General features: G+C 46.1%; 42 protein-coding genes (1 of these 42 cut by a window edge). 23 read left to right on the top strand and 19 right to left on the bottom strand.

Features of this window, described 5'->3' with window-relative positions; translation table 11 throughout:
* From LFX25_RS12755 to LFX25_RS12740, 4 genes are all read left to right on the top strand, one after another.
* A protein-coding gene (locus LFX25_RS12755) for a midas domain-containing protein (RefSeq protein WP_238730577.1) crosses the window boundary here: on the top strand, positions 1 to 1,350 show its 3' portion. 1,779 nt of this gene lie to the left of the window's left edge; the window shows 1,350 of its 3,129 coding nt (coding positions 1,780-3,129); the start codon falls outside the window, past its left edge; the stop codon is at positions 1,348 to 1,350.
* A 3-nt stretch (positions 1,351 to 1,353) separates the two neighbouring features.
* A complete protein-coding gene (locus LFX25_RS12750) occupies positions 1,354 to 3,606 on the top strand; it encodes a GAF domain-containing protein (protein ID WP_238730576.1) in 2,253 nt (750 codons plus the stop codon).
* Positions 3,607 to 3,612: 6 nt separating this feature from the next.
* Positions 3,613 to 5,034, top strand: a complete 1,422-nt coding sequence (locus tag LFX25_RS12745; protein ID WP_238730575.1) for an MBOAT family O-acyltransferase — start codon at positions 3,613 to 3,615, stop codon at positions 5,032 to 5,034.
* A 230-nt stretch (positions 5,035 to 5,264) separates the two neighbouring features.
* A complete protein-coding gene (locus LFX25_RS12740) occupies positions 5,265 to 6,389 on the top strand; it encodes a hypothetical protein (protein ID WP_238730574.1) in 1,125 nt (374 codons plus the stop codon).
* Between the two features lie 192 nt (positions 6,390 to 6,581).
* On the opposite strand, the gene LFX25_RS12735 is transcribed toward LFX25_RS12740, so the two are convergent.
* The 4 genes from LFX25_RS12735 to LFX25_RS12725 form a co-directional block, all read right to left on the bottom strand.
* Positions 6,582 to 7,289 (bottom strand): DNA alkylation repair protein, encoded by a 708-nt coding sequence (locus tag LFX25_RS12735; protein WP_238730573.1) that lies wholly within the window; start codon positions 7,287 to 7,289, stop codon positions 6,582 to 6,584.
* Positions 7,290 to 7,735: 446 nt separating this feature from the next.
* Complete coding sequence (locus LFX25_RS12730; protein WP_238730572.1) at positions 7,736 to 8,608, bottom strand: DUF4349 domain-containing protein; 873 nt, start codon at positions 8,606 to 8,608, stop codon at positions 7,736 to 7,738.
* A 111-nt stretch (positions 8,609 to 8,719) separates the two neighbouring features.
* Complete coding sequence (locus LFX25_RS20960) at positions 8,720 to 8,944, bottom strand: DUF1361 domain-containing protein (protein WP_406600530.1); 225 nt, start codon at positions 8,942 to 8,944, stop codon at positions 8,720 to 8,722.
* A gap of 69 nt (positions 8,945 to 9,013) precedes the next feature.
* Positions 9,014 to 10,576: a Ppx/GppA phosphatase family protein gene (locus LFX25_RS12725; protein ID WP_238730571.1), complete on the bottom strand. Its 1,563-nt coding sequence runs from the start codon at positions 10,574 to 10,576 to the stop codon at positions 9,014 to 9,016.
* Between the two features lie 192 nt (positions 10,577 to 10,768).
* Between LFX25_RS12725 and LFX25_RS12720 the strand changes: the two genes are divergently transcribed.
* From LFX25_RS12720 to LFX25_RS12695, 6 genes are all read left to right on the top strand, one after another.
* Positions 10,769 to 11,791, top strand: a complete 1,023-nt coding sequence (locus tag LFX25_RS12720) for a rod shape-determining protein (protein WP_010574148.1) — start codon at positions 10,769 to 10,771, stop codon at positions 11,789 to 11,791.
* An 80-nt stretch (positions 11,792 to 11,871) separates the two neighbouring features.
* Complete coding sequence (mreC, locus tag LFX25_RS12715) at positions 11,872 to 12,978, top strand: rod shape-determining protein MreC (RefSeq protein ID WP_238730570.1); 1,107 nt, start codon at positions 11,872 to 11,874, stop codon at positions 12,976 to 12,978.
* The gene (gene mreD, locus LFX25_RS12710) at positions 12,975 to 13,487 is read left to right on the top strand and encodes a rod shape-determining protein MreD (protein WP_238730569.1); all 513 of its coding nucleotides are present in this window, start codon (positions 12,975 to 12,977) and stop codon (positions 13,485 to 13,487) included. The genes mreC and mreD overlap by 4 nt, the downstream gene beginning before the upstream one ends.
* A gap of 1 nt (position 13,488) precedes the next feature.
* On the top strand, positions 13,489 to 15,441 hold the full coding sequence (gene mrdA, locus LFX25_RS12705; protein ID WP_238730568.1) for a penicillin-binding protein 2: 1,953 nt from the start codon (positions 13,489 to 13,491) through the stop codon (positions 15,439 to 15,441).
* Positions 15,428 to 16,933 (top strand): rod shape-determining protein RodA, encoded by a 1,506-nt coding sequence (gene rodA / locus LFX25_RS12700; RefSeq protein ID WP_238730567.1) that lies wholly within the window; start codon positions 15,428 to 15,430, stop codon positions 16,931 to 16,933. Before mrdA ends, rodA begins: the two co-directional genes overlap by 14 nt.
* 78 nt (positions 16,934 to 17,011) lie before the next feature.
* On the top strand, positions 17,012 to 17,818 hold the full coding sequence (locus LFX25_RS12695; RefSeq protein ID WP_238730566.1) for a hypothetical protein: 807 nt from the start codon (positions 17,012 to 17,014) through the stop codon (positions 17,816 to 17,818).
* A gap of 96 nt (positions 17,819 to 17,914) precedes the next feature.
* Here the strand turns inward: LFX25_RS12695 and LFX25_RS12690 are convergent, their stop codons facing one another.
* Positions 17,915 to 18,673 (bottom strand): hypothetical protein, encoded by a 759-nt coding sequence (locus LFX25_RS12690; RefSeq protein WP_238730565.1) that lies wholly within the window; start codon positions 18,671 to 18,673, stop codon positions 17,915 to 17,917.
* A gap of 167 nt (positions 18,674 to 18,840) precedes the next feature.
* Positions 18,841 to 19,068, bottom strand: a complete 228-nt coding sequence (locus LFX25_RS12685; RefSeq protein ID WP_010574154.1) for a DUF1858 domain-containing protein — start codon at positions 19,066 to 19,068, stop codon at positions 18,841 to 18,843.
* 165 nt (positions 19,069 to 19,233) lie between these two features.
* Between LFX25_RS12685 and LFX25_RS12680 the strand changes: the two genes are divergently transcribed.
* The 3 genes from LFX25_RS12680 to LFX25_RS12670 all read left to right on the top strand — a co-directional run bounded on the left by LFX25_RS12680 (position 19,234) and on the right by LFX25_RS12670 (position 20,946).
* Positions 19,234 to 19,638 (top strand): 6-carboxytetrahydropterin synthase, encoded by a 405-nt coding sequence (locus LFX25_RS12680; RefSeq protein ID WP_238730564.1) that lies wholly within the window; start codon positions 19,234 to 19,236, stop codon positions 19,636 to 19,638.
* A gap of 220 nt (positions 19,639 to 19,858) precedes the next feature.
* Entirely contained in the window at positions 19,859 to 20,329 is a 471-nt protein-coding gene (locus tag LFX25_RS12675; protein ID WP_238730563.1) for a hypothetical protein, read from the top strand.
* Positions 20,330 to 20,352: 23 nt separating this feature from the next.
* A complete protein-coding gene (locus LFX25_RS12670) occupies positions 20,353 to 20,946 on the top strand; it encodes a hypothetical protein (protein WP_238730562.1) in 594 nt (197 codons plus the stop codon).
* A gap of 89 nt (positions 20,947 to 21,035) precedes the next feature.
* Here the strand turns inward: LFX25_RS12670 and LFX25_RS12665 are convergent, their stop codons facing one another.
* Positions 21,036 to 21,440 (bottom strand): hypothetical protein, encoded by a 405-nt coding sequence (locus tag LFX25_RS12665; RefSeq protein WP_238730561.1) that lies wholly within the window; start codon positions 21,438 to 21,440, stop codon positions 21,036 to 21,038.
* A 126-nt stretch (positions 21,441 to 21,566) separates the two neighbouring features.
* Here LFX25_RS12665 and LFX25_RS12660 point away from each other — a divergent pair, with 126 nt between their 5' ends.
* Both LFX25_RS12660 and LFX25_RS12655 read left to right on the top strand, forming a co-directional pair.
* Entirely contained in the window at positions 21,567 to 23,549 is a 1,983-nt protein-coding gene (locus tag LFX25_RS12660; protein WP_238730560.1) for an acetoacetate--CoA ligase, read from the top strand.
* Positions 23,550 to 23,665: 116 nt separating this feature from the next.
* Positions 23,666 to 24,610 carry a substrate-binding periplasmic protein gene (locus tag LFX25_RS12655; RefSeq protein ID WP_406600529.1) on the top strand — a complete coding sequence of 315 codons (945 nt, stop codon included), beginning with the start codon at positions 23,666 to 23,668 and terminating at the stop codon, positions 24,608 to 24,610.
* Between the two features lie 161 nt (positions 24,611 to 24,771).
* Here the strand turns inward: LFX25_RS12655 and LFX25_RS12650 are convergent, their stop codons facing one another.
* Positions 24,772 to 25,425, bottom strand: coding sequence for a lytic transglycosylase domain-containing protein (locus LFX25_RS12650; protein WP_238730558.1), 654 nt, complete (start codon positions 25,423 to 25,425; stop codon positions 24,772 to 24,774).
* Between the two features lie 176 nt (positions 25,426 to 25,601).
* A complete protein-coding gene (locus LFX25_RS12645; RefSeq protein ID WP_238730557.1) occupies positions 25,602 to 26,459 on the bottom strand; it encodes a LysR family transcriptional regulator in 858 nt (285 codons plus the stop codon).
* A 136-nt stretch (positions 26,460 to 26,595) separates the two neighbouring features.
* On the opposite strand from LFX25_RS12645, the gene LFX25_RS12640 reads away from it, so the two are divergent.
* Entirely contained in the window at positions 26,596 to 27,267 is a 672-nt protein-coding gene (locus LFX25_RS12640; protein WP_238730556.1) for a cysteine hydrolase family protein, read from the top strand.
* Between the two features lie 117 nt (positions 27,268 to 27,384).
* Here the strand turns inward: LFX25_RS12640 and LFX25_RS12635 are convergent, their stop codons facing one another.
* Together LFX25_RS12635 and LFX25_RS12630 are read right to left on the bottom strand one after the other, a co-directional pair.
* A complete protein-coding gene (locus tag LFX25_RS12635; RefSeq protein ID WP_238730555.1) occupies positions 27,385 to 28,512 on the bottom strand; it encodes an MBL fold metallo-hydrolase in 1,128 nt (375 codons plus the stop codon).
* Positions 28,513 to 28,533: 21 nt separating this feature from the next.
* Entirely contained in the window at positions 28,534 to 29,364 is an 831-nt protein-coding gene (locus LFX25_RS12630; protein WP_238730554.1) for an SDR family oxidoreductase, read from the bottom strand.
* A gap of 81 nt (positions 29,365 to 29,445) precedes the next feature.
* Between LFX25_RS12630 and LFX25_RS12625 the strand changes: the two genes are divergently transcribed.
* Entirely contained in the window at positions 29,446 to 30,216 is a 771-nt protein-coding gene (locus LFX25_RS12625) for a TetR/AcrR family transcriptional regulator (RefSeq protein ID WP_238730553.1), read from the top strand.
* 75 nt (positions 30,217 to 30,291) lie between these two features.
* Here LFX25_RS12625 and LFX25_RS12620 read toward each other — a convergent pair whose 3' ends face one another.
* Positions 30,292 to 30,483 carry a hypothetical protein gene (locus tag LFX25_RS12620; protein WP_238730552.1) on the bottom strand — a complete coding sequence of 64 codons (192 nt, stop codon included), beginning with the start codon at positions 30,481 to 30,483 and terminating at the stop codon, positions 30,292 to 30,294.
* On the opposite strand from LFX25_RS12620, the gene LFX25_RS12615 reads away from it, so the two are divergent.
* Both LFX25_RS12615 and LFX25_RS12610 read left to right on the top strand, forming a co-directional pair.
* Positions 30,482 to 31,333 carry a metal-dependent hydrolase gene (locus LFX25_RS12615; RefSeq protein WP_238730551.1) on the top strand — a complete coding sequence of 284 codons (852 nt, stop codon included), beginning with the start codon at positions 30,482 to 30,484 and terminating at the stop codon, positions 31,331 to 31,333. The genes LFX25_RS12620 and LFX25_RS12615 overlap by 2 nt on opposite strands.
* 362 nt (positions 31,334 to 31,695) lie before the next feature.
* Positions 31,696 to 32,967 (top strand): response regulator, encoded by a 1,272-nt coding sequence (locus LFX25_RS12610; protein ID WP_238730550.1) that lies wholly within the window; start codon positions 31,696 to 31,698, stop codon positions 32,965 to 32,967.
* 78 nt (positions 32,968 to 33,045) lie between these two features.
* Here the strand turns inward: LFX25_RS12610 and LFX25_RS12605 are convergent, their stop codons facing one another.
* Both LFX25_RS12605 and bcp read right to left on the bottom strand, forming a co-directional pair.
* The gene (locus tag LFX25_RS12605) at positions 33,046 to 34,533 is read right to left on the bottom strand and encodes a leucyl aminopeptidase family protein (RefSeq protein WP_238730549.1); all 1,488 of its coding nucleotides are present in this window, start codon (positions 34,531 to 34,533) and stop codon (positions 33,046 to 33,048) included.
* Positions 34,530 to 35,009 carry a thioredoxin-dependent thiol peroxidase gene (gene bcp, locus LFX25_RS12600; RefSeq protein ID WP_135569600.1) on the bottom strand — a complete coding sequence of 160 codons (480 nt, stop codon included), beginning with the start codon at positions 35,007 to 35,009 and terminating at the stop codon, positions 34,530 to 34,532. The genes LFX25_RS12605 and bcp overlap by 4 nt, the downstream gene beginning before the upstream one ends.
* Before the next feature lie 273 nt (positions 35,010 to 35,282).
* Here bcp and LFX25_RS12595 point away from each other — a divergent pair, with 273 nt between their 5' ends.
* On the top strand, positions 35,283 to 35,711 hold the full coding sequence (locus LFX25_RS12595) for a hypothetical protein (protein WP_238730548.1): 429 nt from the start codon (positions 35,283 to 35,285) through the stop codon (positions 35,709 to 35,711).
* Between the two features lie 50 nt (positions 35,712 to 35,761).
* On the opposite strand, the gene LFX25_RS12590 is transcribed toward LFX25_RS12595, so the two are convergent.
* Complete coding sequence (locus LFX25_RS12590) at positions 35,762 to 36,055, bottom strand: hypothetical protein (RefSeq protein ID WP_238730547.1); 294 nt, start codon at positions 36,053 to 36,055, stop codon at positions 35,762 to 35,764.
* Between the two features lie 67 nt (positions 36,056 to 36,122).
* Here LFX25_RS12590 and LFX25_RS12585 point away from each other — a divergent pair, with 67 nt between their 5' ends.
* Complete coding sequence (locus LFX25_RS12585) at positions 36,123 to 36,866, top strand: response regulator transcription factor (RefSeq protein WP_319937289.1); 744 nt, start codon at positions 36,123 to 36,125, stop codon at positions 36,864 to 36,866.
* A gap of 125 nt (positions 36,867 to 36,991) precedes the next feature.
* Complete coding sequence (locus tag LFX25_RS12580) at positions 36,992 to 37,627, top strand: hypothetical protein (protein ID WP_238730546.1); 636 nt, start codon at positions 36,992 to 36,994, stop codon at positions 37,625 to 37,627.
* A gap of 75 nt (positions 37,628 to 37,702) precedes the next feature.
* On the opposite strand, the gene LFX25_RS12575 is transcribed toward LFX25_RS12580, so the two are convergent.
* Positions 37,703 to 40,087 (bottom strand): sensor histidine kinase, encoded by a 2,385-nt coding sequence (locus LFX25_RS12575; RefSeq protein ID WP_238730545.1) that lies wholly within the window; start codon positions 40,085 to 40,087, stop codon positions 37,703 to 37,705.
* A gap of 398 nt (positions 40,088 to 40,485) precedes the next feature.
* Here LFX25_RS12575 and LFX25_RS12570 point away from each other — a divergent pair, with 398 nt between their 5' ends.
* Positions 40,486 to 41,673 carry a glycosyl hydrolase family 18 protein gene (locus LFX25_RS12570; protein ID WP_238731594.1) on the top strand — a complete coding sequence of 396 codons (1,188 nt, stop codon included), beginning with the start codon at positions 40,486 to 40,488 and terminating at the stop codon, positions 41,671 to 41,673.
* Between the two features lie 95 nt (positions 41,674 to 41,768).
* On the opposite strand, the gene LFX25_RS12565 is transcribed toward LFX25_RS12570, so the two are convergent.
* The 3 genes from LFX25_RS12565 to LFX25_RS12555 are packed head-to-tail and all read right to left on the bottom strand — an operon-like array spanning position 41,769 to position 44,837.
* Complete coding sequence (locus LFX25_RS12565; protein WP_238730544.1) at positions 41,769 to 42,938, bottom strand: acyl-CoA dehydrogenase family protein; 1,170 nt, start codon at positions 42,936 to 42,938, stop codon at positions 41,769 to 41,771.
* Between the two features lie 54 nt (positions 42,939 to 42,992).
* Positions 42,993 to 43,370 carry a hypothetical protein gene (locus tag LFX25_RS12560; protein WP_238730543.1) on the bottom strand — a complete coding sequence of 126 codons (378 nt, stop codon included), beginning with the start codon at positions 43,368 to 43,370 and terminating at the stop codon, positions 42,993 to 42,995.
* 15 nt (positions 43,371 to 43,385) lie between these two features.
* Positions 43,386 to 44,837, bottom strand: coding sequence for an APC family permease (locus tag LFX25_RS12555; RefSeq protein ID WP_406600498.1), 1,452 nt, complete (start codon positions 44,835 to 44,837; stop codon positions 43,386 to 43,388).
* Positions 44,838 to 45,000: the final 163 nt, after the last annotated feature.

Here is a 45,000-nt window from a genome sequence, read left to right as displayed (position 1 = left end):
GAAGAAGAACTCGGAAACCTTCTTTCTTCCGACGTGGAAGAAGGGGCCGGAGTTCCGTCCACTTTGGAAGAATCCGGTTTCGATTTTGAAACACCCGATTCCTCCGGAGAAGAAGACGATCTCATTTCATTGCCCGTTTCCGAATTGGACGGAATCGGTCAGGCGTCAATGGAAACGAGCGCGTCGTTGGACGACGATGCACTTTCTTTCGACGACTTTGAACTTCCTACAAACGATCTCGATTCATTGGAAACGGAAACCCCTGCGGATTCCTTTATCGAGGACGCGGAAGATAACGAACCGATTGCCCTCTCCGACGAGGAACTGGGCAATTTACTTGCGGACAACGTGGAAGAAGAGGGTGTGGGAACTCCTTCATCCACGATGGATTCTTTCGGTGATCTGGATATTTCCGACGAGGTTCCGACCGAAACTTCTTCCTTTGATTTTGAGCCGGAATCGGGTTCTCTTCTCGACGGAGGCGAAGCCGAAGCGGAAGAACCGATCGCACTTTCCACCGACGAACTCGATCACATTCTCACCGACAATGCCGAAGCTACTACAACGGAAGAATTCCCCGGAGCGGATAGCGAAATCGACTGGGACGCTCCTCTTGCCGAAACTACCGACTCGGATCTGGAAGCGGAAGAGCCGATTGCTCTTTCCACCGACGAACTCGATCACATTCTCACCGACAATGCCGAAGCTACTGCAACGGAAGAATTCCCCGGAGCGGATAGCGAAATCGATTGGGATGCTCCTTTGTCGGAACAAGAAGAAGTTCCGTTGGAAGACGAGGAACCGATCGCACTTTCCACCGATGAACTCGATCATATTCTTACTTCCGAAGAACCGACGGAAGAGGACGAGGGGCCGATCGCGTTGTCCGAAGACGAACTTGGAAATCTCCTTTCGGACGTTCAAACTCCGGAAGAGGAAGGCGAGGACTTAAACGAAATTCTCGGAGAACTTCCTGTCGCTTCCGATTTGGATGCGTTCGAGTCTATGGACGAAGACGTATCCGCATTACAGCCGTTAAGCGGTGAATCAGGAATCGTACCCACAGCAGAAACCGTTCAAGACGAAGAGATGGTCATCGTTCTCGACGAATACGCGGACGAGGAAGAACTTTCCCCTCTCGAAGAGCTGCGTAAAACTCCGGAAGAACCCGCCGCACCGGCCGCTCCTTCCGCCGGAGGAGAAGCCGTTCCTTCCAAAGACGAGATGAAACGGATCATGACGTATCTGGACGAACTTCTCGGAAATCTTCCGGATGATTTGATCCGCGAGTTCTCCCAGTCCGATTATTTCGAACTTTATAAAAAACTGATGAAGCAGATTGGTGTATGATCGATGGGTTTGCTCGAGAGGGTCAGTAAGTTAGTCAAATCCGATTCCTCCGGCGCGTCCTCGTCTAAAAGCCAAGAATCAGGCGAAAAAAAATCCCTTTTAAAAAAATCGGAATCCTTTCGCACCAAAAAAAGTTTTCTTCAAAGAGCTTTGGGAATGCGGAGTGAGACGTTAGACGAAACGTCTGACATCTCCGAGCCGCAAGCTTCCACCGCGACCTTGCCTCCTCCGTCCGAGGATTTCTCCCGTCCGCCGATCGAAACCGCTGGTTCGGATTTTGAATCCGACTTTGGGGCCCCGTCCGAATCCGATCTTTCCGAACCGGACGGAGATGATTTTCAAGCGGACTTTCCCGATTCTTCCTTTGATAACGATTTGCCTTCGGCCGTTTCGGAGGAGAATGAAACCGATTTCTTGGAACTTCCGCCGGAACTTTCCGAACCGGAAGGAACTCATACCGAAGAGCTGACGGAAGATCCGTTTAACGCGCCGCAGGCGGAGACGTCCGACTCGGACGATTTCAGTTTGGACGAACTTTTCGGAGAGGAAACTGCCCCGGAAACGACTTCGCTTAACAAAAAAGAGGACGAACTTCCGTCTTTCGAAAACGAAGAGGACGAATCCAATTTTGATCTCGAGGAAAAAGATCCTTTCGGAGATTGGGTTAAGGAAGCCGAGCAGGAAGCGAATCGGACTCCCGCTAAAAAGGACACAAAGGCAGCTTCGGGAGAGGAGGGCGAATTTTTATTCGACGACGATTCCAACTTCTCCACTTCTCCGATCGATCTGCAGATCGCTTCCAGAAAAAAATTGGATAACTATATTTCCGTCTTCGAAATCAGTAAAGAGATCGGCGCTTCCACCGACTTTGCGAACTTCTTCGAGAATCTTCTCTTTTCGGTCATGGGACAAATCGGAAGCGAGTCGATCGGAATTTTCTCCTCGAAAAACGGGAATCAGGAATTCTTCCGTTTGGAAGATTATCAAGGCGAGAACTTCAATCAGGAATGGACGATCTCTTCCGAAGAGGAAATCTATCATGCGGTAAAAAACGCCGGTTCCGTTTTGTACGCGAAGGAACTTTTAAAACCCGCGCTTCCCGCAAAAGAAAGAGAAATCATCCAGCAATCCGAAGCGGAACTTTTGGTTCCGATCCGTTATCTCGACGATTTTTTCGGGATTATGATTCTGAGCAAAACGATCAGCGGAGAGGATTATACGATCGAGGATCTCGAGTTCCTGAAGATCATCGGAGAAATCGCAGGTTCCGTTTATAGAAGAATCTACGATACGGAACAACTCCATCAGGAAAACCAAAGCCTGAAGGAAGTAATTCGCACCAACGAACTGATCATTTCGCTTGCGCGCGATTACGCTTCCGTTCGAAGCATGGACGAGGCGTATGATAAACTGATCGCAACCTTTAAGGAAGAATTGAAGGTAAGACGCGCGACCTTTATGATTTTGGACGGACATACGAAGAACGAGTTTCGAGTGTTCGCTTCCAACCTGTTGACACCCGAACACGTCGGCAATTTTACGCTTCCTCTGGAAAGTTCCATCGTAGGAATCGTTTCCAATATTCCCGGCGTCTTTCGGATCGAAAACTTCCGAAAACATCCCGAGTTGATGCAGAAGTTATCCAACGACGAACTCGGTCTCATGTCCGATTTTATCGTGATTCCATTTATCAACTTACACTGGTTAGTCGGAATGCTGATCGTTCATGAAACGGACGTTCCTTGGACCGATACGGATCGGGAGACCGCAGTGGGAATTTCGGAAGTGCTCGCTCCGGTTTTTTCCAATCTTCTCCTCATCGAGGAAAGAGATTCCGTATTCAAAGATCCGTTTAGTCCGGTAGAGGAACGAATCCAGGAAATGATTCTCAAGGCGGCAAGACTGGCCAGCTCCTTTAGTTTGACCGTATTCAAAGTTCAGAATGTATCGCGCATGGTAAAACTCAAAGGCTCCGGTTTTTTCGCTTCTTACAGCGAAGAATTGCGCAAGGCAATCCAGGAGAATCTTTCCGAAGCCGATTATAACTATAGAATCGGTCAGGGAAAATTCGCGGTGATTCTAGACGGCAAGGACCGCGAAGAAACGCAGATTCTGATCCGAAAGATCAAAAACAGACTCAACGATACGGACCGCAAGTCTAAAGATTTTCAAACTTCCGTGATTCAACACACTCTTTGTTATCCCGCCGACACGAAAGAAAAGGAGCGAATTCTCGAACTCCTCGAAGAATCCTGATAGAGAATGCTCTTCAATTCTCTAAATTTTCTCGTATTTTTTATAGTATTCTACGTTCTTTATCTGCGCTTGGGAACGCTCGGACAAAACCGTCTTTTGTTTTTCGGAGGATTGTTCTTTTACGGTTTCTGGAAACCGGAAATGGTCTTTCTTCTTTTGTTCTGCATCGCGTTTAACTTTGCGGGCGGAATCCGTTTGGGCAAAGCGGATGGAGTAGACAAACGAAGATGGTTCGTGTTTTTGATCGTTCTCAATTTGGGGATTCTGATCTTCTTTAAGTATATTCTATTTTTATTAAATATCTGGAACGATACTTTGGGTGTTCTGTCTCCGAATGCCGCGGTGAAGATTCCGGAAATTCTTCTGCCGGTCGGAATTTCGTTTTATACGTTCCACAATATCAGTTATCTTTCGGATATAAACTCCGGAAAAATTCTGCCTTGCGCGAATTTTATCCGTTTCGGAGTGTATGATCTCTTTTTTCCTTTGCTTCTTGCAGGTCCGATCGAACGGCCGGACTCTCTCTTGCCTCAGATCGAAAAGGAACGAACGGTTACGAGCGAAGGATTTTTGTCCGGAGCGATTCTTTTCTTATGGGGAATCTTTAAGAAGGTTTTTATCGGAGATCATCTTCTTCTTTTTACGGGAAGAGCGATGGAACCGGGAATGAATCTGGAGCCGGGTATGATTTTCTGGATCGCGTTCTGTTTTGCCTTTCAGGTTTATGCGGACTTTAGCGGTTATACGGACGCGGCGAGAGGGCTTGCCAAGGCTCTAGGTTTTCATCTTTCCCTCAATTTTAATTTTCCGTTTATCTCTTCGAGTCCGTCCGAGTTTTGGAAACGCTGGCATATTTCCTTGTCCACATGGCTCCGCGATTATCTTTACATTCCGCTCGGGGGAAACCGCGTTTCCCTTTCGAGACAGAACGTCAATCTGATGATCGTGTGGGTTTTGGGCGGTCTTTGGCACGGGGCGACATACGGATATTTCGTCTGGGGTTGTTATTGCGGATTGCAGGTGGTCGGATATAATCTCTTTCAGAAATACGTTCTTAAATTCGTTTCCTCGAATATTCGAATTTTGGAATTGGTTTTGAAGGTCGGAGGGGCTTTGCTCACCTTCTGGATGTTCGCTTTGGGTCTGCTTTTGTTTCAGGTTCGATCTCCGGGAGAATTTTGGGTTTTTGTTTTGAATGCTTCGGCGGGATTTTATTGGAATGGGATTTTTGCGGGGAAGCTGCTTTTTCTTTTGCTTCCGTTGATTGTCGTGGAGCCTTGGATGATCTTTTCTGGCGGAACGGATTCCTTTTTGGATCGGATCGTGAATAAACCGAGTCGATGGATTCCTTTGTCCTTCGGGATAACCGTGTTGTTTTTTCTCTTCGGAGTATTTGAGAAAAAGGAATTCTTTTACTTTCAATTTTAGAAAGAAGTATGTGCGGAGCCAATTCGTATGTTTGGCAAGGATAAATTAAAAGTTGTTCCGACAAACCGTCGAAATTAAAAATGCTTGTGATCCATGCGAAATATTCGCGTGACTCTTTTTCGAACTCGGATACGTTTCAAATTTTATGGAAAATGTCCTTCGAGAAATGTTTATAGGATCGTTTGCGTGTATGAAAACCTACTGAAGGCTTGTTTGCAAAGCAGAATGCAATGAATTATAAAAACTTAATCTTTTATTCCACCGCAGTTTTGATTTCCCTCGTCGTAATTCAGTTTTTCACATTTCCGTTTTTAGTTCGGTTCCAGGAAAAAAATTCCTTTCTATACGATCGCCTTTCGAGAATCGATTCTTCCTTGTTAACGGAATCGAGTTTCGAGAGATCGAAGGATTTGGCTCCCGTCGTATTTTTGGGAGACAGTCAGATTCTTTCCGGCATTCATCCGCAGGAATTGGAAAAGAAAATCGGCCGTCCGATCTGGTTTTTACCTCGGCCTTCGGAACAACCCGAAGGGATGCTTTTGCGTTACAAGGACTACGAAACCGAGATCGGAATCAAACCGCATCTTGTGATCGTTAACGGTTCCGTATTTTCTCTTTCGGATATGGATGTTGCGAGCGCTCATCGAAGTCTTGTGTTGAATTACGATTCTTTTCATTCTGAAATTTTTACAACGCGACAATGGAGCGATTTTTATCTCAAAACTCTTTCCAACGGAATTTTTTACCTTTTAGGAAGAGTTTTTCCGTTTCTGCGTCTGAACGCGGGAGTTTCCACCTCGTTGAAAATCGCGGGAGAAGGGGACGAGTTTAGCTACTCGGAAAAGAATTTGGATCGGCTTCTACACGGGAACCCGTTCGAAAAATGGAAGCGAAATAAGGAGCAAAATCGATTTCTGGAAATTGAATATTCAAAAAATAAAGGATACTTGAATTGGGGGAGCCGAACCTCTTTTGACGGTATTTGTGTTCCGAACGAGCATCCGATCGATTTACCGCCGAATCCCGAATTTGCCCTTCGGAAAACGAGAAAGTCCGCTTTGGAAGCTTGGGAGAGTTTGTTCGCGTATCTAAAATCGAAGGACGTTCCCGTGTTAGCCCTCTCCTTACCGTTTCGCCCCGATTTTGACGAAAGAATTTCGTCTCTCCCGCAAGGAACGATCTGGGAATCGATTCTTATAGAAAAGGAAATTCCGATTTTAAAAGTAGGTAGTCGTGTTTTTCAAAGGAGCGATTTCGGAGACTACACACATTTGAACATCTGCGGTATGCAAAAGTTGATTCCGATTTTATCCGAAAGAATTTTTAAAAGTATTTCCAAGTCCGATTTCGAGTAGGTCGGTATAGAAATCGGTAAAGCCCGCGCTACGGATGTGGAGCGTGCGTCAGCAGTCTCCTCGAAGAGGAGACCGAAGGCGATAGCCTGAGCGCGTAACAAGCCGGGTCTGCGATTGTTATGGGGATACAAGCTTTTTTTGGGAATGGGAGCAGAAGCGCCCGATTCATTTCGCTTAACAAAACGGATCTTCTTAACAACGCGCCATCTTTTTCTTGTTTCCGATCTTTCCCATCTTCTTCATTTTCAGAATATATCCGGGAGCGTCCGGGACGTTACACGCCGTATTACCCATCAGCACTTCGACTTTGCCGATTCTTTTTGCCGTTTCAAGAGCTTCTTCGGAAAGCGCCTTATAAAAGCCGCCCACTGCGATGACGAATCCGTTCATACAATAGCGGACCCGATTCTGAGCCTTATGGATTTTGGTTTCCGCTCGTTTGAGAAGTTTTGAAATTTCTTTCGGATCGATTTGATCGTCGGGAACGATGGATAATAAACTCGAAAGAGTGCTCCAACCGGAAGAGGCGACGCTTTCTTTGTCGGACTCGATCCATTCCTTGGCGAGTTCCCATCCGTACTTGCTTTCGGCGGCGATCCATGCGACCGTGCATTCGCTGATCATCGGCGAACCTGCGTTCTTTACCCAACTTTGAAGATCCTTTTTTTGAATCCGTTTTTCATCCGCGATCAGACCGGCGAGATACATCGCATCGACATTTCCCGTTTTGTATAACTGCAAGGAAAGTTCGTTGTCCTTTTTGACTTTCTTTTGGATCTTTTTGAGATCTCCCACTTTTACGCCGAAGACTTCTCCCTTAGCTCCGTGATTGATAAAGATTTTTTTGACGGCTTCCGATCCCATACTTTTTAATTCTTGCATCACTTGATCGACGGTCATTTTCAAAGATCCTCAGTTGGATGGTCAGTTTACGATTTCCGTTTTCGTTTTGAAAGTCGTTTTTGGGTTTGATTGTTTGTCGGGCCAAACGTTGGGTTTGGTTTTGGGCGGGATTTGTGGGAACTACCACATTTTATAAATCAACGAGACAGAATTTTTGTGTGTAGGAACTCATACACCGTGCGACTCACGGATCATCCCTTGAAATTGTAGGAACTGCTACGCTTCAAGATTTGCAACGGGTCACTCCGTTGAACGTAGGAGATCCTACGGTTTGCTACTTCGAGAAAATCCGCTTCCGGGACATCCTGAAATTCAGAAGTTCCTCGTAGAACTTCCTCCGTTGTGCGATCTCGGAGGAAGTTGCCGTCTTTGATCGAATGAACAGGCCGTTTTCGATGGGATCAGATGATAAAGTCCGGGATCGCAGCGGAACGAGGTTGTTCTTAGGGAATTCTTTTCGTAACCAAGTTTTTGATTTTTTCCAATAGCGGAAACGAATAGTGGATCAATAAAACCGCAAACAACAAAGAGAACGTCAATAGAAGATAGTATTTAATCGTCCATTCGAGCGCGACCTTGATTCGATGGAAAATTCCGATCTCGTCCGAGGATTTGTTTTCGTATAACGTGAGTAAGACGGTGCAAAATTCGTTTTCGGAATCGAATTCTCCCAAGCTGATTCCGAGTTTTTGGATTTCGTCTTCGATTTCCAGGATTCGATTTTCGAGGGTCACGAATTCGTCGATTCTTCCTCCTTTGCTCTTAAGAGAGTTTAAGGAGTTCCGCGTTTTTAACAGGGATTCTTTTTTTGCCTGCAAATCCTTATATTCGTTCGTCTTGTCTTTTTTGTCGATCGTCAACAACAGTATTTTTCCGATCTGTTTGAATTGTTCGACCAGTTCGTCGAACTTCTCCGGAGGAACGCCAACGGCGAGTTTGACGACTCGGTTTTTTCTTTGTTTCAGGCCGGAGCTGTTTTCGTTCTGAATGATCGATCCGCTTTTGTTGATCAACTCCCGAACTTTCTTTTCGTCTTCCTCGAGATCGGAGGATTGAGATTCGATCGTCGCGACCTTTTCGTATTTCTGATCTACGCTTTTCGGAGGAGATCCCGCGTTTTCGTAGCGGATTTTTTTGGATGCGATGTTTTGTTTGTAGAACGAGCCTTCGCCGTTCGGAGCCGATTGTGCATTGTACTGGAATTCCGCTCCGACGCTCCTCGAGCCGTATGCATATCCGTACACGAGACGAAACAGAAATAAGAAAATAAAAACGCCCGCGGAAACCCAAGCTCCTAATTTGAATTTCGGATTCATACAACCTTCTCCTTTTTAATCAAAGAATATTCCGAATATTGAATGGATTTGACCCTTTTCCCGTTGTCCGAGTTTCGTTCTCGCTTTTTTTCGGCGATACTTCGTTTAACGTTATGCTTCGTTTTTTTTCAAATGCGACGAAAAACGAGTTAGGGCGTAGACAAGCAGATAACCGAAAAATATCGACGCGGACATTAAAATCAGAATTCCCAATAGTTTGTCGTTTCCTCGGATGCGGATTAGGATTTCGATCATATCTTCGTAAAGCGAGAGCGGATTCGTTACGATGTCCCAGGAATTCCATCTGTAAAATCTTCTCCTCTTATTTTTCTGAATAAAATCTCGTTCGTTTCAGAAAGGATTCTTTTTCGATTCCTGATTATAAAAACCCGGGCCGCGACAACGTTACGGAGCCGACGCAAATTCCACCGAGTAGCCGAAAGTTTCTTCGAACGCGGACTTTTGTTCTTCCGCGGCCCAAATCTCCAAAGTAGGATCGTATCCCTTACTCGTCTTGAGCAGAAAACGGATCTTATTCTTCTCGATCTTGCAAGTTACGGTCGGAACGAGACCGCCCCGATTTCGGTTTAACGCGGAGCTGATTCTCAAGATTGCGGAAAGCTGACTCACCAAGGTTTGATTCTTTTCCGCGAGCTTGTTGAACTCCCTGTGTTTCGGTTTCGGAGTATTCTTTCTGTGATACCGCGCCGTCAAAGCGATGATTTCGATTTCCGAAAAAGTAAAGCCGAGGAGCATCTCCGAGTTTCGGATCATATAATAACTGTGTTTGTGATAGGCGGAATGAGAGATCGATTGTCCGATCTCGTGCAAAAGCGAGGCCGCTTCCAAAAGTTCCCGTTGTTCCTGTCCGAGCTTATGCAGCGGTTTGAGTTGATCGAAAATCTGCAGACTCAGATCGGCGACATGCTCGGAATATTCTTCGTCCCGGGAAAAGGCGCGCATAAAGTTGTGAACCGCGGTTTGACGAATGTCATCCAAATGTTTGGAATGTTCCGTGTTCTCGAAGTGTTCCCATTTTCGGATCGCGTCGTAGATAATTCCTTCCCGAAGCGCAAAATCCGAAACGGTCAAAGCGGGAACGTTCGCGAGATCGAAGACTTCTTCCAAAATGAGAGTTCCGCCCACGATGATGTCCGCGCGTTTGCTGTCGAGTCCCGGGATCTTGGCGCGCTTTTTGGATGTGTCCGCTTCCAAAATCAGGTTGCGGATCTTTTTGAATTCGGAAGTTGCAAAGGAGAAGTTGTTCAGCGGGACTTCCTCGGTTTCTCCCCGGGACGCGAGAATCATTCCCGCGATCGCTTGGATCGTTCCCGACGAGCCCACGACCAAATCGGGTTTCAAATCGCGCAGGATTTTGCGGAAGGGAAGAAGCATCTCTTCAATATACAATCTGCACTTCCGGATGTCGGAGTTGGAAAGCGTTTCTTCCTTAAAGAATTTTTCGGTAAGTCGGATGGCTCCTAACTTGAAACTTTTGGAGAAGAGTATGTTTCCTCTGTGGCCCACGAGAATTTCGGTGCTTCCTCCGCCGATGTCGATCATCATAATCTTGCGGTCGAATACGGGGATGCCCTGAAGAATTCCGAAGTAGATCAGACGGGCTTCTTCATAGCCGCTCACTACATCGATGGATATACCGGCTTCTTGGTATGCGGCTTCTAAGAATTCTTCCTGATTGGAAGCCTCTCGTAACGCGCTCGTAGCGACCGCTCTGATTTCGGCTCCCGCGTTTTCGGCGAGAACCTTGAATCGTTTCAGACAATCGATTCCTCTTCGAAACGAATCCGGGTCGATCGGACCTCCTTCTTGCAGTCGATTGCCCAAGCGAACGGATTCTTTTTCTCTTGCGATGGCTTCGAAGGTTCCGTTTGCGCGAACCCGAACGATGATCATGTGGAATGAATTGGTGCCTAGGTCGATGGCCGCGAGAGGTTTTTCCTGAACCATGGTTGAACAGATTGCTTTTTCGCTAAAATCGAATCCAGCTTAATTTGTTTTCTGATTTTTTTGTTTTGAGGTTGCCGGGAACCTCACCGCTGAAATTATTGAAACCGGTCCAATGCGGAAAGTTCTGCAGGAATTTCCGTTTTCAACAGATAATAAAGATAAAAAACCTCCGCGGTTGAAAGGTAACACGAAATGATATTTGATAATCTCTATGCCCTGTTTTCCAACGATATGGGAATTGACCTGGGGACGGCAAATACTCTGGTGCATGTAAAAGGACAGGGGATTGTTCTTTCCGAACCTTCCGTAGTTGCGGTTCACGCAGCGACCGGTAAGGTTCTCGCAGTAGGGCAGGAAGCAAAGCGTATGTTGGGTAGAACGCCCGGCGAAATCGTGGCAATCCGTCCGATGAAGGACGGGGTAATCGCAGACTTTGAAACCGTCGAAAAAATGATCCGTTATTTTATCGCGAAAGTGCACAACCGCACCACTTTCGTAAAACCGAGAATCGTGATCGGAGTTCCGTCCGGAATTACCGAGGTAGAGCGACGCGCTGTTCGTGAATCTGCGGAACAAGCGGGAGCGAGAGAAATCTTCCTCATCGAAGAAGCGCTTGCGGCTGCCATCGGAGCGAACATCCCGATCAACGAACCTGCCGGAAACATGATCGTGGATATCGGCGGTGGAACCACCGAAATCGCGGTGATCTCTCTCGGGGGAATGGTAATCGCAGAATCCATTCGTACCGGTGGAGACGAGTTCGACGAGGCAATCATTAAATATCTCAGAAACCAATACAACTTGGTTGTCGGGGAAAGAACTGCGGAAGATATCAAACTCACCATAGGAAACGCGTATCCGGAAAAGAAAGCGGAGACGATGGAAGTGCGCGGTCGTGACGCGATCTCCGGTTTACCAAGAACGCTCGAGTTGGAATCCAACGAGATCCGCAAAGCCCTCAAAGAACCGACAGACGAAATCTTAGACGGAATCAAACGAGTTCTGGAAAGAACTCCGCCCGAACTTGCATCCGACATCGTGGAAAGAGGAATCGTTCTTACAGGAGGCGGTTGTCTCCTCCGAGGACTCGAAACGTATCTTTCCAAGGAAACCGGAGTTCCCGTTTTCCGTGCGGAGAACCCGTTGACTTGTGTGGTGCTCGGAACCGGAAAGTATCTCGACGAGTTGAAATACATCAAACCGGGAATCCGTTAAGAAGTTTCGTACGAAACGGGCCGTAACTCCGGACGAACGTCAAATCGTTCGGACCACGGCCGGGAGCAAAAGAAGATTCGATGTTATGGTTTCAGCTCAGCCGAAGTAAAGAGACGGTCTCACTCCTATTTTGCGTTTTATTCTCCATTCTTTCCTTAACGTTCCGAAGCAATGTGATCGTCCGTGGAATCGCCAGCTTTCAAAGAGTGGGCGACATCGTTTCGGGTTCCATCGATTCCTTCGGTGGATTTTTCAAAGGCGCTTATAACAAGTTAGAATCATTTGAAACCGTCCGCAAGGAAAGGGATTCATGCGTTGCGGTCATGGAAGATTACAAACTTCTTCCTCAGGATTTGGAAAAAGCGAACCGCGAAAACGATTCTCTCCGCAAAGAACTCCGCTTTCAAAGCAGACAAAAATACGCGAGCATCAAAGCCGAAGTTTTGTCGGTTCGTTTGAACTCGATTTATAGAACCATCATCATCGATAAGGGCGCGGACGCGGGACTCAAGCCCTACATGCCCGTGACCGCAAGGGCCGTGGATCAAAAGGGCGCGATTATCGAGGCGCTTGTCGGGAAAGTGATCGCCGTCACTGGTGGATCGGCTGTCGTACAACCGATCATCAACTCCAACTTCAACATGGGAGTTTCGATGCCCGAAACGAATCTTTGGGCCAATCTTTCCGGAAACTCGGGAAGGGGAACGGAAGCTCTCTTGAACTATATCGACAGCGGAATCATCATCGATCCGAGAGTCTTCGGAGAATATCCGATGGGACCGAGCGAGATGATCCAATACACGGAGTCCTTGAGTAAAATCGGGAAACCGGTTTATACTTCCGGAGGAGGAGGCGTTTTTCCCGCGGGAATTCCCGTCGGACTTATCACGGAAGAGGGACCCAGAAACGGAAGTTTCAAGAGCGCATTCTTAAAACCGTTTGTCCGTTTCGAGATGCTCGAAAGCGTAACGATCATTCTCAAGCTGCCGGAAAAATGGCTCGAGACTTGGCCGGAAGGACAAAACATCACGATCGAAAATCCGTATTTCGGAGAACTCAATTATCCGGGAGAGGATCGTCAAAAAGAGAATCAATCTAAAAATCCTCTTTCGCCTAACGGCAATAAGCCGCAGACCAACGCGCCTAAAAATCCTTCCGCCGCACCGAGCGAGGACGACTTACAATGATCTTAGAAAAACTCGTTATCGCCGTCGGAATTCTAATCGCGCACTTTTTGAACGGCTCGAATCTGTTCGAGATCGGCTCCGCGATCAAACCGGACTTTATGATTCTTCTCGTGCTTTTTTTCGCGCTCCGAAGAGGTCCGCTCTACGGGCTATGGATCGGATTTTTCGGAGGTCTTTTGACGGACTCAGGGTTAGGAGGAGAAATCGCCGCCGGGAACGTGGTTACGTATAAAATCGGACTTCATTCCTTAACGTTTTGTCTGATCGGATATTTGGTCGGGAAATTTGCCCGTTCTGCGTATCACGAGAATTATCTTTCGATCACGATCTATTCTCTTTTGATCACGTTCGTTACGAGAGTCGCGACGTATTATCTTTTCTCGTTGTTCTTTCACGAGAACATGAGTTATTCCTTATTCTTCACTTCTCTTTTTAACGCTCTCATCGCTCCCGCGTTCTTTTACGCGCTAACCTGGATCTATCAATTGGATCACATGGGGGACGCGTAAGTTGTTAGGCGGAGCTCAGTCTGCGTCGGAATACCGTCTTGAAAGAAGTTTCCGTCTTCGCCTTTATATCTTTTCGGGTCTCGTAGTATTTACGCTCGCGTCGTTTATCTTTCAGCTTTTCAATCTGCAGATCTTCAACGGAACGGACAACGCGCTCAAAGCCGAAAAGTTCGTTCGTAAGAGCGAGATTATGCCCGCAGCCCGCGGTCAGATGTTCGATCGGAACTTTCTTACGCCGGAAACTTCGATGGCATTGGTTTCGAACTATTCTTCCTTGGATGCGGTATTAAACACTTCCTTATTCAAATACGATCCCGCCGCGACGAAAGCGTTTATTCACGAGTTTGCGAGAACTCTTTCGATTCCGATTTCGTATTACGAAGACGAACTGATCGAACCTCGTTTTTCGAGAAATCTCAAATCCAAAAAACCGATCGTTTTGCTCGAAGGAATCACCACCGCTCAACAGGAAAGAATATCAGTATTCGATAATATATCAAAATATATCATTCTGCTTCCTTCTCCGAGAAGGATCTACAAAATGGGACCGGCTCTTGCGCACGTCACCGGTTATATCGGAAAGCCGACAAGGGACGATCTCGTGGCCGGAGAAATCAAGTCGTATCAATATCTCGGAAAGAACGGACTCGAATTGGAATACGATTCCGAACTCAGGGGTGTGGACGGATTTCGAATTCAAAAACGAAGCTCCGAAGGGAACATCGAAGAAGAACGTGTTGTGGAACATTCCTCTCCCGGCAATAATTTAATTCTTACCATCGATAAGGACATTCAGATCGCAGCACACAAAGCGCTCAAAGGAAGCAGAGGAACCGCGATCGCGATCAAGGTCGCCACAGGCGAAATTCTCGCGATGGCTTCCAATCCGAGTTACGATCCGAATATCCTTTCGGGTAAGAACAAAGCGGATCGAACCGGACATTTCAAACGCGTAAAGGACAACGGAGGTTTTTTGAATCTCGCGATTCAATCCAAGTTTCCTCCCGCGTCGACCTACAAGACGTTAGTCGCTCTTGCCGCGCTCGAAAGCCAGCACAAGATCGGTTATACTCCGGAAACTTCGTATTCCTGCAACGGAAGTTTCGTTCTAAAGTCCACGTTTGCGGGAGTTCCCGATCAGGTCTTTCTATGTTGGGAAAAAGGCGGTCACGGAACCAACGATCTCGCACACGCGCTTCAGAAATCCTGTTCGGTTTATTTTTACAATCTCGGATATAAACTCGGTTCCGATGCCATCTTAAATTATTCCCGTCTTTTCGGATTGGAAAACAAATCCAAGGTCGATCTTCCGGGCGAGATCACCGGCTTCGTTCCTTCCTCCGCTTGGAAGAAGAGAACATACGGAACGAAGTGGTTCGACGGGGACACGATCAACTTGTCGATCGGTCAGGGATTTATCTCTTCTACCCCGATGGGGATGGCGCTGTTTTACATGGGACTCCTCAATCGAGGACAGATCTATCAACCGTACGTTGTAAGCGAGATCCGAGATCCGGTCGACAACTCCATCATCAACAGAACGACCCCGCAAATATTAAGAGACATTCCGATCAATCAATCCTCGGTAGAAGCGATCAAAGAAGGATTGAAACTCGTGGTCAAAAGCGGAACCGCCGCCTACGTTTTAAACAAACCGTTCTTACCCGATATCGCGGGAAAAACGGGAACGGCTCAGACAAGAAGAAGAGGGGCGTCCGGTTCCAACCACGCTTGGTTCGTGGGTTACGCGCCCGCAAACGCGCCCGCCAGCGAACAGGTGTTAATCGTTGTGTTCGTGGAATACGGAGTCGGTGGGGCCGCGGGAGCCGCACCGGTTGCGAGAGAAATGTTTCACGCGGCGTTTCCGCCGGGAACATTCAAAAAATCGCAGGATGTAGCGGCTCCGCCTTCATTGCCGTCGACGGGACAGGAGGGAACGCTTGAAGCCAGATAAGTCCATTGAAAAGATCGATTACTTTTTGGTGATCTCCGTCGTAATCGTCGTCCTTTGCAGCGTTTTGACTTTGTACAGTCAGGAAGTCAATTTCGAGGACGGACCCGGGAAGTGGTATCGTCAGCTTTTTTACTTCATCATCGGTCTTGTGATCATGTATTTCGTATCCCGAGTCAACTATCAGTTGTTAGGCGCTTACGCCGTAGTGATTTACGTCTTTACCGTCTTTTTACTGATGATCACTTTGATACCGGGGATCGGGCATCTTCCATCGGGAAGAGGGGCGCGTTCTTGGCTTAAGATAGGACCGATCGGGATTCAGGCCTCCGAGTTTGCGAAGTTGTCCACGGTGATTCTTCTCGGTCAGTTTATGGTCTTAAAAGAGAAGGACATGAAAAATCTCGTGGTTCTTTCGATTCCATTCGTGATCGTGATCGTACCGATGATCTTCATTCTATTGCAGCCGGACTTTGGGACCGCGGTTTCGTTTCTGCCGATTCTTTTTACGATGCTCTTTCTCGGCGGAGCGGACATTCTCCATATAGGATCCTTGCTTGCGTTCGGAGGAATCACGTTGATGGTTCCTATGTTCGTCGAGTATTCCAGACTAACTTTGATAAACGACATCTCCGACTTTCTGCAAAGAACCGGAAAGACGGATCTTTTATCCGTGGTCAACAGACTCGGAGGAAAGATTTGGCTCGCTCTCGACGGAAAGGATCTAAAAGCGGCGAACCTCACTCCGAAGACGCTCAACGCGTTGAAGGAAGTGGTCGATCAAGTCGTCGAAGTGGAGGGCGGATTTTTCTTTAAGATTCTATCCAATCAAAAACTTCTTTTGACGTTCGGAGCGATCTTTTTGATCGCGAGTCTCGTGATGGTGGGAATCAGAATCGCGAGAGGAAGCAGAACATTACGACAATATTATATTCCCCTCGGGATTCTGGGGATCAGTCTGATCTCGGCGGTCGTCGTGATGAAGACGGTTCCGTTCCGTGAAAATCAGGTCGTTCGTTTGACGGCCTTTTTAAATCCGGAAGAATTCAAACAAGGCGCCGGTTATCAATTGCGCGCGTCCAAACCCGCTGTCGGATCCGGAAGATTTTTCGGTAAAGGTTTGATGAACGCAGAGATGACGGAGGGAAGAATTCCTCACGTTCCCGAATCCAGCACGGACTTTATCTTCGCCTCTTGGGCGGAACAAACCGGATTTTTAGGTTCGGTGTTTTTGTTGTTCTTTTTATTTTCGATTCCGTTGCGTGGACTTCAGATCAGTTACGAAAGTAAGGATCGATTCGGATCTCTTCTCGCATCGGGGATCGTCGCGCTTCTTTTCTATCACATGGCGATCAATATCGGAATCGTGATCGGTCTTATGCCTGTCACGGGAATTCCGCTGTCGTTTATGAGTTACGGAGGGTCGCACTTGATCATGTCCATGACCGCGGTCGGAATCATTCTTTCCATCAAGAGTAGAAAACACGCGAACTAAGTTTAGGGCGCGTCGTTTTTTTCGAAAAATTCTCCCGTTGAAAAAAACGATATAACGTCCGATAATAAAAATACGCGTATGGACCCGGTTAGAGATTCCCGATTCTTTTTCGATTTAAAACATAAATTCGAAAGCATTTTGGAAAAGGTCGAAAAAAAGACCTTCGATCAAAAGGACGAGATCCGGGAACTCGAAACTCTGTGGGACGAGATGTTCGATCTCGCCGGGAAAAACGATTCTCCTTATTTTCAGATTCGACTGAAAACCCTCAAGAAGCAGCTCGATACCTTCGTACGCAACAAAGGTTACGAAAAAAACGAGTTCGATCGAATCTTTCATCAGCTCGGAAAAATGAAACGAACCGATTCGGTGGAATTCCTCGACGAATCCTTACGCAACCGTCTCGGAAAAATTGCCGAACATCATTATTCTCCCGGCGATATGATTTCGTCCGGAGTCGTGCTTCCTTCCGCTACGGGTAAAAAAGGAAATCAGTACATTACGTTTCGCTGCGGAACGATTTACTTTATCACGGATCGTTCTTCTTATACCATTCTCAAGGATTTGGATCGTAGAAAAAACACGGTGGAATACAAGGGCTCCGTTTACAGAATTTTTCCGAGCGCGTTCGTATACGGACTTTCCGAAGAGGAATATCGAAACGAAAGTTTTCTTACGATGAACTTGCTCGTTTTAAAGCGAGAAACCGGTTTGGAATTCTACCGCTTTGATACGTTAGGCGAAATACTTCAGATCAACGAAGGAACGTTCCGCAAAGGTCTCAAACCTCTGGAAAACGCGGAGATTCGAAGCGAAGACAATCGCATCCGCCATTATTTCAGAAAGGCCGGAGTTCGGTATTACTACATTCCCGCCGCTTCGTAAACGCGCGAAATATCTTTCAATCTGCGAGAGTCGCGTTCCAAATAAATGTTTGTTTGTATTCGATTCTGAAGAACATGCTCGCGGAGCTCTTAAACTTTAGTCCAATTTCGAAAACACGGTTCCGGCGGCGCGTTTGGAAATGCGTTGGTATTTTGCATAGGAATCGACTAACGCCGATCGAATCGCTCGTTTGTTTTTGACTCCGGATATGGCGGCGGTGTCGGCTAACGCTTGAATCAGATACGCTTCGGGAGCCATGAACGTTCTCGTTAAAACGACGGGAGTTGAACCGATCGATCGCAGAACGGGGCCGAAGTATTTTTCGCTTTCACAAGCTAAGACCGCGGTCGGTTTCGGAGAATTCGACGACCGTTTCGAATTCGGCGGGAAACGATCCATCAATCGATCGTGACCCGCCCATACGATCAGATCAGATCCGCTGTTTCCCGCGCTCGCGCTTAAAAAGTCGTTTAACGCGTCGTCGATCTTGTCTCCCGCATAAGCATGAAATAGAATCGAAACTTTTTGTTCTCCCTTGTGTGGAATTCGTTCCACTCGGAGTCGTCTTAAAACGGGAGAACCTTGTCTTTCATCGTTGCGTTCGACGATTTTGTAGCCGGATGCCTTCTTAAAAAAAGATTCCACGCCGTAGGCCGCACCCCAGTAAAGATTTCCTTCGAGTGAACGGACATCTCCCGCCTTTCCTTTTCCGCACGCGAGTTGAGTTCCGTCGCACAAAGGAACGAACACTTCTATCTGAATCGCTTCGACGGAGAGGAACGAAACGAAAACGAAGAACCAAAAAATTCCGATCCATTGTAGCGAATGTAGAAAGAAGGAAAGTCGCACGCGCATCGTTTCTATAACAACTGAAGAAGAGAAGCTTGATTGAAAACCGATGGAACGAAGATCGCTATCGATAAACGTTTTTTACGACGATGAATGATTGGAAAAAGGATTTTAAAAAGGAGGATTTAGGAAAGGAAAATCCCCGGAGAAACGAATTTTCCCCGGGATTGTTTTTAGTCTTCCGAATCTTCGAGAAGATTGTTCAGGCTTTCAATCAATACGTCGACTTCCACACCGTACCCCATACAAACTTGCTCGATCGTTTCCAGTTCGTTGATGGAGCAGTGCGAGCAACCGCCTAAATGGTAGCTTGAAAAAACGAGCCCCGCTTCCGGGTGAACAGCCATAGCCTCACCTACAGTCATTTCCTTATAAAATCTTGGCTTGACCACTTCTGTCATTGAATATCTCCTATCACTAAAATACCGCACTCGAATTCAAACGATACGGATATTTTGCTTCTGCAAACCGCGAAAAATAAATCGAGTGCCGTCTCGTCGAACCGAAACCGCCTCGAAGTTGCAGCTGCTTCCAATATATAGACCTGGGAAAGAAAGTCAAGAGCTATGTTTTTTGAAGAATCAGGAAGATTTTACATTCGAATCGAGGAACGTTTCGAATCCTCTCATTTTCTCTATAAATATTTCCCCGATGGTTCGGACGAGCCGATCCACGGACATTCCTGGAAAGTCGAGTTATACCTTTCGGGGAAAAGGAATATCGGAGAGGACGGGATCAGCTTCGACTTCCTTACTTCCAAACAAAAGCTCAAAGAGCTGGTCGGAAAGTTAGACCACATTCTCATCAACGATTTGGAAGAATTTAAAACGATCAATCCGACATCCGAAAATATCGCCCGATGGTTTTATCATTATCTCAAAGAAAACGTACATTCGGCAGGCGGCAAAGTCGACCGGATTGTCATCCACGAAGGTCCCGAGAACCTAGCCTATTTCGAGCCGATCGAGTGAGAAAACTCAATAACGCTTCCTACGGGTCACGTTATAGTGAACGAGATTGCCAAAAGGCAGCGGAGCGTCGCGTTGGCTTCCAAGGAAGTTGGAAAATCATCGTTTCCGTAACAAGCGAATGGTTGCGGCGCTATTGCCGAAGGATTTGGAACCCGATCCCAAGAGAGCGTTCCGCTGAATTTTGTGACGTTATGGGCCATCGCTTTTTTGTGGAGAACTTATGAACGGAATTTACCTTTTCCTGAATCTTCTTTTCGTTTATTTGTTTTCCGTAAAACAAATATCGAGCGAAGAGGAGCGACAAAAATACGAAGTCGCTTCCGATTATCCGTTTTATATGAATTTTAGCGTCGCCGATAACTTACGAATCACGACCCGATTGGAAACGAAAGAAAAAGGCGATTATCAAATCGTTCTTGGCGGGAATGATTCTCTTCCCTCCAGATATGCTTCGATCATTTCCGTAAAGCTAAACGGAGAATATCATAAAGAAATTCAGTATCAAAGTGTCGTTAAAAATGGAAGAATATTTTTAGAAATTCATTTTTCCATCAAAGACGGCGACGCTTATAAAGATCGATACGTCGATTGTTTTCTCTTCGTTCCGAGTCGCAAAGAACGCAAATTGAGTGCGAAGGAAAACGATCGATTCAGTGCATCTATCTTGGAATTCGGATTTAGAAAATTATAGCTTTCGAATCTTTAGCGGACGAAATGAGCGAAACCATTGTTAAAATCGGGACCGGACTTTTGTTGTTTTTGTTCGGAGCCATTCTCACGGCTCTTCTAAACAAATATTGGATTCGGAAATTATTCGTAACGGATCAGACAAACAGCGTTGAAGCGGCAAAGAACGCTTTTGCATTCCCAAAAAGCATTACGATTACTGTATATAGTATCGCAATCGTTCCGTTTTTATTTTTTCTCGGCTCTTATTTTTTGATTCCCCTTTCCGATGGAAGTTCGACCTTTATGGTATCGTTTTGGTTGTTCCTTTGTTTGTTGGGAATTTACGCAATTCCCGCGGTAAAATTTTACTCCATATTCGTCGATCCCTCGGGAATTACCGAGAAAGGATTTCTTACAAAAGAGAAACGTATCTTTTGGCACGATATAAAGTCGGTACAATTCAATCGATTTTCCGGAAATTTCATATTTGTCGGTTATACTTCTTCGAAAGTCAAAGTTAGCGCCGGGATTAAAAATTTAGACGTCTTTTTTGAAATGTTGAAAAACCATCTGAGTGAACGGTTGTATACGGAGGCTCTGGAAGATTTTGGCAAATATCAAAAGAATTTACTCTCTTAAGCCAAATTTCGTTTATGCGGTTTTGAAATTTCGATTTGCGACCTTTATGAGAAAACGGAAAGAATGAGGATTCTCCGTTTGAAATTCTTTCAAACCCGTAAACTCACCAAATAACCCGCCAAAACGATCGTAAATGCAAGGCTGAAAAAGAATCCGATCTTAACCGGTTGCGGGTGTGTGCGATAACCCGAAAGATAAATGTGAAGCGTTAAAAATCCCACAGCGATCGCTTCGGTAATCAAAGCCGCGAGAACCGGAGGCTGCGGACCGAAAAATAAAATCAATGCCGGGGGAAGAAATCCTAAGAAGCTCATAAACGCACCCGTGGTAATCCACATCATTAGGATCAAACGGGATTGTCTTTCGTCCGGAAACTGAAAGAAACCGACCGCCGCTCCGACGATCAATTGGTGAATCAATCCGTGCAGTGTGTAGAGAATTCCGGATACGATCAGAATGATTTCGGCGAAGTGAATGTGTTCGAATGAGTTCAATGGCTTTCTCGGATTTATTTTTTCTAAACATATTGGACGTGTTCCGTTTCTCAATCAAAATTCATGTTGACCCGACCCTTCGAAAAAAATGTAATAGAGACCGAAAAAAAATAGAATCGAGTTTTTATGCATCAAGAGCTATGGGCGCCTTCCTCAGATCGAATCGAATCATCCAATCTAGTCCGTTATCAAAAATTTCTAAAAGACAAAAAGAATCTTTCCCTGTCCTCGTTTGAAGAACTGAGAGCCTGGTCCGTAAAGGACATAGGGGCGTTCTGGGAAAGTATTTGGGAATTCTCCGAAGTCGTTCATTCCGGGAAATACGAAACTCCGTATCGCAAAGCGGAGAATTTCACCGATTCCCGATTTTTTCCCGGAGCAAAACTGAATTTTGCGGAAAACCTTCTGCGGAGAAAAGATTCCTTTCCCGCTCTGATTTATCGAGGAGAGGACGGTTCCAAACGCGAGATCAGTTATGCGGAATTGCATAGCTACGTGGGAGCGATTGCGAAGGATCTGAAACAAAGAGGAGTCAAACCGGGAGATCGCGTTGCGGGCCTGATGCCGAACGTTCCCGAGACCGTGATCGCGATGCTCGCGGCGACTTCGATCGGAGCGATTTGGAGTTCTTGTTCTCCCGATTTCGGAGCGAAAGGAGTTTTGGATCGATTCGGACAAATCGAACCGAAGGTTCTGTTTACTACGGACCGTTATGCGTTTAAAGGAAAGGATCTTTCTCTTGCGGAAAATCTAACACAGATCCTGGAGTCGATTCCTTCTCTGGAAGCGGTGATCGTATCGGATTACAAAAAGGGAATTCTGCATTTCAAAGATTGTACGAATACCGCGTTGCCTTCCGATTATCCGAAAAAGAATATTCATCTTTTCGAAAGTATTCTTACGGAGAATTTCGGTGCCGAGCCTGAATTCTATCAGACCGGTTTCGATCATCCGGTTTACATCATGTATTCTTCCGGGACGACTGGGCTTCCGAAATGTATGGTGCAAGGCGCGGGAGTTTTTATCAATCACTGGAAGGAATTGGTTCTTCACTGCGATCTCAAACCGGGAGAAAGGATTTTTTATTATACGACATGCGGTTGGATGATGTGGAACTGGCTCGTAAGTTCTTTGTCTGTCGGCGCGACGGTCGTTTTGTTCGACGGAAATCCGTTTCATCCCGGACCTGAGATTCTATTTCAGATCGCCGCTGAGGAAAAAATCAACGTTTTCGGAGTGGGTGCTAAATACATTCTCACTTTGGAAAAGTCGGATTTTCAACCGAAGGGTTTGGATCTGACTCCGATGCGCGCCGTATTATCGACGGGTTCTCCGCTGACCGGGGCCGGGTTCCGATACGTGTATCGAGCTTGGAAAAAGGATCTGCAGCTTTCGTCGATTTCGGGAGGAACCGATCTCAACGGTTGTTTTGCATTAGGAAATCCGAATATTCCCGTTCACGAAGGCGAGATTCAATGCCGCGGCCTCGGAATGGACGTGGAGATTTGGAACGAGGCTGGAAAATCGGTCACGGAAGAAAAAGGAGAACTTGTTTGCAAACAACCGTTTCCTTCGATGCCTTTGTATTTTTGGAAAGATCCGGAAGGGAAAAAGTATAAGTCAGCTTATTTCGAAACGTTCCCCGGCGTTTGGTGTCACGGAGATTTTGCGGAGTTGAAAAAGAACGGAGGCCTCGTCGTTTACGGCAGATCGGATGCAACTCTCAATCCGGGCGGGGTACGAATCGGAACCGCGGATCTTTACAGCTTGATCGAAACCTTTTCGTCAATCGCCGATTCGGTCATTATCGGTCAGGATTGGAAAGAGGACGTGAGAATCGTTCTTTTTTTGAAGATGGTTCCGGGGCAGAATTTGGACGATTCTCTCGTTCAAAAATTAAAAAAGGAAATCAAGGACAAGGTTTCACCGCGGCACGTTCCTTCCAAAATCATCGCGGTTCCCGATATTCCGTATACGATCAACATGAAGAAGGTCGAGATCGCGGTCAAACGCACCGTTCAAGGCGAACCCGTCACCAACAAAGAGGCGTTGAGCAATCCGGAAAGTTTAGAATATTATAAAAATCTTTTAGAACTGCAGACGGACTGAGGATGAGTTCCATGAGTCGATCTTTTTTCGGATTCTTTGTCGGAACCTTTGCGAAAAAAAGGATCAACAAATCCGTCGAAAACGGACAAGGGGGTTCGGAGATTTTTTTTTCGAAAATGATACGGGGAAAGGTGGCCGGAGTTCCGTCCAAGTTCCGTAAATCGTTGGACAGGGTCGGGACGAACCGGATCGTCAAACTTCTTTTTTTGAGTTTCGCGGCGGCCATTTTGTCGATCGGCGGAGCGGAGCATTCTCCCGTTAAGGCGCAGGAAGCTACATTCAAGTTTTATAATTCTTCGCGACTCAAGGAAATTTTGGAAAAGGGGGAATTGAAGGTTGCCGGAAATCCGGCGGACGAACCCTTTTATGTTCCGAATGCAAAGGAAGGATATCCCGGTTTTGATTACGAACTCGGAAAGGCATACGCGGATTTTTTAGGAGTGAAATTCACCTTCGTTCCATATCCTGAATTCAACGAGTTTGCGGATGCGATCAAAAAGAAGGAAGCGGACATGGCCTTGTCCGGAATTTCAAGCAACATCGAACGATCCAAACGCGTGAAGTTCAGCGCCGCGTATTTGATTTCGACTCCGGCGGCATTGATTCGAAAAACTTCTCTTCCTCCTCCTCCGGAAGGAAATATCATCACGACACAAAGTTTTCGAAATATTTTGGATCTCGCGGATGTAAGCGGCGTTACGTTTGCGGTGCGATCCTTTTCGAATCGGCACGAATATCTTCTCAAGAAGTTTAAGAACAATCGGATCTTTACGTACGGGGATACACCTTCCGCTTGGGAAGCCGTTAAAAACGGAACCGCGAATTGCCTTGTTGCGGATTCTTTTTACATCAAGGGGTTGTTGTTGAAGGACAAATCGATCGCGTCCAACTTCCGACCTCTTTTGGAACCCGTGCAAAGAGAGGATATCAGTGCGGCGTTTCCCTCCGGAGATCTCGTATTGATTCGCAATTTTGAATTCTTTCTTTCGGAGCTGAATCGTTCGGGTGTTTTGCGCGAAATGGAGGATAAGTATTTTAACAAATCGGATTGGGTTCCGTAAAGGAAAGCGGCCGGAGTTCCGTCCACTTTTCGGATTTTTTAGATATTGAAAAAAATGTCCTTTTGTGATGGGGCGGCCGCGCAGTTTTTCCGACAAAGCGATCGTTGCCGTTCGCGGAAGCACCTGCAAGCCAATCGAGGCTTGCAAGAGTTCTCGATTACTTAGGGAGCTGAGTTCGAGATTTGTTCTCTCAATTCGAGATAACGCGTCTGGTTAGAAAGAATGATCTCGTTGTATTTGGGAACTCCTCCCCAACGATCCACGGCGCCTGGGCCTGCGTTATAAGAAAGAAGCGCTTTCGGTGTGTCACCTTTTCTCAATTCCAAAAGGTAGTTCAGATAGGAAACTCCGAGATGAATGTTGACTTCGGGTTTGTGGAGATCGTTTAGGTCGATTCGCCAGCCTTCTTTTCTGGAAAGCCAGCTCGCAGTCGCGGGCATGATCTGCATGAAGCCGCGTGCGTCTTTCGGAGAACGGGCCGTAGCCTTGAATTCGGATTCCAGGTGGATCAACCCGATGAGCAGGCTGACCTTGTCCGTGTCGGAACAACGAAAAGTGCAGGACTCTAAATCCAACCTTCTGGATTCCTGAAGAATGACTTGGGAGAGTTTTTGGAGCGATTCAGCGGAGAGAGAAGGTCGGACCTCCGCAATATAAGCCTGAATGGCCTCTAATTCTATGGATTCTTCGTCCACGACGATCTTTTTCTGATGGAGAGCACCTGCAAGAGGTGCGAGAAGCAGTTGGAAGCTCAAAGGTAAAAGCAACCAAAGTAAATACCGGAAACGAAATCGGGTCATCTTGCGAAAATTCACTGGATGCCTCCGTAGATTCAAATTTGTGCAACGCACAATCTATGACCAGTTTTTTGGCGGCGCACTATGAGTCAAGGTATTTCTTCCGGGTTCGGATAACCCTGGAACAGGGAGAAGTGGACGGAACTCCGGCCGTTATTCCGGGAAAATCTCCAGTACGGCGGAGTATAGGGAGGTCAGGCCGTCGAAGAAAGCAGCCCATCCCGAAATTCTTTCAGAGCGTTGGTCGGTGTAACGTCCTTACGGAGCACAAAGTAGGTTTTCACTTGCGAGAATTCCTTCGGGATCGAGACGCTCTGAACGAAACGTTCCGATTTCCTCGATTTTAAGATCGATTCCGGCAAAAGGGAAATTCCCATTCCCGCCATGACACAGGACAGAATTGCATCCATGGAATTCAATTCCACCGCCTGAACCGGTCCGGCCTTTTGGGCAAAGAGCCATCGTTCCAGACGATTTCGAAAAATGCAGCCCGGTTTAAAAACGAGGATCGATCGATTTTCCGGAAACGAGTCGAATGGCTTTTTCATTTTGAATCCTTTAGGAGCTACGACCTTGAGGGTTTCCGTAAAGACTGGATACGCGGCGGTTTCGGGATGGGAAAAGTCGTCATACAAAAACGCACCGTCCAATTCTCTGCGGAGAATACTTTGAAGCAGATCTCCCGTATTCCCCGGAACGATCGAAAGTTGAACCTTGGGAAATTTCGCATGAAATTTCGTAATGTAAGAAGGAAGACGCACGGACGAGGTGGTTTCTCCGGAACCGATCCGAAGCATACCCTCGGGTACTCCGGAACCGGAGAGCGCCTTTTGTGCCTCGTCGGAAAGAAATATTATTTTTTCTGCATATTCAGAAAGTATCTTTCCCTTAGGAGTAAGCGTGACGCCCGTTTTGGTTCTCTGAAAAAGTTTGTCTCCGAGTTCCCGTTCCAAAATCTGAATCCGCATCGTCACGTTCGACTGAACGCAGTGAAGTTTTTCGGCGGCTCGGGTAAAGCTTCCCTGCCGAACGATTTCCTGAAAGATTCTCAAAGTCGAAATTTCCATTCCATCAGTATTTGTGATTTTAAATATTAAAACAAATCATTTTTAAGAATACCATGAATCCTTTATAATACATTCTATACGGAACGTCGAATTTTCGAAAACGTTTCGAAAGAGAGGTGTTATGGATTTCATCAAAAAAGCGGGAATGATTCCGATTCTTTTTTTCTGGATCTTTTCCTGTGCGAGCATCGCAGGAAAAGAAAAATCGGATTCTTCCGAAACGAATCGGGATCGTACGGCCCTTTTGATCTTGGATGTACAAAACGATTTTTTTCCCGGAGGAAAATTCGAGCTGTCGGGAGCGAAGGCGGCGGCTTTGCAAGGGAGAATCGTTTTGGATTTTTTTCGGAAAAAGAATTGGCCCGTTTTTCACGTGCAGCATGTATCGACTCGGAAGGGTGCGACGTTTTTCTTTCCGGGAACGGACGGCGTGAACTTCGAGGAATCGAACGCGCCCGTCGACGGAGAAGTTACGCTCGTAAAACATACGGTGAACGCGTTTTTGAATACGAATTTAGAGAAAGAATTAAAATCGAGAAAAATCGAACGTCTTGTGATCTACGGAATGATGACCCACATGGTTGTCGATTCCACGGTGCGCGCGGCTTTCGATCTTGGATTTAGGGAGATTGTCGTGATCGGAGACGCTTGTGCAACCCGCGAACTCTCTTTTGAAAAAAGGAAAATTCCCGCCGCGGATGTACACGCTTCTTTTTTATCCGCGCTCGGTTACATTTTTGCAAAGGTCAAAACCGCATCCGAATGGGTTCAAGAGGAAAACGAAATTCGCTGAAAGATAAAAAACGAGACCGGATTTGGACGCCGTAAGGATAGGAATTCGCAGCGAGATCAAGAAATATTAGAATATCATAATTATTTGCAATGATCCCGTTTTTCGCCGATTTCTCCTTTAACGAACCTTATCCCACCAGGTTTCGGAAGAAAAGGCCGTTCTTCCGTCCACGGTTTCCCCGGGTTTCGGTGTGACCAGATCGACGGAATGCGGTTTTGCCGCGTCGACGGTTCTGCGGATCGGTTCTTCCCAGGAATGAATCGCAAGATTGAACGTTCCCCAATGAACCGGAAGCATTCGTTTCGATTTAAGATCCAGATGCGCTTGGACGGCTTTTTCCGGATTCATGTGAATTCCTTCCCAAGTGTAATCGTAGGCTCCGACCTTGATCGAAGTCAGATCGAACGGCCCGAGACGTTTTCCGATTTCCGCAAAATGAGGAGAATAACCCGTGTCTCCGCTATGAAAGAATTTATTTTCGGGACCGATCACGCTCCAAGAAGACCAAAGAGTAGACTTACGGTTGAAAAGTCCTCTGCCCGAATAATGAACCGCAGGCGTACAGACGATCTCTACTTTTCCGACATTGCCTTTTTCCCACCAATCCAGTTCTACGATTTGACTTTCCGGAATTCCCCAGCGCTCGAGATGCGCGCCGACTCCGAGCGGAATAAAATACTTCGTTCCTTTCGACGTTAGGCGTTTGGCGGTGTTCATATCGAGATGATCGTAGTGATCGTGGGAAATCACGACCGCGTCGATCTTCGGTAAATTCTCCAGTGCGATCGGAGGTGGAAAAAATCGTTCCGGACCGAAGCTTGTGAACGGGGAAACCTTATCCGCAAACACGGGATCGGTGAGAATTCTCACTCCGTCGATTTCAACCAAAACGGACGCATGTCCGAGCCAAATGGCTCTCAAACCGGGCGAAGCATTCTCCGGAAACTGTTTCGGATCGGGATAAACGACGGGAATCGGCGCAGGAGGAATTCTTTGTTCGCTTCCGAACAATTGTCTCCAGAGCATTTCGGTGTAAGAACCGGCGACGAGCATTGGCACATACGGATCGTTTTCGAATAATCCGTCCCGATACATCTTCGACGTTTTCATTCTTTCCAGACGTTTGCCTTCGGGAGTTCCGCCGAAGGAACTCAGACAAGCCGTCTGCATAAGAACCGAAACGACGATCGCGATCAGAAAGATCAAAGATAAGAATGAAACTTTTTGAATCCGATTTCCGTACATACCTTCTCCTTGAAGACGAACTTAAGCCGCGACTTTTGCGGATCTAAGTAAAGCGAACTTCATCATCCCGAATAAGACTCGGTCGGAAAGAAATTTACGCAATCCCAAAAGAGTTTTCGCGTCCATTCCGACCACGTAACGCAGACGTTTGGAAGAGCTTTTTGCGGCTTTAAAGATCGTTTTTGCGACCGCTTCGCTTCGGCTTGTCATCATCGCGTCTTCCATATTCTTGAAAACCGCTTCGGAGAATCGTTTATATTCTCCCGGGGCTTGTTCGGAAGTGGAATCGGAGGAACGTCCGATAAAGTCGGTCGCGATCGCGCCCGGTTCGATGAGTTTAACTCGGATTCCGAACGGATGAAGTTCGTATTGAAGTGATTCCGTAAAACCTTCGAGCGCCCATTTCGTGGAATGATAAAGGCTATAAAGAGGGAAGGTGATTCTTCCGCCCATCGACGCGACGTTGATGATGAGTCCTTTTCTTTTTTTGCGGAAGTGGGGAAGAATTTTCCGAATCACATCCATCGCGCCGAACACGTTCGTATCGAATTGTCTTTGGATCTGCTCTTTGCTTGCGCCTTCGAACGGACCGACGAGCCCGTAACCCGCGTTGACTAGAACGTCGATTTCTCCGAACGCTTTGATGCCTTCCGCGATCGCTTTGTCGATGCTCTGTCCGTCGGTGACGTCGAGTTTTGTGCAAAGAAGATTGGGAAGATTTCTCAGTTCCGTTTCTTTTTCCGGATTTCTCATCGTCGCGATCACGTTCCAACCTTTTGCTTGGAAATGTTTTGCCGCCGCTTTTCCGATTCCGGAAGAAGTTCCCGTGATTAAAACAGTTTTGCGTTTCATTCTTATTTTTCTCCTTTTGATGACTGTGGGTCATTTAAAAATGACTTTTGGTCAATTTATAGTGACCTTAAGTCATTGTCAATGGAAAACGGAACGGGATTTTCGGGAAAAGTGGATTGTGTTTGTAAACGGAACTCCGATTGTTGGAAAAGAGGGGAATCGATCACGAATTCTTCCTTGAAACAAAAACCCGATCCGATGAAAAGCCGCGCAGTAAAAGACGACGATAAGAAGGTCAAAAAGGATCTTTTGGTCAAGGCCGCGATTTCCTTGTTTAACAAATCTTCCTTCGAAAAGATTTCCATGGATCAAATCGCGAAGAAGGCCGGCGTGGCCAAGGGCACGTTGTATCTTTATTTCAAAACCAAGGAAGAACTTTTTCTCGAAATTCATCGGATGGATTACGAGGCTTGGTTCGCGGCATTTCAGGCGTTTCTTCGTTCTAAAAATCCGGGTCTTTCCGCGTCGGAATTGGCGCAATGGATCACCAACTCGTTAAAAGAAAATCAGAGAACCGTTCGATTGATGGCGATCGCGTCGGCGCTTTTGGAAAAGAATATCGTGTATGAAAGCGCCTTTCGTCTAAAAGATTCCGTTCGCAAAAGTGTTCTCGAATCGGCCCCGGAACTTTGTCGGGTTCTAAAATTCAAAAAGAACGAGGACGCGATTTTATTTCTGACCTACCTACACGCGCTGATCACCGGTCTTTGGCACCACGCGGAACCGGCTCCGATCGTTACGAAAGTTTTGAATTCTTCTCCCGATTTTACCGTTTTTCGAATCGATTTTTTTCACACTTTGGAAGTCGGAATCGTTTCCATGCTGGCGGGATTACAGAAGAATTTGTCGTAAAACCGCTTGGGAATTTTGCCGGAGACGGGGAGTTTTTCGGGGAGTTCCTACATTTTGTGATCCTTTCGGCCGTTTTCAGACGCGGATTCCACGGTGATCCGGGATTTCGGCCGGAGTTCCGTCCACTTTCCCCGAAAAACGGGTGATTTTTTCTGCTGATTTCGAAATCAGCCAGAGTTTTTCAGAGATCGGCGCGAGCTTCGGTTTATAATATTCTATAGTGATCGCTACAAACATAAAAAGATAAGTTTGAAGGAGTGAAATCATGACCCTTGAAATCAAAACGAAAACGAGAAACTTAAAACCCATCGACGCAAATCAACCGACCGTCCGAAAGATGGATTTTGAAGGAATGGACGATCTTCCCAATCACTATTTTGCGGGGAATTCTTTCATCACGCATATCATCAATTCGTATCATATACTTTTTCCGGAAGGAGAACGATTCTTTATCAAAAGCGTGAAGGCTTATGCGGATCAAGTTACCGACCCGAAATTACAAACGGCGATCAAGGCGTTTATCGGACAAGAAGTGCAGCACGGAAAGGAACACGAAAAGGTCTTGGAAGTGCTTGCAAAACAAGGGAAGCCAGTCAGTCGTTTCGTGAAATTTTTCGAATGGAGCGCGTTCCAAGTGATGCTTCCGTTTTTCGAATTCTTTTTCGGAAAGAAATTGAAACTTTCCGTGACCGCGGGAATGGAACACTACACCGCGACGATGGGCGAGATCACGCTCAGACACGGATTTCACGATAAGGCTTACGGAGAAATGCGCGAACTTCTTCTATGGCACGCTTGCGAAGAGATCGAGCATAAGTCGGTGGCGTATGACGTGCTTCAAACCGTATCGAACAGCTACCTGCTTCGCATCTTCGGATTCTTTTTAGCGTCCTGGATTTTTTGGGGTTACGTCGCGTTTTTTCAGCACTGGTTTATTCTGACCGATTCCGAAGTGGGATTCAAAAAGTATTTTCAAGATCTAAAAGCGTCTCGTCCTTTCGGGAAAATTCTCTTTTTAGAAACGGCCCACGCGTTCTTTCTTTATCTGAAACCGAACTTTCATCCGAGGCAAACCGGAGGTTACGATCTCGCAAATGCGGCGTTGGCAACAATCTAAAGAAAAGAATGTCGAGAATTTGCAGATAAAATTTCTAAAATGAATTTGTGAGCGGAGAAATTGTCTTTGTTCACAAATTCGATATTACCTTAGTTATATATTTTTCAAAGAATCTGAAGGCACGAGTATATTTCGATCCCGATTCGTTTTTATTATTACCGGAGTGATACATTTTGTTTCGAATTTCTTTTTTAAACCGAATCGCTTTTCAAATCCCACCTTTTTTTCCGAAAACGATTAAACCAAAAGATTTATATAACTTTTTCCGTCTTACTTTTGGGTGTGGTCGAGGAGTGCGGTTCTCTTAAACCCCTTTTCATTGAAACGATAGTAGCATCTTATAAAGGGTTAGGATAAATTAAATGGGTAACGATACTTTGCTTCTTCCTAAAATCATGATCGTCGAAGATGATCATCTTTTAAGAGCGAATTTGGGACACTTGTTTCAACATATCGGTCTTGAATACTGCGGCGTTCAGAACGGAGTGCAGGCTCTTGAAAAAAAAGAAGAATTTAAACCCGACGCGTACTTCGTCGATTTGGAAATGCCTGTGATGGACGGAAAGAAGTTTATGGAAACGGTAAAACGGGAACAGCCCGATTCCATTTTCGTAGTAATGACGAGTCACGATGAACCGCATACGATTATCGATACGATGAATCTCGGAGTCTTCCATTATATCATTAAACCGGTCGATATTACTTCCTATCGCGCGGTGGTGAACGAGATCGCTCAAGAACTTCATAATCGAAGACTTGAACGCCTCTTCGATCAGGAATCGGACATTCGTCTGCGTGAACAATTGGATTGGGCTTCTTACAAGCGTTCCAAACTGACGGAGTTGGATTCTTTGCTCGAACTTTCAAAGACTACACTCAACAATATTAAATACGCTTTATTCAGCGGCGGGGGAATCGGCGCTTTGATCACATTGGTCAAAATGATCCGCAGTTCCGCCGAAAAGAAGGATTCCAAATACGCTATTTCGGAAGAATTGATGACCATGCTTTCGGAGAACGCGCAATACATCGAAAAAAACGCGAATCGTCTCGAAGAGACTTTGACGTTATTGAATCGGGACATCGAAGTTAAGTCGGAACCGATTTTGGTCCCGGAATTGATCGAAAAATTATCCGAATGTTTTTATAATTTCGAACGGGACGAATCCGAGTATATCGCGGAAAGAAAGCTTACCTTTAAAATCGGAAACGGAAAACTGCTTCCCCGCAATTTGTCCGTGAAAGTCGATTTAGATTCGTTTATCGTCGTTTTTCACGAACTTCTGGTGAACGCTCTGAAATATTCGGAAACCGGGAGCAAGATCAACGTTTATTTCTCCGCAAAGGCCGGACTTTTCAATCTTTACGTTAAGAATAAGTTTGATGAAACGTACATGGACGGAATTTCGCAGGAACAAGAGGATCTCGTAAAACAGCCATTTTATCGTCTTGCAAAGTTCATTGATGAAAAAGTCAAAACGGAAAAGGTCTTTTCCGGTTTGGGTTTAACGTTAGCCGATATCGTTATTAGAAAACACGGAGGAACGTTCGGAATCAAAAATCTTACCGATCATTCGATGGGGGAACGTCCCGAAGAAGTCATTCTGGCCGCTTTGACCTTGTCGACTTTTTGATCCGATCGATTCTTTCTTTTCATCGATCGGAGAATCGATTTCTATCGTGCTGTTGAAACGCGGGAAGCCCCGCGTTTTTTATTTCTTCTTTCCGATTTTTTCCGCGAGATCTACGAGCAGACGAACTCCGTAACCGGTCGGGCCGTTTCCGATCTGGGTTCCCGAACCCTTCTTTCTCCAAGCTGCGCCCGCGATGTCGATGTGAGCCCAAGCGATTCCGGGATCGACGAATCGTTCCAGGAATTTCGCCGCGGATAAAGAACCGCCCGCTCTTCCGGCGACGTTTCGGATGTCGGCGATGTCGCTTTTAAGATCTTCGGAATATTCGTCCCAAAGAGGCATTTCCCAGATTCTTTCATCCGAAGAAGCGGATGCTTCTTTAAGCAAGTTCGTCAGCGTTTCGGAATTGCTCATGACTCCTGCCGCCTCGTGTCCGAGGGAAATGATGATCGCTCCGGTCAGGGTCGCCAAATCCAGCATATAATCCGGTTTGAATTTTTTTCCCACATAGGAAAGAACGTCGCCTAAAACCAAACGCCCTTCCGCGTCCGTATTCTGCACTTCCACGGTGATTCCGTTGTGAGCCGTATAAACGTCTCCCGGCTTGATCGCCGCCGCGTCCGGCATATTCTCCGCGACTCCGATGGCCGCTACGACGGGAACGCCTAATCCGAGTTCGGCGATCGCTCCGACGGCGTGAATTACCGCGGCCGCCCCGCACATATCGTATTTCATTTCGTGCATATCCTGAGCGGGTTTGATGCTGATCCCGCCGGAATCGAAGGTGAGGCCTTTTCCGATGATCGCGAGTTTTTTCTTCGTGCTCGGTTTTGCGGGAGTATATTCCAAAAGAATCATTTTCGCTTTTTTGTCCGAGCCTTCGCAGACGGAAAGAATTCCTCCCATCTTTTCCTTTTTCAACTGCGGTTCGTCGAATACGGTGATTTTGAGTCCGTTGTCCTTTGCGATCTCTTTTGAACGGGAAACGAATTCTTCCGGTGTAAAGTGATTGGCCGGAAGATGGGCGATGTACCGAGCTCCGTTGACGTAACGGCTGACGACTTTGCCGCGTTTTAATCCTTTTTCGGCTTCTTTGATTTTTGCGGCGTCCTGAAGGACAAAGGAAACGTTTCCGATCTTCTTGGAATTCTCCTTATATTCTTTTGCGAGAACGTTGATCGCATACGCACCTTGTTCCAAGGAATTGATGATCTGATATACGAGCAGTTCCGCGGGGAGCGCGGTCGTTAGAACTTTCGGAAGATGAATTTCCAGTCCGACCCCGTCCCATTTTTTCAGCTTTTCTCCGAATTGAAAAAAGTTCTGGGCGACTCCTCTCACTTTTACTTTGGAAGAATCGCCTAATCCTAGATAAATGATCTTTTCGGATTCGTCCGTGAAGACTTGTCCGTTGTCTCCGGTGAAAATTCCGGACGAGGTTTGCAAAGAAAATTTCGTTTTGAGATTCGCGGGAAAATGATCCTTTAAAAGAATCTGAAGTTTATAAAACGCTTTCGAAGGATTTTTTCCGATCGAGCTTTGGATTTTGTTCTTATCCAGTTTCATTTTTTCTCCAGTGTTTTGATGTCGGAAAGGATTTCGTCGACGTGGCCTTTGACGCTGACTTTAGGATAGATTTTGAGAATTTTTCCGTCCGCTCCGATGAGGAACGTAGTACGCACGATTCCCATAAATTCTCTTCCCATGAACTTCTTCAATTGCCAGACCCCGTAGTCCTCGCAAATCTTTCCGTCCTCGTCGGAGATGAGGGTGAAGTTTAGTTCCTGCTTTTCAATGAATTTCTGATGCGATTTCACGCTGTCCTTCGAAACGCCGACGACGTTAAACCCCGTTTTTTTGATTCGGGAAAAATTGTCTCTAAAATCGCAGGCTTCGGTTGTGCATCCCGGGGTTTGGTCCTTGGGATAAAAATACAATACGGTTCCTTTCGAACCGGCTAATTCGGAGAGTTTTACCTTTTCTCCTTTTTCATTGAGTGCGGTAAAAGCGGGGGCTTTGGACCCGGCCTTGAGTTCGCTCATGGAGTACCTCTTGGAAAATAATGTTTTATTCGGTTTCTCCGATGTCAGTCTTTTTCGCGGGTTTGTTTGAGAATCCGGTGAAATGTGGGAACTCTTACGAGTTTCGATTGTCGCACCGAATGTGGACGGAACTCCGGCCTCTTTTGTCGCGGCAGGGATCTGAGCGGCGCGAAGCGGTCCGTTAGGACCGAGCGCGAGCGAGCCGCGGCCGAGCCCGGTCCTGCGCTTGGGCGCAGGAGCCGCCCCGATTTTTCACTTGCGAAAACCGAAACTATGTCCGATAGTTTTGGTATGGACTCCAGAGAACGGGCCGAAACGATCCGAGAAGGCAACCGCGCTTTTAACGAAGGCGATATTCGCAAGGCAAGAGACCTTTTTATCAAGGCGGAATATAAGGACGGTCTCATCCGCCTCGGGGATCACTTCATGTATGAGAAGAAGATGCCCTTGCTCGCCTACGGTTATTATAAAAAGGCCGGTTATCAAAAACGAATCGATGAGATTTTCCAAAGAATGATGTGGGCCTTGAGCCAATGGATCGGCGCGGACAAATTCAAGACCGAACCGTCCGATCCGGGAGTGGGGGAGAATGGCGGAGTTCCGTCCACCTCCGGTTTTCCGGACGCTTCCCAGTTTCAGATTCATCCTATGTTACGACAAACCGCTTTGGATATTCTTAAAAAACGGGGAATCCAGGTTTAAAAATCCGTCCCCTCGGAAATCTGGCCGTAACTCCGGCCGTTTTCCCTTCCTTACTTTCCGATTCCGTTCTTCGTTTCGAACTCGGTACTCTTCCCGCAAGGAACCTCTTCCTTGTGATACGGATCGAAATCCAAAAAAGGCATCTCCTTTTCCCAGCGATAAACTACGGTTCGTTTTCCTTGAACGCAATCCCAGACAAAGTAATCGTAACCCATAAAAGTTCCCGTTCGATCATGACGGTCCGGTTTCGGCATTCCGATCGTCTGAAATCCATAAGAGATCTTGCAAGCGTTCATAACGAGAAGCGTAAAGACGGGCAGCGCAAAACGGAAAAGAAGTTTCATTGCTGCAATGGATAAAACCTAACCGTAATGAAATCAAGTTATAAAAGCCGATTCCTTTCTGCAATGCGTGAGAGCCTTGATTTTTTCGAAGTCGCTTGAATACGAACATCGAAAGAATCTATTTACAAAGTTTCGAGTCGTATTAACCTGCGGCAGAATGGTTCGTGCGCAAAAAAAATCCATCTTTCTTGTGGACGATCACCCCGTCGTACGGTCCGGGCTGCAAGCGGAGATTCAAACCGATACGGAGTTCGACTTTGTCGGCTCCGCGTCCTCTTTGAAGGAAGCTTTGCGACGGATGAGTTTTTTAAAGGTCGATCTTCTGATCAGCGATATCTCTTTGCAGGAGGAGAATGGAATTCAGGAACTGGAAACGATCAAAAATAAATTTCCCGATTTGAAGATATTGTTCCTAACGATGCACAGAGACTGGTCTTATCTTCAAAAAGCCTTCGCACTCGGGGCGGACGGATATATTCTAAAAAATGAATCCATGACCGCGGTCCTCTCCGCGATGAAAACGATCCTAAACGGCGGAAAAGTATTTCCGGAAGAAGTAAAAAATTTCAGACCTGAAACGGAAATCACACAAGAAATCGGAAATCTGATCAATCGTTTGACTAAACGCGAAAAAGAAATTCTGAACCTGCTCGCAGACGGAAAGATGAACCGCGAGATCGCGGAAGAACTGAACCTAAGCGTTCGAACCGTCGAAACACATAGAGCCTCCATCTTTAAAAAATTGGAAACGGAAAATCTCATCGAGCTCGGCAGAGTTCTGGTTCAGCTCAAAGCCTCCGGTCTTTTCTAACTACTTACCGTACGGTTTTTTCTCCGTAGTTTCCGAAATTCACAAAATCGCCGTTCGATGATACTCTCTCCTAAGAATCAGATTCGATTCGGAAAAAACTTTTTGAAAATTTTGGAGCTTCTCGCATGAAGAAATTAATCGTATCCTTGAATCTCGCTGTCTTTTTGTGCTTATCGGCGGATTGTAAAAAGAATGAATCGGACGACAATACTTCCTTGGTCGCCGCTCTTGTCGCATTAGCAAACGGAAACTGTTTTAACGTTCCCCAGACAGTAGTCGTGAAGGACGGAAATTCCGCGGCGACAACCACATATACTTGCGCCGTTGCTGGGAAAGTTTATACCTGCGTTCCCAACACGGGAAACACTGTGATTCGTACATATTCCAGTGCCGTCGCGGCGAAATTGGGCGTGGTCGATCCGCCGTCGTTCTCCAATCAACACGTTCAAAGAGGTTTGGCGAGTAGAGTGGAAGGAGCAACCACCAACACCTTCACTTACAACAGCTCCAATCAATTGACTGCCGTCGCCTCGCCGACCGTGACTTATTCCAATTACGATCCGTACGGATTTCCTAAAACGACTTCCGGTGGACAAACGATCACCAACACATACGCAGCGGGAGCGAGCAGGCCCGCTACTTCCTCGGACGGTGCGATGACATATACGTATGATTCGAACGGATGGGCAACTAAGATCGATTTCGGGTTCGGTCAACCGACCACTGCGGAAAACACGGGTTCCTTGGCGATCTGCGATTAAGAATCGAATTAGAAGAAGAGACCGACTCTTCGGCAATCTTTTCGTTCATTTTGTTAAGCGAAATTGAATCTTGGATCAGCAAGGCAGCAGAACGGTGAATCTGCTGCCTTTTCCGGGACTCGAATCGATTAAAACTTCTCCGCCGTGCGCGAGTGCGATCTTTCGAACGATGGAAAGACCAAGTCCGCTTCCTAACGGTTTTTTCGTTTCCACCATGGAATTGTAGAAACCGGTTTTTAAATCTTCGCTGAGACCGGGACCGTCGTCTTTAAAAACGATGTAAAGGACGGCTCCTTCCTTTTCGACGCGAAGAGAAAAATTGCCCGTATCGTCGATGGCTTCGAGCGAATTTTTGGCGAGATTCAGGATCAATCTTTGGATCCGAAGGGGGTCCAATCGAACGGTTCCATCCGCGGATATGTCGCACGAAAAACGGATTCCGCTTCCTTCGAAAAAAAGTTCCAAATCTTCCCTGATTCCCTGGAAGAATTCGCGGATGCTTACTTCTTTTAGATCCAAAATGATTACTTTTTTAGAAAATTCTAATATATCCAAAGAGAGGTTGGCGAGAGCGTCCGTTTCTTTTTTGGCGCGCGAAAGATCGAATTCGGATTTCGCTCCTTCGGTTGTATTCAAATTCCGTAATACCTTTTGGATGAGAATGACGTGATGTCCTATGTCGTGCGCGATCTCCGCGGATAATTCTCCGATGATCGCGAGCTTTTCTCGATCCTGTCGGATCACGTTTTGAATCGAAAGCGCCAAAGCGTATGCGATTCCCTGCACCCAGTCCATTTCGGAATCGGAACCTAAAAAGTTTCCGATTGGAAGATCCAAAACGACGAAACTCGCTTTGCTGTTTTGGATAGGAAGTAGAAAACTTTCTCCGATGACGGCGGGAGAATACAACGTTTTGAGATCGATTTCCAACGACTCTTTGGAAATAAATCCGGAAACGTCTTGAACCACAAGATCGTCTTTTTCGTCCAGGGAATACCGCTTCCACAACGAAGAATTCTGTTCGGGAAAATAAATGTTTAGTCCCTCGTTTTTGTTAAGCGAAGAATCCGATTTTTCGTTTTTCGATTTCGTTTTCAAATTTAAGAACGAACTTCTTCGATTCATTTCCTCGATGTTTTTGGAAAGAATTTTCAAAGTCGTTTGCGCCGCCGCGTTGAACGAGGCGGACGTCATAATTTCCCGTGTGGAAGAAACGAGGCTTTTCATCTTATGCGAAAGATTTTCGGAACGGGTTAAGGAATTCGAAAATCGTTTCGATATCAACACAGCGTGCGAAGCGATAAGCGCGAGTTGACCGTAAGGAACCATGTAAGTGGAACTGTTCAGAAAACCCATGCTATATATGATGTCGTGCAACGTGCAGAACATGACCGCGATATAACCCAGAAACAGAATCCACGCGCCTTCGAATTTTTTGCGGATTCCGTAGAGAAGCAGGATACACCAACCGGGGATCGTTACAAAAAAAGCATATAGTAAAACCGGATCGAGGGTCAGTGTATAAATTTGATTCGGAAAAAAGAGAACAAGAAAGGTGCCGAAAAAAAACGGAAGAATCAAAAGAAAACCGAATCTTTCCCAAAATTTCGTGGGACAAAAACGATGCAGAAAGGTGTACAAAGCCGGAGCCGACAAATAAATGGAGGAGTATTCAAGTCGGTTTAATATCTCCCAGGGAACGTTCGGAAATAGGAGATGACCTAGACGTTCTCCCGTGGTCAAGGCTCGGATTAAGATGAGAGTACAATGCGCCGCGAAAAGAAGAGGGGCTGGATCTTTTCTTCGAAAAATAAAGAGGACGAGATTGAAAACCGCCATAAGAACCGCCGCGATACAAACCGCAAGGCTGATTCCTTTTTTGGTCTGGGCTTCACCGAGAATTTCCTTTAAATTTCCGATTCGAATCGGAAACCAATAACCTCCCCATCGATTCTGAAAATTAGAGATATGTAATACTATATGAAGAATTTCCGAGTCGGGTAGGACGACGATTTGAGGTTTGTAAAGCGGCCGCGAAGATTCCGGTTTGTCTCCGACGGTTCCCGCGTTCGCAACGAGTTTTCCGTTCACATAAAGATTGTAAGCGGTGCCTTCGTCCGGGATCGAGACGGCGGTTTCCGAGAAATTTTTAGGGAGAAGAATTTCGAGTTCGTACGAAGCAAAGCCGTGGCTGGAAATCGTCTCGCCGTGAAAAAGGACGCCGTTCCAAACGACCGGCGCATCCAGAAAAATAAACTTTCCCTTGGAAACGGTCTTCAGCGCATTCGGATCGATGAATTGTTTCCAATAGAATTTCCATTCCCCGGTTAACGGAAGAGTTTTTTCGGATTCGAAATTCCAGCGGGTAAGATCTAAACGTCCTTGTTTCGCTTTCGGAAGCAGCGAGGGATCTTGAGGGTTCGCATAACAGGAGCTAAAGGTCGCGAATAGGGAAACCAAAAAACAAATAACGGTCGAAATACGAAACAAAAACCTAGGCGACACGGTGATAGCTCGAAGAAGAAAATTGTTGAATCGAAAGATTGGCCTATCGTAAAAGCGGAATTCGTTTTTGAAAGAAAGATTTTGATAAAATTCGAAAACGACCGGTCTCGTCGGATTCCGAATCGTAAAAGGTGATCCCAATTTTCCAGGAATTCTCTTTTCAGAATGTCATCCCGATTTACTCTGGTTGAAAATCTAAAGTCCGATAAGAACTCGCCTTGAAATCCAAATTACTCCTATTTATCGTTTCAATTCTGACTATTTTGTTCGGAGTTCTCTTATACGGGAATCCTTTCGCAAAGGAAGGCGGATTTCGATTCTTAAACGAAAAATACAGCGAATTCCGTTTTTTATTGAATTGGACTTCGTTTAACAATTCTGAAAATCCGAACTTGAAAAACGAAAGGGATTTTCTCGCATCGACTTGGTCCTCCGATATCGTTGCGATGACGCAAAACGTCCACCTTTACGACGAGATACATCCTTTTTTATATACGTTGGAAGGCGGCCGCAGCAACACCGGTAACGTCAAATCCGTATGGAATCCGAAAGCGCAGGAAGTTTATATCTGGGCGTTGAAAACGATCTCTCCGAAAACCAAAATCATACCGACCATATTTCGATGGGAAAACGACTTCGAGAAAGTTTCGGATGCGATCGGATTGAACGGAAACACGAAGATCCGCGATTATCATATCGGACAAATTATAAAAGAAATCGAAACATACGACTACGACGGAATCGATATCGACTACGAGGGCATGACCTGCGATAAAAAGGAAAGTTTCGAAACCTTTTTAACTCTTTTATCGCAGGAATTAAAAAAGAGAAACAAACTTCTTTCCGTCGCGATTCATCCGAAAACGTTCGCGGAGGAGCCTTTCGAATATTTGTGCAAAGAAAACGGAAAGAAGATGTCCGTAGATTTTTACGAAGCCTACCGCGGACAATTATCGCACGACTACGAGTTTTTGGGGAAAGTCGCGGACAAGATTAAGATTATGGCGTATGAACTTCATCCGAGAAAGAACGCCTTTCCCGGACCCGGGCCGCAAGCTCCTTCTTGGTGGATCGAAAAAATATTAGAATATTCGACTCAAAAGATTCCGAATGAAAAATTATACATGGCGATTCCGACCTACGGATACGATTGGCCTTTGAATTGCGATATTCCTTCCAAGGCGGTTTTTTATTCGCGCGCACAATATATTAAAGCGAACTGGAGCCCCAGATCCGAGGAGCCGACTGACATTTCCAAGATATTCAAGGATGCTCGAAAATCGGGGGATTGGATTTATCTTCGGCCGTATCTTTATCGCCACGAAGGCCGTGTCTACGACGATCCTTCGCTTTGGTACAGTTTAGGAGGCTGCGATCGGGTCGCATTTTATATGAATCGTCGATCGTTTGAAACGAAGATGAATCTATTAAAAAAATATAAAATACGCGGATTCTCCTTTTGGCAGCTAATACGGGACAATGATCCGGAAATCCATTCGTATTTGAAAACGATGATCGAAAATTCCGATCCCAAGAAATGATAAGCGACATCGCTTGAATCGCCGATTCAAATTGGAAAGATCAAATTCCGAGGCTTTATCGACGGGCTGCTCCTTGATTTCGACTGCAAGAAATATCAATTTTTTTGAATACTTCCCGCGATGATGAGTTTTTGGATTTCACTTGTTCCTCCGCCGATTTCGCCGAGTCGAACGTCTCTGTAAAGTCTGGAAACCTTGTATTCGTTCATAAAACCCGCGCCTCCGTGAATCTGAACGGCTAAGTTTGCGACTTCTCTTGCGGAAGTGGTTGCGAATAATTTGCAAGAGGCGCATTTCCCCGAAAGATGCATGCTTCCTTTTCCCGATCGATCGGCCCGTTCCATTTCCCAGGCGACATTGTATGTGAACCATCGGGAGGCTTCGAGTTTCGTATAAATTTCCGCGAGTAGGTTGGCGACGGATTGATGTTGCGCGATCGGTTTGCCGAAACTTTTTCTCGTGGATGCAAAGGATTTGGATTCTTCCAAACACGCTTCCATTAAGCCGATCGACCAAGCGGCCAGAGAAATTCTCTCCATGTTGAAGGTTTGCATCGTTTGACGGAATCCTTTGCCGAGAGTTCCGAGAATATCGTTAGACGAAACATCTACGTCTTCGAAAAAGAGCGCGCCGGTAGGCGAAGCTTTGAGTCCGAGCTTTTCCATAGGCGCTGATCGTTGAACCCCTTTCGAATTCAGATTCACCAAAAAATGAGTCAGCCCTTTTTCCTTTCCGTTTAAATCCCGGACCTTAGCAAGAACCAAACAATAATCCGCGATCGGAGCGTTCGTGATATAGGTCTTTTGACCGGAAAGCTGATAACGTCCTTTGGAAACTTCTTTTGCAATCGTTCGAAGGGAAGAAACGTCCGAACCTGCATCGGGTTCCGTGATTCCTAACGATCCGATTTTGGATCCGTTGTTGATCGAAGGAAGATAGTATCTTTTTTGTTCTTCGTTTCCATAGTGATGAATCGGTAAGCCGAAAAGACCTCCCGAAGCCCCCACCGAAAAGAACGTCGAGCCGCAGGACTTTCCCAAAATCTGCATAGCAATTAAGGAACGGAACGCTCCTGCGTTTTGACCTCCGTATTCTTCCTCGTGAGGTAAACCGATATAACCGATCTGTGCGAGTTTATGGAAGTGCGATCTTGGAATTTCTTTTTTGCGATCCGCTTCTTCTGCAAAGGGTTCGATTTCCTTTTTACAAAAATCGTTAAACGAATTGATGAACAAAAGTTCATCCTCGGATAAAGTAAAGTCCATAAAACCTCCGAAAATTGAAGGCGACTATTCATACGCTTGGAAGAAAGAAAAGTTTTATTTTTTACGGCGAATTCTTCGGCCGTAAATCCATCCCGCGAGCAAGAGCGGAAATCCGAACCAAGAGGCAAGGTTCGCATAGAAGTTCGTATGATTTTCCGAGATCGCCGGGATTTGAAGAGCCAAACCCGCTAAAAGAAGAATGATGTGAATTTCCGTATATTCAGAATTTTGCACGAACGAATATTTGCCGAGTCCGCATCCGCTGAGAAACGCGAAAAGTCCGAGAAAAATTCCGATTCTTCCTAAAAGAAGATAAAGATCTTCTGGAAGAAAGGGAATCGTAAACAAAGGGAGAAAAATTCGGCAGGTTAAAAATAGAATCGAAAGAATTCCGGAATAAGAATGGAGTATGAGTCGATTCTTCGCTTTCAAAGAAAAAACGGCGGTTTAAGGTTCTCCGCTGGCAACGGGAACAGGTTCGTTCTCCGGAAGCAGACTGGTCGCTAAAAGTTCCGGAGCTTCGGAGTCGAGAGGGATGGAAACTTTCGGTAAAGAATTCTGTGTCGCTTTAAAATAATAATACATCGGCACCGAGAGGAGAGTGAAGCCGATTCCCCATAGCGCTTCGGTCGGTTTGTTCCAGAGCAGAGTTGCGATGATTCCCACGTTGGAAGCGATGTACAAATACGTTGTATAAGGATATCCTGGAATTCTAAACTTCAATTTATAATGTCTTTTTTCAAAAAGAATCGGGGTGTATGCGGTGATCGTTGCAAGAAGAAGAGTGGAACAAGTGATGAGATACAAAAGGCTTTCGATCTCTTTAACGAAACAAAAAAGACAGGCATATCCGCATTGAAAGAGCAGGGACATATACGGACTTTTGTGTTTCGAATGAAGTTTTGCCATGTTTTGAAAAAAGAATCCGTCTCTCGCCATCGCAAAATAAATTCTCGAACCGCCGATGATGTAAGCGGAGATCGACCCTAAAAAAGCCCAGCAGATGAATGCGGTAATCAAGATCGTCGCTTTCGGTCCGAATAACGCGGATGAGGCGGTGATTCCGATCCTATCTCCCGATAACTCCGCGACGGAGCCGGAGCTTAGAAAAAGAAAGTTGATGAGAATGTAAAGCGTCGTTACGAGTGCGCAGGAATACAACACGGCCTTATAGATGTTTTTATCCGGATCTTTGACTTCTTCCGCTACGTATGTGATCATGTTCCAGCCGAGATAAGAATACGTTACGGGTATTACTCCGGCTAACAGCGATTCCATGCCGGTCCATCCGTACGGAAGCAAGGAGAAGGATTGAAAACGCGAAGTATCGTAATTCCCGATAATGAATCCCAACACGACGAACGATACCAATCCGAGAATCTTAACTCCCGTAAAGAGGTTTTGAATTCTGGAAGCGGTGGAAATTCCGAAGAAGTTGATGATCGTAAAAAGAAGGATCGCGCACATCGCCAACATTTGCGCGGTGCCGATCGAGATCGTTAGTCCCAAAAACGGGAATTCGAAAAAATAAATGTCCCAGGAAGGATTGATCAAAGAAAAAAACGATTTAGAAAATGCTAATGCGGATAAGGAAATCGAAGCGGAAAAGTTGATCGATAGCGAAAGCCAACCGCTCGCAAAGGCAACGATGGGAGAATATGCTTCTTTGAGATAAACGTAATCTCCTCCCGCGTAAGGAAATAAGGATGCGGACTTTGCGTAAGACATCGCGCCGGCGACTGCGAGAAATCCTCCCAAGATCCACGCGAGTAAAACGATGTTGGGATTCGGAACCTGATGGAGAATGTATCCCGTTGTGATGAAGATTCCCGGTCCTACCATGGAGCTGAACATGAGAGATATGGAATCGAATAGATTGAGGGACCGTTTGAGTTGCATCGTTTTCTGACAGCATGGGAGTTTCGTTGTCGCAAACAAGGATTTTTCCTTTTGTCAATGTTTTATGGGAGTTGGGGCGGAGTTCCGTCCACGAAGACAATAATATCGAGGAAAGGTTGTTATTCGTTACTGCGAGCGGGGTTGCAATAGGCTTCGCGTGCAA

The organism is Leptospira sanjuanensis (assembly GCF_022267325.1).
Classification (GTDB): domain Bacteria; phylum Spirochaetota; class Leptospiria; order Leptospirales; family Leptospiraceae; genus Leptospira; species Leptospira sanjuanensis.
The sequence above is the reverse complement of the archived record's forward strand: the minus strand, read 5'-3'. Positions and strand labels throughout refer to the sequence as shown.

Bases quoted from the DNA above. Each gene is read 5' to 3' on its own strand.
- LFX25_RS12750 (WP_238730576.1), top strand. From the start codon at position 1,354: ATGGGTTTGCTCGAGAGGGTCAGTAAGTTAGTCAAATCCGATTCCTCC.
- LFX25_RS12745 (WP_238730575.1), top strand. From the start codon at position 3,613: ATGCTCTTCAATTCTCTAAATTTTCTCGTATTTTTTATAGTATTCTAC.
- LFX25_RS12740 (WP_238730574.1), top strand. From the start codon at position 5,265: ATGAATTATAAAAACTTAATCTTTTATTCCACCGCAGTTTTGATTTCC.
- LFX25_RS12735 (WP_238730573.1), bottom strand. From the start codon at position 7,289: ATGACCGTCGATCAAGTGATGCAAGAATTAAAAAGTATGGGATCGGAA.
- LFX25_RS12730 (WP_238730572.1), bottom strand. From the start codon at position 8,608: ATGAATCCGAAATTCAAATTAGGAGCTTGGGTTTCCGCGGGCGTTTTT.
- LFX25_RS12725 (WP_238730571.1), bottom strand. From the start codon at position 10,576: ATGGTTCAGGAAAAACCTCTCGCGGCCATCGACCTAGGCACCAATTCA.
- LFX25_RS12720 (WP_010574148.1), top strand. From the start codon at position 10,769: ATGATATTTGATAATCTCTATGCCCTGTTTTCCAACGATATGGGAATT.
- mreC (WP_238730570.1), top strand. From the start codon at position 11,872: ATGTTATGGTTTCAGCTCAGCCGAAGTAAAGAGACGGTCTCACTCCTA.
- mreD (WP_238730569.1), top strand. From the start codon at position 12,975: ATGATCTTAGAAAAACTCGTTATCGCCGTCGGAATTCTAATCGCGCAC.
- LFX25_RS12695 (WP_238730566.1), top strand. From the start codon at position 17,012: ATGGACCCGGTTAGAGATTCCCGATTCTTTTTCGATTTAAAACATAAA.
- LFX25_RS12690 (WP_238730565.1), bottom strand. From the start codon at position 18,673: ATGCGCGTGCGACTTTCCTTCTTTCTACATTCGCTACAATGGATCGGA.
- LFX25_RS12685 (WP_010574154.1), bottom strand. From the start codon at position 19,068: ATGACAGAAGTGGTCAAGCCAAGATTTTATAAGGAAATGACTGTAGGT.
- LFX25_RS12680 (WP_238730564.1), top strand. From the start codon at position 19,234: ATGTTTTTTGAAGAATCAGGAAGATTTTACATTCGAATCGAGGAACGT.
- LFX25_RS12675 (WP_238730563.1), top strand. From the start codon at position 19,859: ATGAACGGAATTTACCTTTTCCTGAATCTTCTTTTCGTTTATTTGTTT.
- LFX25_RS12670 (WP_238730562.1), top strand. From the start codon at position 20,353: ATGAGCGAAACCATTGTTAAAATCGGGACCGGACTTTTGTTGTTTTTG.
- LFX25_RS12660 (WP_238730560.1), top strand. From the start codon at position 21,567: ATGCATCAAGAGCTATGGGCGCCTTCCTCAGATCGAATCGAATCATCC.
- LFX25_RS12655 (WP_406600529.1), top strand. From the start codon at position 23,666: ATGATACGGGGAAAGGTGGCCGGAGTTCCGTCCAAGTTCCGTAAATCG.
- LFX25_RS12640 (WP_238730556.1), top strand. From the start codon at position 26,596: ATGGATTTCATCAAAAAAGCGGGAATGATTCCGATTCTTTTTTTCTGG.
- LFX25_RS12635 (WP_238730555.1), bottom strand. From the start codon at position 28,512: ATGTACGGAAATCGGATTCAAAAAGTTTCATTCTTATCTTTGATCTTT.
- LFX25_RS12630 (WP_238730554.1), bottom strand. From the start codon at position 29,364: ATGAAACGCAAAACTGTTTTAATCACGGGAACTTCTTCCGGAATCGGA.
- LFX25_RS12625 (WP_238730553.1), top strand. From the start codon at position 29,446: ATGGAAAACGGAACGGGATTTTCGGGAAAAGTGGATTGTGTTTGTAAA.
- LFX25_RS12615 (WP_238730551.1), top strand. From the start codon at position 30,482: ATGACCCTTGAAATCAAAACGAAAACGAGAAACTTAAAACCCATCGAC.
- LFX25_RS12620 (WP_238730552.1), bottom strand. From the start codon at position 30,483: ATGATTTCACTCCTTCAAACTTATCTTTTTATGTTTGTAGCGATCACT.
- LFX25_RS12610 (WP_238730550.1), top strand. From the start codon at position 31,696: ATGGGTAACGATACTTTGCTTCTTCCTAAAATCATGATCGTCGAAGAT.
- LFX25_RS12605 (WP_238730549.1), bottom strand. From the start codon at position 34,533: ATGAAACTGGATAAGAACAAAATCCAAAGCTCGATCGGAAAAAATCCT.
- bcp (WP_135569600.1), bottom strand. From the start codon at position 35,009: ATGAGCGAACTCAAGGCCGGGTCCAAAGCCCCCGCTTTTACCGCACTC.
- LFX25_RS12595 (WP_238730548.1), top strand. From the start codon at position 35,283: ATGTCCGATAGTTTTGGTATGGACTCCAGAGAACGGGCCGAAACGATC.
- LFX25_RS12590 (WP_238730547.1), bottom strand. From the start codon at position 36,055: ATGAAACTTCTTTTCCGTTTTGCGCTGCCCGTCTTTACGCTTCTCGTT.
- LFX25_RS12580 (WP_238730546.1), top strand. From the start codon at position 36,992: ATGAAGAAATTAATCGTATCCTTGAATCTCGCTGTCTTTTTGTGCTTA.
- LFX25_RS12565 (WP_238730544.1), bottom strand. From the start codon at position 42,938: ATGGACTTTACTTTATCCGAGGATGAACTTTTGTTCATCAATTCGTTT.
- LFX25_RS12555 (WP_406600498.1), bottom strand. From the start codon at position 44,837: ATGCAACTCAAACGGTCCCTCAATCTATTCGATTCCATATCTCTCATG.